At 61.6% G+C, this 57,270-nt stretch carries 52 protein-coding genes; 22 read left to right on the forward strand and 30 right to left on the reverse strand.

What is annotated here, in order from left to right; genetic code table 11:
• Window positions 1-57 precede the first annotated feature (57 nt).
• From GSQ92_RS02400 to GSQ92_RS02425, 6 genes are all read right to left on the reverse strand, one after another.
• Entirely contained in the window at window positions 58-1,452 is a 1,395-nt protein-coding gene (locus GSQ92_RS02400; RefSeq protein ID WP_216856724.1) for a glycerophosphodiester phosphodiesterase family protein, read from the reverse strand.
• 122 nt (window positions 1,453-1,574) lie between these two features.
• Complete coding sequence (locus GSQ92_RS02405; protein ID WP_159012946.1) at window positions 1,575-2,990, reverse strand: FAD-binding oxidoreductase; 1,416 nt, start codon at window positions 2,988-2,990, stop codon at window positions 1,575-1,577.
• 24 nt (window positions 2,991-3,014) lie between these two features.
• Entirely contained in the window at window positions 3,015-3,875 is an 861-nt protein-coding gene (locus GSQ92_RS02410) for a carbohydrate ABC transporter permease (protein ID WP_216850269.1), read from the reverse strand.
• Complete coding sequence (locus GSQ92_RS02415; protein ID WP_216850267.1) at window positions 3,872-4,843, reverse strand: carbohydrate ABC transporter permease; 972 nt, start codon at window positions 4,841-4,843, stop codon at window positions 3,872-3,874. Before GSQ92_RS02415 ends, GSQ92_RS02410 begins: the two co-directional genes overlap by 4 nt.
• On the reverse strand, window positions 4,840-6,123 hold the full coding sequence (locus GSQ92_RS02420; RefSeq protein ID WP_254065759.1) for an ABC transporter substrate-binding protein: 1,284 nt from the start codon (window positions 6,121-6,123) through the stop codon (window positions 4,840-4,842). Before GSQ92_RS02420 ends, GSQ92_RS02415 begins: the two co-directional genes overlap by 4 nt.
• Before the next feature lie 298 nt (window positions 6,124-6,421).
• On the reverse strand, window positions 6,422-7,459 hold the full coding sequence (locus tag GSQ92_RS02425; RefSeq protein WP_159012947.1) for a LacI family DNA-binding transcriptional regulator: 1,038 nt from the start codon (window positions 7,457-7,459) through the stop codon (window positions 6,422-6,424).
• Window positions 7,460-7,692: 233 nt separating this feature from the next.
• Between GSQ92_RS02425 and GSQ92_RS02430 the strand changes: the two genes are divergently transcribed.
• The 6 genes from GSQ92_RS02430 (at window position 7,693) to GSQ92_RS02450 (ending at window position 12,173) form a co-directional block, all read left to right on the forward strand.
• The gene (locus tag GSQ92_RS02430; RefSeq protein ID WP_216850263.1) at window positions 7,693-8,247 is read left to right on the forward strand and encodes a DUF1772 domain-containing protein; all 555 of its coding nucleotides are present in this window, start codon (window positions 7,693-7,695) and stop codon (window positions 8,245-8,247) included.
• Window positions 8,248-8,586: 339 nt separating this feature from the next.
• Entirely contained in the window at window positions 8,587-8,859 is a 273-nt protein-coding gene (locus tag GSQ92_RS29945) for a hypothetical protein (protein WP_216856725.1), read from the forward strand.
• A 30-nt stretch (window positions 8,860-8,889) separates the two neighbouring features.
• Window positions 8,890-9,438: an extracellular solute-binding protein gene (locus tag GSQ92_RS29950; RefSeq protein ID WP_371418534.1), complete on the forward strand. Its 549-nt coding sequence runs from the start codon at window positions 8,890-8,892 to the stop codon at window positions 9,436-9,438.
• Window positions 9,439-9,533: 95 nt separating this feature from the next.
• Window positions 9,534-10,388 carry an ABC transporter permease subunit gene (locus tag GSQ92_RS02440; protein WP_159012948.1) on the forward strand — a complete coding sequence of 285 codons (855 nt, stop codon included), beginning with the start codon at window positions 9,534-9,536 and terminating at the stop codon, window positions 10,386-10,388.
• 10 nt (window positions 10,389-10,398) lie between these two features.
• Complete coding sequence (locus GSQ92_RS02445) at window positions 10,399-11,178, forward strand: ABC transporter permease (RefSeq protein ID WP_158804088.1); 780 nt, start codon at window positions 10,399-10,401, stop codon at window positions 11,176-11,178.
• Window positions 11,175-12,173, forward strand: a complete 999-nt coding sequence (locus GSQ92_RS02450) for an ABC transporter ATP-binding protein (RefSeq protein WP_158804087.1) — start codon at window positions 11,175-11,177, stop codon at window positions 12,171-12,173. The genes GSQ92_RS02445 and GSQ92_RS02450 overlap by 4 nt, the downstream gene beginning before the upstream one ends.
• A 914-nt stretch (window positions 12,174-13,087) precedes the next feature.
• On the opposite strand, the gene GSQ92_RS02455 is transcribed toward GSQ92_RS02450, so the two are convergent.
• The 3 genes from GSQ92_RS02455 to GSQ92_RS02465 all read right to left on the reverse strand — a co-directional run bounded on the left by GSQ92_RS02455 (window position 13,088) and on the right by GSQ92_RS02465 (window position 14,513).
• On the reverse strand, window positions 13,088-13,303 hold the full coding sequence (locus GSQ92_RS02455) for a hypothetical protein (RefSeq protein ID WP_158804086.1): 216 nt from the start codon (window positions 13,301-13,303) through the stop codon (window positions 13,088-13,090).
• Window positions 13,304-13,527: 224 nt separating this feature from the next.
• On the reverse strand, window positions 13,528-13,962 hold the full coding sequence (locus GSQ92_RS02460) for a peptidoglycan-binding protein (RefSeq protein ID WP_158804085.1): 435 nt from the start codon (window positions 13,960-13,962) through the stop codon (window positions 13,528-13,530).
• 242 nt (window positions 13,963-14,204) lie between these two features.
• On the reverse strand, window positions 14,205-14,513 hold the full coding sequence (locus GSQ92_RS02465) for a UBP-type zinc finger domain-containing protein (protein WP_158804084.1): 309 nt from the start codon (window positions 14,511-14,513) through the stop codon (window positions 14,205-14,207).
• A 362-nt stretch (window positions 14,514-14,875) separates the two neighbouring features.
• Here GSQ92_RS02465 and GSQ92_RS02470 point away from each other — a divergent pair, with 362 nt between their 5' ends.
• From GSQ92_RS02470 to GSQ92_RS02490, 5 genes are read left to right on the forward strand one after another with little or no spacing between them, the layout of a single operon-like run.
• The gene (locus GSQ92_RS02470; protein ID WP_158804083.1) at window positions 14,876-15,754 is read left to right on the forward strand and encodes a branched-chain amino acid ABC transporter permease; all 879 of its coding nucleotides are present in this window, start codon (window positions 14,876-14,878) and stop codon (window positions 15,752-15,754) included.
• Complete coding sequence (locus tag GSQ92_RS02475) at window positions 15,751-16,794, forward strand: branched-chain amino acid ABC transporter permease (RefSeq protein ID WP_158804082.1); 1,044 nt, start codon at window positions 15,751-15,753, stop codon at window positions 16,792-16,794. Before GSQ92_RS02470 ends, GSQ92_RS02475 begins: the two co-directional genes overlap by 4 nt.
• Window positions 16,787-17,542: an ABC transporter ATP-binding protein gene (locus tag GSQ92_RS02480; RefSeq protein ID WP_158804214.1), complete on the forward strand. Its 756-nt coding sequence runs from the start codon at window positions 16,787-16,789 to the stop codon at window positions 17,540-17,542. The genes GSQ92_RS02475 and GSQ92_RS02480 overlap by 8 nt, the downstream gene beginning before the upstream one ends.
• Before the next feature lie 2 nt (window positions 17,543-17,544).
• Window positions 17,545-18,243, forward strand: coding sequence for an ABC transporter ATP-binding protein (locus GSQ92_RS02485; protein ID WP_158804081.1), 699 nt, complete (start codon window positions 17,545-17,547; stop codon window positions 18,241-18,243).
• 31 nt (window positions 18,244-18,274) lie between these two features.
• Window positions 18,275-19,516 (forward strand): ABC transporter substrate-binding protein, encoded by a 1,242-nt coding sequence (locus GSQ92_RS02490; RefSeq protein ID WP_158804080.1) that lies wholly within the window; start codon window positions 18,275-18,277, stop codon window positions 19,514-19,516.
• 135 nt (window positions 19,517-19,651) lie between these two features.
• Here the strand turns inward: GSQ92_RS02490 and GSQ92_RS02495 are convergent, their stop codons facing one another.
• Genes GSQ92_RS02495 through GSQ92_RS02510 form a run of 4 tightly spaced genes read right to left on the reverse strand, consistent with a single transcriptional unit; the run spans window position 19,652 to window position 24,014 of the window.
• Window positions 19,652-20,689, reverse strand: a complete 1,038-nt coding sequence (locus GSQ92_RS02495; RefSeq protein ID WP_159012949.1) for an LLM class flavin-dependent oxidoreductase — start codon at window positions 20,687-20,689, stop codon at window positions 19,652-19,654.
• The gene (locus GSQ92_RS02500; protein WP_371418531.1) at window positions 20,690-21,799 is read right to left on the reverse strand and encodes an LLM class flavin-dependent oxidoreductase; all 1,110 of its coding nucleotides are present in this window, start codon (window positions 21,797-21,799) and stop codon (window positions 20,690-20,692) included.
• Window positions 21,800-21,818: 19 nt separating this feature from the next.
• Window positions 21,819-23,171 (reverse strand): LLM class flavin-dependent oxidoreductase, encoded by a 1,353-nt coding sequence (locus GSQ92_RS02505; protein WP_158804078.1) that lies wholly within the window; start codon window positions 23,169-23,171, stop codon window positions 21,819-21,821.
• Window positions 23,172-23,186: 15 nt separating this feature from the next.
• Window positions 23,187-24,014 carry a TauD/TfdA family dioxygenase gene (locus tag GSQ92_RS02510; protein ID WP_158804077.1) on the reverse strand — a complete coding sequence of 276 codons (828 nt, stop codon included), beginning with the start codon at window positions 24,012-24,014 and terminating at the stop codon, window positions 23,187-23,189.
• A 207-nt stretch (window positions 24,015-24,221) separates the two neighbouring features.
• Here GSQ92_RS02510 and GSQ92_RS02515 point away from each other — a divergent pair, with 207 nt between their 5' ends.
• Window positions 24,222-25,457 (forward strand): acyl-CoA dehydrogenase family protein, encoded by a 1,236-nt coding sequence (locus tag GSQ92_RS02515; protein WP_158804076.1) that lies wholly within the window; start codon window positions 24,222-24,224, stop codon window positions 25,455-25,457.
• Between the two features lie 193 nt (window positions 25,458-25,650).
• Here the strand turns inward: GSQ92_RS02515 and GSQ92_RS02520 are convergent, their stop codons facing one another.
• The 8 genes from GSQ92_RS02520 to efeU form a co-directional block, all read right to left on the reverse strand.
• On the reverse strand, window positions 25,651-27,021 hold the full coding sequence (locus GSQ92_RS02520; RefSeq protein WP_158804075.1) for an NtaA/DmoA family FMN-dependent monooxygenase: 1,371 nt from the start codon (window positions 27,019-27,021) through the stop codon (window positions 25,651-25,653).
• A gap of 28 nt (window positions 27,022-27,049) precedes the next feature.
• Window positions 27,050-28,765: an ABC transporter ATP-binding protein gene (locus tag GSQ92_RS02525; RefSeq protein ID WP_159012950.1), complete on the reverse strand. Its 1,716-nt coding sequence runs from the start codon at window positions 28,763-28,765 to the stop codon at window positions 27,050-27,052.
• Window positions 28,762-29,631, reverse strand: a complete 870-nt coding sequence (locus GSQ92_RS02530; protein WP_158804073.1) for an ABC transporter permease — start codon at window positions 29,629-29,631, stop codon at window positions 28,762-28,764. Before GSQ92_RS02530 ends, GSQ92_RS02525 begins: the two co-directional genes overlap by 4 nt.
• Complete coding sequence (locus GSQ92_RS02535; RefSeq protein WP_159012951.1) at window positions 29,628-30,647, reverse strand: ABC transporter permease; 1,020 nt, start codon at window positions 30,645-30,647, stop codon at window positions 29,628-29,630. Before GSQ92_RS02535 ends, GSQ92_RS02530 begins: the two co-directional genes overlap by 4 nt.
• A 3-nt stretch (window positions 30,648-30,650) precedes the next feature.
• Window positions 30,651-32,315, reverse strand: a complete 1,665-nt coding sequence (locus GSQ92_RS02540) for an ABC transporter substrate-binding protein (protein WP_159012952.1) — start codon at window positions 32,313-32,315, stop codon at window positions 30,651-30,653.
• A gap of 549 nt (window positions 32,316-32,864) precedes the next feature.
• Window positions 32,865-34,121 carry a Dyp-type peroxidase gene (locus tag GSQ92_RS02545; protein WP_158804070.1) on the reverse strand — a complete coding sequence of 419 codons (1,257 nt, stop codon included), beginning with the start codon at window positions 34,119-34,121 and terminating at the stop codon, window positions 32,865-32,867.
• Window positions 34,121-35,341, reverse strand: coding sequence for an iron uptake system protein EfeO (gene efeO, locus GSQ92_RS02550; RefSeq protein WP_158804069.1), 1,221 nt, complete (start codon window positions 35,339-35,341; stop codon window positions 34,121-34,123). Before efeO ends, GSQ92_RS02545 begins: the two co-directional genes overlap by 1 nt.
• Before the next feature lie 9 nt (window positions 35,342-35,350).
• Entirely contained in the window at window positions 35,351-36,955 is a 1,605-nt protein-coding gene (efeU, locus tag GSQ92_RS02555) for an iron uptake transporter permease EfeU (RefSeq protein WP_159012953.1), read from the reverse strand.
• A gap of 423 nt (window positions 36,956-37,378) precedes the next feature.
• On the opposite strand from efeU, the gene GSQ92_RS02560 reads away from it, so the two are divergent.
• From GSQ92_RS02560 to GSQ92_RS02585, 6 genes are all read left to right on the forward strand, one after another.
• Complete coding sequence (locus tag GSQ92_RS02560) at window positions 37,379-37,888, forward strand: hypothetical protein (protein WP_158804067.1); 510 nt, start codon at window positions 37,379-37,381, stop codon at window positions 37,886-37,888.
• A gap of 252 nt (window positions 37,889-38,140) precedes the next feature.
• Window positions 38,141-40,666 (forward strand): ATP-binding cassette domain-containing protein, encoded by a 2,526-nt coding sequence (locus GSQ92_RS02565; protein WP_159012954.1) that lies wholly within the window; start codon window positions 38,141-38,143, stop codon window positions 40,664-40,666.
• Window positions 40,663-41,658 carry an ABC transporter permease gene (locus GSQ92_RS02570; protein ID WP_216856726.1) on the forward strand — a complete coding sequence of 332 codons (996 nt, stop codon included), beginning with the start codon at window positions 40,663-40,665 and terminating at the stop codon, window positions 41,656-41,658. Before GSQ92_RS02565 ends, GSQ92_RS02570 begins: the two co-directional genes overlap by 4 nt.
• 25 nt (window positions 41,659-41,683) lie before the next feature.
• Window positions 41,684-42,688, forward strand: coding sequence for a rhamnose ABC transporter substrate-binding protein (locus tag GSQ92_RS02575; protein WP_158804064.1), 1,005 nt, complete (start codon window positions 41,684-41,686; stop codon window positions 42,686-42,688).
• Between the two features lie 45 nt (window positions 42,689-42,733).
• Window positions 42,734-43,765 (forward strand): LacI family DNA-binding transcriptional regulator, encoded by a 1,032-nt coding sequence (locus GSQ92_RS02580; protein WP_254066541.1) that lies wholly within the window; start codon window positions 42,734-42,736, stop codon window positions 43,763-43,765.
• A 171-nt stretch (window positions 43,766-43,936) separates the two neighbouring features.
• Window positions 43,937-44,860 (forward strand): alpha/beta fold hydrolase, encoded by a 924-nt coding sequence (locus GSQ92_RS02585; protein WP_216856727.1) that lies wholly within the window; start codon window positions 43,937-43,939, stop codon window positions 44,858-44,860.
• Between the two features lie 158 nt (window positions 44,861-45,018).
• Here the strand turns inward: GSQ92_RS02585 and GSQ92_RS02590 are convergent, their stop codons facing one another.
• The 3 genes from GSQ92_RS02590 to GSQ92_RS02600 form a co-directional block, all read right to left on the reverse strand.
• Window positions 45,019-45,447, reverse strand: coding sequence for a YidB family protein (locus tag GSQ92_RS02590; protein ID WP_159012956.1), 429 nt, complete (start codon window positions 45,445-45,447; stop codon window positions 45,019-45,021).
• 54 nt (window positions 45,448-45,501) lie between these two features.
• Window positions 45,502-46,746: a YsnF/AvaK domain-containing protein gene (locus GSQ92_RS02595; RefSeq protein ID WP_159012957.1), complete on the reverse strand. Its 1,245-nt coding sequence runs from the start codon at window positions 46,744-46,746 to the stop codon at window positions 45,502-45,504.
• 195 nt (window positions 46,747-46,941) lie between these two features.
• Entirely contained in the window at window positions 46,942-47,451 is a 510-nt protein-coding gene (locus GSQ92_RS02600; RefSeq protein WP_159012958.1) for a DUF4142 domain-containing protein, read from the reverse strand.
• A gap of 216 nt (window positions 47,452-47,667) precedes the next feature.
• Between GSQ92_RS02600 and GSQ92_RS02605 the strand changes: the two genes are divergently transcribed.
• Window positions 47,668-48,486, forward strand: a complete 819-nt coding sequence (locus GSQ92_RS02605) for a sugar phosphate isomerase/epimerase (RefSeq protein ID WP_159012959.1) — start codon at window positions 47,668-47,670, stop codon at window positions 48,484-48,486.
• 49 nt (window positions 48,487-48,535) lie between these two features.
• Window positions 48,536-49,738, forward strand: a complete 1,203-nt coding sequence (locus GSQ92_RS02610; protein ID WP_158804059.1) for a Gfo/Idh/MocA family protein — start codon at window positions 48,536-48,538, stop codon at window positions 49,736-49,738.
• Window positions 49,739-49,973: 235 nt separating this feature from the next.
• Here the strand turns inward: GSQ92_RS02610 and katG are convergent, their stop codons facing one another.
• From katG to GSQ92_RS02630, 4 genes are all read right to left on the reverse strand, one after another.
• Complete coding sequence (gene katG / locus GSQ92_RS02615; RefSeq protein WP_159012960.1) at window positions 49,974-52,157, reverse strand: catalase/peroxidase HPI; 2,184 nt, start codon at window positions 52,155-52,157, stop codon at window positions 49,974-49,976.
• Window positions 52,158-52,334: 177 nt separating this feature from the next.
• A complete protein-coding gene (locus tag GSQ92_RS02620; RefSeq protein WP_158804057.1) occupies window positions 52,335-53,231 on the reverse strand; it encodes a LysR substrate-binding domain-containing protein in 897 nt (298 codons plus the stop codon).
• A gap of 162 nt (window positions 53,232-53,393) precedes the next feature.
• Entirely contained in the window at window positions 53,394-54,218 is an 825-nt protein-coding gene (locus tag GSQ92_RS02625; protein WP_158804056.1) for a DeoR/GlpR family DNA-binding transcription regulator, read from the reverse strand.
• A 28-nt stretch (window positions 54,219-54,246) separates the two neighbouring features.
• Window positions 54,247-54,762 (reverse strand): aminotransferase class III-fold pyridoxal phosphate-dependent enzyme, encoded by a 516-nt coding sequence (locus GSQ92_RS02630; protein WP_159013032.1) that lies wholly within the window; start codon window positions 54,760-54,762, stop codon window positions 54,247-54,249.
• Between GSQ92_RS02630 and GSQ92_RS02635 the strand changes: the two genes are divergently transcribed.
• Window positions 54,720-55,310, forward strand: a complete 591-nt coding sequence (locus GSQ92_RS02635; protein WP_158804055.1) for an ABC transporter permease — start codon at window positions 54,720-54,722, stop codon at window positions 55,308-55,310. The genes GSQ92_RS02630 and GSQ92_RS02635 overlap by 43 nt on opposite strands.
• A gap of 8 nt (window positions 55,311-55,318) precedes the next feature.
• Window positions 55,319-55,555, forward strand: a complete 237-nt coding sequence (locus GSQ92_RS31370) for an ATP-binding cassette domain-containing protein (protein ID WP_159012961.1) — start codon at window positions 55,319-55,321, stop codon at window positions 55,553-55,555.
• 222 nt (window positions 55,556-55,777) lie between these two features.
• On the opposite strand, the gene GSQ92_RS02645 is transcribed toward GSQ92_RS31370, so the two are convergent.
• Both GSQ92_RS02645 and GSQ92_RS02650 read right to left on the reverse strand, forming a co-directional pair.
• Window positions 55,778-56,434, reverse strand: a complete 657-nt coding sequence (locus GSQ92_RS02645) for an NAD(P)-dependent oxidoreductase (protein WP_158804053.1) — start codon at window positions 56,432-56,434, stop codon at window positions 55,778-55,780.
• A gap of 50 nt (window positions 56,435-56,484) precedes the next feature.
• Complete coding sequence (locus tag GSQ92_RS02650) at window positions 56,485-57,213, reverse strand: FMN-dependent NADH-azoreductase (protein WP_158804052.1); 729 nt, start codon at window positions 57,211-57,213, stop codon at window positions 56,485-56,487.
• Window positions 57,214-57,270 lie beyond the last annotated feature (57 nt).

A 57,270-nucleotide genomic window follows, 5' to 3' on the forward strand; every position in this document is an offset into this window, starting at 1 on the left:
CAGCAGGACCTCGGCCGGCGGCCGCCGAGGTCCTTGGGTGCGTGGAGAGGGTTATGCCTAGTGGTCTAGTGATCTCAGATAGTCGGCACGAGCTGCGACACCAGTATTGCTGAAATCAGTGAAGATCCCGTCGACACCGAGGCGAAAAAACGCCTCATCTTCCTGTTTGGGATCGCCATGGTAACTAGCTGCCAGATACTTGCCTTCGTTGCGAAATGTGAAGACGTGAACGAATAAACCCGCTTTGTGAGCGTCGGAGATCAGCGTGGTCGCTGGCTGTGTCTCCGCCTGAGATGTCGATCCGACGAAGGGGCTGCCATCCGGATTGCGATCCTTCCACGGCGTGATCTTGATAGGCACAATCTGCGGCTTCCAGGGTCCGATGCCGTCCGCATATGTCTTGATCTCGGCGAGGCCTTCTGGCGTCAACATCGCGCTGAACCAGCGGGGATCACCACTCACTGTCCAATCAAATGGGCGGCTGTCGGTGATCTCGTTGTAGATCACATCGCCGGTCTTAAAGTTCACGTCGTAGCCATCGATCAGCTGCACGACCTTGGTCTTGAGGCCATGGGCCACCATGTATTTCAGGCTTCCAGGCTCGAAACTTTGGACATAGATCGCCGCCGTCTTGGAATTCAATCCATTTTCCTGAATGATCTTGATCATCGCATCTTCGAGCGGATGACTCCCCGGGGCACCGCAGCCATTGGCAATGGCTTGCTCGTCGTTCCAGGTCGGATTCTTGCTCTCGGGATAAACCGAAATTACCCGCCCGGTCTGTTGGCTTTTCGCTTTCGCGATGTCAATGATTTCCTGCATGCTGAGAATTGGAAATTTGCCATTGAAAACAGTCGGACGTTCAGCGGCATCGTCATAAGTCGTGCCCCCGAACCAAGTCTTGAGCTCTTTCAACGTAAAATCGTTGATTGACCAGTCGCCCGTGTGATCTTCCCCATCCACGATCAGCGATTTCAGAACTGACTTCGGGTTCCTTAGGTCTGTCAAGTCGGTTAAATACTCGCTAGGCCCGCTAGTGGCTGTTTGCGGCCACGTGACTGGAATTTTCACCCCGGGAACCACGCGCTTGCGCGCTGCGACTTCAGGATTCGACTTGGCGACTTCGGCAACGTTAGTATTGTCGCTGAGCCAGGGATTGTGTCGAGCGACGAGGATGCAATCCTTTGTCAGATGCAGATCTTCTTCTAGCGCGTCAGTTCCGAGGTCAGCGGCTATTTCGTAGGATGCCTGCGTCTCCTCGGGCATCAGTCCCGGGATACCTCTATGCCCGACAATGATAGGTGGCTGACCGTTCAGCGTTAAGAGCGGTTGGCCGGCATTCGCCGTGGCAGCCGTTAGGATCGCTCCACTCGCAACAAGGCCAATGCACATCCGCTTGAGCTGTTTGCTCAACATTCCGTATCTCACCAAAATCGCGACGCGCATAAACATCGGACACAGGTCCGAAAGCCATCGACCGGGTATGTCGAACGCCTATCTATCCCCTCGAGGCGATACAAGTGACGTTTATGCGGCAGGGCGGCCGCATCGGCCTGCGCCGGCGACCAAAGCCACTACTCGCCCGAGCCGGGCACCATCCGCGCGACCATACGGCTCACAGGACTTGCCCGCTTGTTCAGGATCTCCGCGTCATTCTTGCGGCGCACCGCCTGGCGCACAATCGAGCCGCCGAGATAGCGAAACGGCTCAGGTGGCAACTTGCCGCGGCGTGCGAGGCCAACTAGCCCGCTTTCGCTCCAGCGATCCTTCCGTTCCAGTGCGAGGCTCGCCAGGATGCGCCCGCCGATTGGCGTTTGCGCGATGCCCGTACCGTTGAAGCCGATCCCGAAGAGGATATTGGGATGGCCGTCCAGGGCGCCGAAAACGGGCACGTGTTCGGGCACGCAATCGATCGGTCCTGTCCAGTCATAATCGACCGCGACACCGCGCAGCGAAGGATAGACGCGGTGCAGTTCACGCCGATTGTGCCAGCCGTGTTCTTTGCTGCGGTTGAACTCAGCTCCGATATGGCAGCGATAGGCGAGCCTCCCGCCGCCGCGGCCGAAGATCACCCGGCCGGCATCGGTGCGCTGGTAGTAAAGCACATTCTTCTGGGAATCGCAGATTGAGGCGCCGCCACGCCAGCCGATCCCATCCAGCAGATCAGGCACCGGCGCCGTCGCGATAACCTGACTCTCGACGACATACATATGCCGGTGGATCTCCGGTACTGCCGACAGCCAAGCATTGGCCGCAAGCACCACTCTGGACGCTCGAACCTCCCCGCGCTCTGTCTCCACCCTGCAGACGGCGCCGGTATGGATGGCGCGCACCGGGCTACGCTCGTAGATGACGGCGCCGCGCTTCTGGGCCAAGGCGCGCAGGCCGAGTGCGAGTTTAGCCGGATGCACGGTGCCGGCCTTGGGCTCCTCAACCCCGACATAGGATGCCGAGGAACCCGTGCGGCGGAGGATCTCGCCTGCGTTCAGCGGCTCGAAGCGCGCGGCGCCGACGGCGGCCGTCATAGCGACAGGCCGGTCCCAGGCACCCTCCTGCGCGATCGAGCTCGCGGTCCACAGCCAGCCATCCAGCCGCAGATCCATGTCAACCTGCCCAGCACGCTGCATGCGTTCCAGCTCGGCGATCACATCGGCGGTTTCCCGGCAAAGCTGCGTCGCCTCTTCGAGACCCACAACCGCGGCCAGCGCATCGATCTCCGCGAACCAGGAATGGACCTGGCCGCCGTTGCGGCCAGAGGCGCCGGCGCCACAGAAATCCGCCTCCAGCACGACCACGCGAGTGGACGGGGCATCCTCAAGCAGCCGCAGGGCGGTCCAGAGCCCCGTATAGCCGCCGCCGATGATCACGACATCCGCCTGCTCACGTCCGACGAGCGACGGCGCCGCGTAATCGGCACCAGCATCTTGGAGCCAGAAGGAACGGTCTTGCGGCGGCGCAACAACCGGCTTCCGCAGCCTGAATGTCGGCATAACTGTTTCCTCCACCCGCGCCCGCTACTTTCCGATGCCTTCAGCCAGGCCGCGCACGAAATAGCGCTGGGTCGCGAAAAAGACGACGACGATGGGCAAGGCCGAAATCGTCATAGCCGCGAAGACCTCGGCATAATTCGTGCTGTGGCGGGCCATGAGCAATGCGAGGCCCACAGGCAGCGTCGTCGTATCCGAACCGCTCGTGAAGACCATCGCGAAGATGTATTCGTTCCAGGCGAACAGCACATGAAGGATGATGCAGGAGATAATGATGGGCCTACACATGGGCAGAATGACCCGCCAGAACCGCTGACTATCGGTCGCGCCATCAATGGTCGCCGCTTCGTCAAGCTCCGCCGGCAAGTCAATCATATAGGCCCGGATCAGAAACGTCGTGAACGGTACACGGAAAGCCGTATAGAGAATGATCAGCGCCCAGTCGGAGTTGTACAACCCAAGTCCCTGGAACATCTGGACGAGCGGGATGAGCGCTACTGTCGGGCTCAGCATCAGACCACCCAAAACGAGCGCGAGAATGAACGGCCTGCCGGGCAGATGGGTGCGGGTTAAACCGAAAGCTGTCCAGGCGCTGATCAGAACTGTGCAGATGCCGGAAGAAATCGTCACCAGAAGGCTGGTGATGACATAGCTCCGCACGCCATGATTCCAGGCGTTTACATAATTCGCCCAGGAGAAATGCCTCGGCAGCGAAAAGGGCGTGCCGAAGATCTGCTCGTTGTCCTTGAAGCCGTTCAGAGCCATCCACAATAGCGGATAGGCCACGACGATGCCGAGGCAGACGAGGAAGGAAAGGAGCAGCGTCCTGCCGATGATGCGGGTCGCACTCACCCGCGGCCCTGTATGCGGGACCGCAAGCGTCGTCACCAGCTCACCCTTCCCCGCTTGGTGTACCAAAGATGGGCGGCGCCGGTCAGCATCGTCGCGACGAAGACCACGCTCGCAATCGCCGCGCCATAGCCGAAATCATCCTGGATGAAGCCCTGCTGATAGACCCAGGTGCCGAGCACTTGGCTCGCATTGTTCGGACCACCGCCGGTCATGACCATGACCTCGTTGAAAACCTGAAACGCGCCGGTAATCGTGACGAGAATCATGAGCCCCGTCATCTCGCGCGTCAGCGGCCAAGTGATGCTGATGATCCGCCGGATGGGTCCTATTCCGTCGATCCTCGCCGCGTCGAAGATCTCGCCGGGAATTTTCTGGATCGCCACAGCGAAGAGCAAGGTGGAATAGCCGAACCCTTGCCACTGGCTCATCGCGATGATGGCGTAGATCGCGGTATGCTCGCTGCCGAGCCAGGGCTGGATCAGCGCGCCGAGCCCAGTTGCCCTCATCACGGCGTCCAATATGCCGATCTGCGGCTGGTATATGAAGTAGAAGAGCAAACCAGTCACGGTCAGCGAAATCGCCGAGGGAACGAAATACAGCGCCCGCCAGAACCGTCTCCAGAAGTCGCTCCGCAGGCTCTCGATAATGCCCGCGAGAATGAAGGCCCCGAAAACCTGGAAAATGACGGAGATCACCGCATACGCGCAATTGTTCCAAAGCGCCGACCAAACCACCTTATCGTGTAAAAGGCGGCTATAGTTGCCGAGACCGACATAGGAGACATCGCCGGTGTAGATGTCGCTGCGTGTCGTACTGATGATGAAATTATCGACGACCGGGAAATAGACGAACCAGACCAGCACAATCACGGCGGCGGCGACCCAGCGGAAGGAGAAGCACTGCCGGAAAGCTTCGCGGGCTCGACCCCTCAACCGGCCCGTGCTGGCATCGGTTCTCCCGACGCCAGCACCCTTGCCGATGGCCCGCGAGCCAGCGGCTTTCACCGGTCGGCGTCCGCCTTGGCTGCGGTGGCCACACCCTCGATCACTTGCGCGGCGGACATCGACCCGCCCGCCAAGGCCTGTATGCCATTAAGCCAAGCCGAAGCTACGCCCGGCGTATTCGCCGTATCCAGCCAAGGCATCAGGAACGGTGTCGCATTCAGATCCACCATGCCCGCAACGACCGAGCTGCTTGAGTTCTTGTCGGTCACCGCGCCGATCACCGCACTGGGTTGTCCGTAGGGCGGTGCCGACAGAGCCTCTGCGTTGCTCATCGAGGTTATGAACTTCAGAAAGTCCAGCGCGAGGCTCACATGCTTCGACCGCGTATTGATCATATACCCCTCGGGCGCGCCCTCGATCGCCTTGGTATCGCCTTTGGCGCTGGCGGCCGGAGGCAGCACGAAGAAGCCGAAGTCATTCTGCTTGAGCGGTGTCTGCGCGCTGGCGCTGCCGTCAAACTCGATGATCTCTTGATAGTACATGGCGGATTTCAGGTTACTGAAGTCTTCGATCGCAGTCGCGAACGAAACACCGTTCATGTTGCCGCCATCAGTGCAGCGCGTCACAAGCGAGGTGAACTGATTGAGCGCCGCCAGGTAACCCGGATCCGTATAGGTTGCGGTTTTCGGGTTGAAGTCCTTTTCCAGCGTCGCCTCCGGCACGTCATAGGCCAGCAACTGGCCGATATAATGAATGGCGGGCCAGGCTTCCTTGTTGCCGATCGAGATCGGCGTCATGCCGGATTTGTGGATAGTGTCACAGGCCGACAGAAGCTCGTCGAAGCTTTTCGGCACGCCGATTCCGAGCTTCGAAAAGACTTGTTTGTTGTAGCCCATGAATTTTGCATCGAGATAGAGCGGCATGCCGTAGTTCTTGCCATGCCAGACAAAGCTCGCAACTGCTGCCGGAGTAAAGGTTTTTCCCCATTCCGTATCTGAAGCGATCACCTTACTGAGATCAACGGCACGATTGCCGCGCACGAAATTCTCGCCCCAATTGCCGGTCCATGAGAAATAAATATCCGGAAGGGAATTGGAGGCAACGAGCGTCTTGGTCTTGTCCTTGACGCTGTCATCGGTCTGCTGGTCAAGCACGACATGCACACCCGGATGCAGCGTTTCATATGCATGGGCCGCATTGACGAAATACGGCGATAGCTGTTGCACGCCAAATTTTGTGAGGAGGCTGAGCGTGCCGCTATAGTCGACTGTCGCGCCGGGCTCGGCGACCACCGGTTTGCGACTGGAACTCGCCCTGGTGGCGGACGCCGATATCGCCATGCCGGACACAGCCATGCCCATCAGAACAGCAAGCCTCGCGATCCGCTTCATTACAATACTCCAACCGTCCAAGTGAAGCTACCGAGCCAACAAAGCCCAGCCGGCGGATTCTCCCGCCCGCTGCAACCATCGCGCGAGATGACCTGGGATCGATCTCACATCCGGATCCATATCATGAATCGCCGGGTAGGCAATTCCTTTATAGAATGCGAATCTGAGATTCGACGGGTGACATCGCACTTCGCCGAAAATTAAAGCAAAGACCGCGATGTCATGGACATTTTCTCGGCAGACTGTGTCAATCGCGGTTCATCGGGCCAGGCAGGCATCGGACGGAGCCCCGGATAATGAGCTCGGTCTGAAAGCGCACAATGCGCGGCGGCAGATCTCGTTGTTCAAGACGTTCCAGAAGAAGCTGCGCCGCGAGGCGACCAATTTCCGCTGTCGGTTGCGCAACGACAGTAATTGGAGGGTCCGTGAATGTCGCCAGCGCGAAATCGTCAAAACCAATGAGTGAGACATCTCCGGGAATGCTCAGCCCCGCTGATCTCAGAGCAAGGAGCGCGCCCTGGGTCATCACGCTATCCAGGGTCAGCAATGCGGTAGGACGCGTGCGCCGCTTGAAAAGCCTTCCGGTCGCCGCAATCGCGTCCCCAACCGTGGGTTTTGTCGAAACAACCGAGCGCTCATCGAAGGCAATACCGAAATCTGTTAGGGCTTTGCGATAGCCGGCCAGGCGCTCCTGCGTTGTGAAAATTGGCGCTTCATCCCGCAAAAGCCCAATCCGGCGGTGCCCTTTCGCCACCAGATGCTCGACGGCTGCCCAAGCTCCCGCTTCATTATCCACCGTCACGCTGTCGCAGGCCACGTCCTTCACGAGACGATCGATCAGCACGATCGGCACGCCCTCGCGGACCAGCTCGAGGATATGGTGATTATCCTCGGTCGAGGCCGGTGCCAGGATCAGGCCCTGGGTATTGAGCGCCCGCAGCCCTGCCAGCACCTGGCGTTCTTGATCCGTATTCTCCTCACTGCTCGCGATGAGAACATTGTAATTTCGCCGCCGGAGCGCGACATCGACATCATGCGCAATCCGCGCGAAAAAGGGGTTTTGTATATCGCCTGGCACAAATCCGATAATCCGCAATCGTCCGCTGCGCAGTGCCTGCGCGACGCGGTTCGTCTGATAGCCTAACTGCTCTGCCGCCTCCCGAACCCGCAGCGCCGTCCCATGCCCGACATAGCCATAGCCGTTGAGCGCCCTGGCAGCGGTGGCGCGGGAGACCTGGGCCACCGCCGCAACATCCTCTAGCGTAGCGCCACTCTGCTGACTCACGCCGCACCCCTCGCCAGACCCGCCCCAGTCGCGGGCTCACCATCGCGTGATTTCTTCCTCTTGTCACCTGACCCAGCGCGACCAGGGCGATGCCGCGACACCATAGCCAACCCCGCTTTGCTGCGCTGGGATCAGGGCCGATGCCATCTCAGTAGACCGCAAAGCGACCGCCGTGCATAAAGAACTAGTAGGTTCCGCAGAAAGGCGCTGCCTAGTTCGGAATGGAGCAAGAAATGGCAATCCCAGCGCGGCCTTGGATGGAAACTGTCGTCGAGCGCTGGGCACTGCTGCTGACCTTTGTGGCTGCTATCGGCAGCCTGTTGGTGTCTGGGGTCCTGTTCGCGTTCTCCTCTTTCGTGATGGCCGGTTTGGGGCGGATCCCTCCCGATCAGGGGATCGCTGCGATGCAGTCCATCAACGTAACTGTGATAACCACGAGCTTCATGCTCGCGTTTCTCGGCACGGGCTTGGTGTGTGTTCTGCTCGGCGCGAGTTCCTATCTCCGCCGAGGCAAGCCGGGAGCGACACTCATCGCCGTTGCGAGCGCGATTTATATCATCGGCTGCATTGGGGTGACTTTGGCGTTCAACGTGCCGCTCAACGACGGCCTCGCAAGAGTCCAAGCTGGCACTGCCGATGCGACCGCCTATTGGGAGCGCTATCTTGCCGAGTGGGTTGTGTGGAACCACGTCCGGACCGTAGCTTCGTTCGCCGCTGGTATTTTCTTCGTCTATGCGCTGATTATGCGTGTGGCGCGACCGCGAAGATTCATCGCCGAGCGATCATAATCTTGCCGCGGTGATGCGGAATCGCTGACTTTGAGCGATGGTCCTGCCGCAGCCATTGTAGATCGAAGCTGGCCGGGTGGATGCGAGCCGGCCCGCCCGTTGAAACAGAACATTCTCTTTTAGTTGACCCTCAAACGACAGATGATGCACGATAGAGCGATTGAACCGTTCGTTCGGCCGCCCGCAAGCGCGTTTGTAATCGAAAGGCGAGGTTTCACTATGCCTACACGTCGTGGCGTCATGATTGGTCTGGGTCTGGCGATTGCGGGAACGCCCTTCGCGGCGCGGGCATAATCACTATCGGATTTGGCGAGTGCAGCCCGGAATGAAGGAAAAGTGGTGAGCCTCGGCATGCCCGATGATTGGGCGAATTGGGGTGAGATCTGGAAGGCTGTGACAGAGCAATACGGCGTCACCCACACCGACACCGACATGTCAAGCGGTGAAGCGATCGAGAAGATCATCGCTGAGCGCAACAACCCCTCTGCTGATATCACGGAGATCGGTATCGAGTTCGCGCCTTTTGTTGTGAAGAAGGGGCTGAGCCTGCCCTATCGGACCACCAACTGGGACAAAATCCCCGCCTGGGCGCGCGACAAGGACGGGCAATGAGCGCTGAGCTACACAGGCACGATTGCCCTGCTGATCTCAAAGAGCGTCAAGAACCCGCCCAAGACTTTCGCCGACCTGCTGCATGGCGACTACAAGGTATCGATAGGAGAGGTCGGCAAGGCGACGCAGTCGAATGTAGGGGTTTTGGCAACTGCCTTCGCTCTCGGTGGTAGCGAGGCCAATCTGAAGCCCGCGATCGACTTCTATGCTGAACTCGCCAAACAGAAACGTCTCCTGCCGATCAATGTCTTCCCGTCCAATATGGAAAAGGGAGAGGTTGAGGTGGGTGTCGTCTGGGACTTCAATGCGCTGGCCTATAGGGACATCGCGGGCAAGGACAAATGGGATGTTGTCATTCCGGCGGATGGTTCGGCGACCGGCGGCTATACGACGATGATCAGTGCCTTTTCCAAGCGACCGAACATTGCCAAGCTGGTGCGCGAATACGCCTTCTCCGACGCCGGACAAATCGATTTTGCGCGCGGCTATGCGCGACCTATCCGTATCGACCAAATAACCTGCCGCCCGACGCCTCGGCACGGATGCTGTCCTCCTCGCAATATGCCAAGGCGCGGCTGATGGATGTGAATGCTTGGACGGACAGTGCGAAGGTTCTCATCACTGATTGGCAGAACGACGTGGCGTCGAAAATGTGAGACTATGCGAACCGCGTGATGGCGAGGCGTTTGGCGGCGAGCGAAGGAGGCCGAGGCAGCCAGCTCGCGATCTTGGCCGCCGCGCCGCTGCTGCTGATGTTGCTGCTGTTCGAGATCCTGCCGCTGATCGTGGTGGGTCTCGATGGGCTTCATACGGATAGCGGTTGGTCGCTGGGGAATTACGCGGCGATTCTCGCGAGCCCCTTTCAACGCAATGCCTTTCTGCTGAGCGTCGAGCTTTCCCTCGCAACGGCCGTGCTTGGCGTTGTGATCGCTTTGCCCGTCGCTGTGGTGCTGCGCCGCGTGCCGAAGGGCGTCAGTCGAGCGCTGCTGGTCTATGCAACCATCGGCGCGAATTTCACCGGTTTCCCCATCGCTTTTGCCTTCATCATCATGTTCGGCCTAGCAGGTTTTTTCACTCTGCTGCTTGTCCATGCCGGATGGATCCATGGGCTCAACATCTATTCCCTGAGCGGACTGGTTGCCGTCTATGTCTATTTTCAGTTCCAGCTCGGCCTTCTGCTGCTGATGCCGGCGCTCGAGGCGATTACGCCCGATCTGCGCGACGCCGCCCGTGTCATGGGCGCCTCCGACCGCGTTTTCTGGCTGCGGATTGGCCTGCCAATTCTCGCACCCGCCTTGATCAGTGCATTCGTTTTTCTCTTTGCCAATGCGATGGGCACTTATGCCACCGCCTATGCGCTGGTGGGCGGGAATGCGAATATCGTGACTATTCGAATTGGCGAGTTGTTGGCGGGCGATGTCTTCTCCGACCCGCATCTTGCAGACGCCCTGGCAAGCCTGCTCGTGATCGGCTTGGCGATTCCGATCGTGCTCGAGCAAATCCTCTTGCATCGCCGCCGGGATGGTTAGGCGCGGCTCGGTGCTTGACTGGGTGGTGGTCACCTTCGTTGCTCTGGTGCAGATCCTGCCAGTGATCGCGGTTGCCCTCAATGCAGTGGCGACAGATTGGGCCGGCAGCATCCTGCCGACCGGCTATACCTGGCGCTGGGTCGAGCAGCTTCTGCATGATCCGCGCTTTACGGTCGCGATCTGGCATTCGCTCGTCGTCTCCTTCGGGGCACTCGTCATCGCCACCTGCGTCAGCGTGCCGGCAGTGCTGGCCGCCCACTGCTATTTGCCGAGGCTCGATCGATGGCTCGCGGCGCTGGTCATTCTTCCCTATGCAGTGCCTGGCATCGTGCTGGCGGTCGGCCTGTTGCGGCTCTATGCGGGCAACTACGGCGTGGTGTTGACGGGCACACCTTGGATTCTCCTACTGGGCTACGTTCCGCTCGGGGTCGCCTTCTTCTACGTGCCGATGAAGAACAACCTGCGGGCCTTGCCAGTAAGCGAGTTTCTCGAAGCGGGCCGTATCCTAGGCGCCTCGGACTTCGCCGTGCTTCGCCGTGTCGTGTTGCCCTGCGTCATGCCGGGATTTGTCGTCGGTATCGTCATGAATTTCTCGCTCGCGGTGAGCGAGTTCGTCTATGCCAACCTGCTGGTCGGCGGCAGCTACCCGACATTGCAGATCTTGATGAACGTGCTGAGTTCTGGCAGTGGCCATCTATTGAGCGTGCTGATCACAGCCTATTTCCTCATCGTCGCTATCGCGACCAGCGTGCTGCTGACGGTCTCTGGCAGGCAGGATCGCGCGGCATGAGCTTTGTCACTCTCCAAAAGCTCAGCAAGCGATTTGGCGACGCCAATATTTTTGCGGATATCGACCTAGCCATTCCGCGCGGCGTGATGTGCGTGCTTGTTGGCCCTTCCGGCTGTGGCAAGACGACATTGCTGCGGGTCGTCGCGGGCCTGACCGACCCCGACAGCGGGCGGGTGCTGATCGATGGTCAGGACATGACCCGCGCGCCGCCGCAACGGCGCGGCATCGGCATGGTCTTCCAACACTATGCACTATTTCCGAACCTTACGGTGGCGCAGAATCTCGCCTTTGGGCTGCAGCAGTTGAAACTCCCGCGCGAGGAGATTCGCAACCGCGTTCGCGCCATGCTCGATCTCGTGGGTCTCATGGAGCGGGCGACGGTGCGGCCTCGTGTGCTGTCAGGCGGTCAACGTCAACGCGTCGCTCTCGCTCGTGCGTTGATCATGGAACCCAAGCTGCTGCTTTTCGACGAGCCGATGTCGGCGCTCGACGCGCAGATCCGCAAGAGACTGCGGGAGGAGTTGATGCGCCTGCAGCGGGAACTCGGTTTCACCGGGCTGTTCGTGACCCATGACCAGGAGGAGGCGCTGGTCATCGGCGACCAGATCGCGGTTATGCAGGAGGGTCGTTTCCTTCAGGTCGGCACGCCGCTGGAGGTCTATAACCGCCCCGCGAACCGTGCCGTCGCTCGCTTCATTGGCGATTTCAACGTGCTCGAACCACCTGAGATCAGCCGTGTCTTCGGCCAGGAGAGCAGCGCCGCCTGGGCGATCCATCCGGAGGCAGTCCGGATCGGCATGGACGAGGGCGTGACGGCGCGCGCGCGTATCCTTGCCGTGCGGCTGCTGGGATCGATCGTGAGGACGGAGCTACAGGTCGCCGGGGTGCAGCTGAAATGCGATGCACTTAATCGGCCGGACGCCGTTCAGATCGCGGTTGGGACGGAGGTGAGTATTTCGATCCTTCCACAAAACATACGGCACCTGAAAGACTGACGTCTTGAGAGCGTGCTGGGTGAAGAGGCCCGGGGCCTCCTCACCTTCTCGATCCTTAGTCTCTGTAGGCCAGCGGATCGCCTAACGCCGCGTTTGGCGAAGTCTCTGAGTCACTGGCCCGCGAGATACGCGGCTTGTCTCTCGAAGATGCTGGTCGGAACATCCAATCTAGACCCGGGTGACCCTAAAATCGCCAGCGTTAACAAGAGACCGCTCGCGAGGAACATCGCTAACCCCATAGTCCGTAACATAACTCTGTCCTAAAATGTTCTCTTCAATTAAATATATGGACGATCAAGACTATATTTTGAGATTATCCTCGCCGGAGCCTGCTGCAACTTAGCTTTTCGACGTAGAGTTAGAGGCTCGGAGGAAACGCCCCAGCGGTCGTGGGCGGCTGGCGGCGGGGAGGCGCCTTGCGGTTCGGCAGTTGCAATCACGGACTACTGGCATAGGCCTTCTAGCTGCCTCGCTACAGCCACTTACAGAATTTTAGAGCAGGTTCCGCCTTCGGCCGTCCCCGAATAGGCGCCGTCATTTCGGAAGCACCCCGACACGAAGTTGGTGCAATCCGAGTCATTGTCCGCTTTTCATGAAGCCTGGAGGCAATCCCCCCGTCGCTGGCATTTTTGGGCAGTGCATCTCAAAATATGGTGTCGGTTTACCGTAGTCAGTGAACGGGTCAACGGTTTGCTTTGGCGCGACGTCTCCGCTTTGTGGCGCAAAAGGTCGACCTGACTTCTGGGATTCGTGCGGGCCCGCTTGGCGCTGTGAGTCAGATTTTCCTCTGAGGGCGCGCTTGTTCACGTGCGAAGCCGTCACCCGCTCGCGTCCTTCGGCTTGATTTGGGGATAACTCGATTATCTGTCCACAAAGCTACGCGCGCGGAATGCGGAAAGTCGAGAGCTAACGCATCAACTCCGGGCAACCGCGATGCGCTCCTCGATCTCGCTGGATGTCAGGCGGTAGCACTTGCTCAGGATGGAGCGAAGCTCGGCTTCCGTGTAGCCGTGAGGGTCATCCGAGCGACCTTTCCGATGTTGCGGCTCGGCGGCCGCGGGGTCGAGCATCAGGATCGCGAAGCGGCCGTCTCCAACCCGCACAACGCTCACGACCGATCTGACCATCATTCACCTTCCTGCTGGCCCGTTGAGGGTAGCAGGGCAGCCTAGCCTCGGGAATTCTGTTTTGTGTGCGCGGAGGGGATAACTCTCGAGCGATAACTCTTAGTCCTTGGCTGGCGATACCGCCAGTTGCGGGGCTGCGTTGGTGATCCCGGCGAGAAGATGCCGCTTTGTGCGCGCTTGCTCCGCACGAGAGCAACGATTCCTCGTGCGGAGGTGACATACCAGCCTTAGGGCTGTGTGGACGGCGCGGCGGTGTCATCGCCAGCAGGGGGAGCGGTATCCGTGTTTCCCGTGCCGGTCGCGGGCGCGGCCGTATCGGGCGCCGGCGCCTGGAGGTTCATCGCGTGCAGGGTTGCATCGTCAAGCTGGCCGTTCGTGGGCAGCTGATGTTGCTTCTGGAATAGGGTTACGCCGTGCTGTGTGCGCGGGCCCCAGGCTCCATCGACGCGGCCGCCGTAGAGGTGATCCTGCTTCAGAGCTGTCTGAACCTGCTGGACCAAATCATGCGACGCCTGATTCTGGGCAGGATCGCTTGCGACGGGCGCCGGCGCGGCCACGACGGCCGGGGCCACGACAGGCTCAGGTTTGGGGGCGCTTGAGCAGGCAGCCAAAGAGATGGCCGCTCCGAGCGCCATGACGGCGGAATATGTGTGCAATTTCATAACGTGCATTCCCTGTTCAGCCATCCGCTCGCGAGCGTTGTGCCTCGACCGGTATCCGGTGACATAGGCGATCACGCGGGCAGCATCAACCTAAGGTTGAGCCCGCCCTGACCCAGTCGATACGAGGATTGTCATGCTCGACCGTGAACACAAAACACCGCAGACATCGCACTACACCCGTCGGCATTAGTTCGACTTTTTCGAGTGGAATAGTCTTTGTCGCTGCGCGAAGTGCCCCGGCGTCAGTAGAATCGAGGAATAGGTCCGTCTTGGGGTGTTGTGTTGTCACCCAGGTCGATGATCACCTCGTCGATGAAGCACCAGCCCCAACCCTCGGGCGGATCATAGCCTTCAATCACGGGATGCTTCGTGGCGTGGTAATGCTTGGTTGCGTGGCGATGAGGGGAATCATCACAGCAGCCGACATGGCCGCAGACCCGGCAGACACGCAGGTGCACCCACTCGGCGCCCATCTTCAGGCATTCCGTGCAGCCGCGAGCGCTCGGCGCGACGACTGCGATTTGATCGAGGTGCGTGCATCTCTTGGTCATGGGTGGCCTCCGCATTCTTCACCAGGATATTTGGGGTAGTTCCCGTCTTGATCGAATCGGTTCTGCCCAAATTCGACTGAGGACTTATAGCGCGGGATCTCTCATCGAAGCGACCACGGCCGCCTGCGAGGCCACCCCCAACCACACCAAAGCTCTCTGGCGAGACAACAGTGCCGACTTGCCACCCGTACGCCAAAGAGGGTAAATACCCATATGTCATCGTCCTATGTTAGTATAGACAGCTATGGACAGGGGTTACCCAAGCTGAGCCGTGCGGAGAGTGATCGGCGGGAATTCACTATCGTGAGTGCTTTTATCGAGGCCAGGTGTAGCGAAAACCACTGGGAACCCAGGCCTTCGCGATGAGTTCCCATGTCGCGAGCCTGTTGGTCGCCGGCTCCTTGGACGCGCTTACCTATTGGAGCCTTGCCTTCATGGTGGCGGCTGGATTGACCGTTGTCTTCGGCATGCTGGGCTTCCTCAACGCCGCCCATACCTCCTTCTACATGCTGGGCGGCTACGTCGCCTATACGGTCGCGGGCGCCACCGGCAGCTTCTGGGCTGCCCTGTTGCTCGCTCCCCTGCTGGTCGCCGTCACAGGGGTCATCCTCGAAAGACTGCTCTTCGCGAAACTCTATCGGGCCGGACATGCCTCGCAGCTTCTGCTGACGATCGGGCTCGCCTATGTCATCGCGGAAGCGAGCAAGCTGGTCTGGGGCGACAGTGCTTTCGCGGTCGCGCCGCCGCCAAGTCTCGCGGGGCGCATCACCGTGCTCGGCGCGACCCTGCCCGTCTATCACCTGTTCATTATCGGCGCGGCGATGGTCCTCGTCTGCGTCATCGCGGCCCTACTGTTGGGCACGCGCCTCGGCATGGTGATCCGCGCCGCATCCGTGCATCCCGAGATGGTCGGCGCGCTCGGCTTCAAGGTTCGCGACATCTACACGCTGGTTTTTGCCGTCGGCCTTTACCTCGCCGCCTTCGCGGGCGTGGTGATGGCGCCGCTTGAAGGAGTTTACCCGGCCATGGCGGACGATGCCCTGGTCCAGGCGTTCATCGTTGTCGTTGCCGGCGGCCTAGGCAGCTTGCCGGGCGCCTTCATCGTCGCGGGTCTGCTGGGGCTCGTACAGGGCTTCGGCAGCGTTTTCTTTTCGGCTTACGCCATGTTCTTCCCGTTCACCGTCCTGGGTGGCGTCCTCCTGTTCCGGCCCGTCGGATTGTTCGGGGCCAAATCCGCGTGACGGCCTATCCCGATGCCTTGGCCGAAGCACGGTCCCCGCGACGCGCACAGGTACTGAATCTGCACGCGACGGTGGAAGCGTTGGTGACAGTGGCACTTCTCGCGGTGCTCGTCGCCGCTCCCGCACTGTTCTCTCGTGCCACCATCAATGACCTCGGCCAGGCTGTTTGCCTTGGCCTATTCGCCATCAGCTTCAACATCCTGTTCAAATATTCCGGCCTTCTGTCCTTCGGCCACGCCGCCTTCTTCGGCTTCGCGGCCTATACGCAAGCCCTGTTGCTGCAAAGCTTTGCCGGGTTGCCAGTCCCGCTCCTCATCCTGGCAACCGGACTTTCCGCCTCTGTCCTCGGCTACCTCATCGGCCAGATCTGCGTGCGCCGCTCAGGCGCGTATTTCTCGATGACGACGCTCGCGATCGCGGCATTGTTCTACGCCGTCGCATTCAAATGGCATGCGGCGACCGGGGGCACGGACGGGCTGGACAGCTTCATGCCGAGCAGCCTGATGCTGCTGCCGCGCTGGCATCTGGACAGTCCCGGCATCAGCGAGACCTATCTTCTCGTGCTTGCCATCCTCATCCCCGTGGCGGTCGCGGCCTGGGCGCTTCTGGAACTGACGCCCTTTGGGAGTGCCGTTGTGGCAGTCAAGCACAATGAAAAACGCGCGGCGTTCCTCGGCTACGATACCCATCGGGTGAAGCTCGCGAATTTCACTCTCGCCGCAGGACTTGCAGGCGTCGCCGGAGCGCTGTGGGCCATCGACAACAGCTTCGTATCGACCGACAGCATCGACCTGTCCTTCTCGACGACGGTCGTCATCATCGCTTTCCTCGGCGGCAGCGTCTGGTTCTGGGGGCCGCTGATCGGCGCGGTCGTCTATATCGCGGCGAGCGACTGGCTCTCCGCCCTCACGCCGCACTGGCAGATCTGGCTGGGACTGGCCTTCATCCTTGTCGTGCTCTTCGCGCCCGGCGGTATCACTGGCCTTGTGAAGTCACTGTGGCGCCTCGCCTTGCGCCCGCAGGCGGCCGCGAATGTCTGAGACTCCCTTGCTCCGTCTGGACGGGATCGCGAAGGCATTTGCGGGCACCCCGGTGCTGGTCGATCTGGATCTATCCGTCCGCGCCGGTGAAAGACGCGGCCTGATCGGCCCAAACGGCGCGGGCAAGACCACGCTGATCAACGTGATTACGGGTGCTCATCAGCCGGATGCGGGGGACATCCTGTTTCGCGGCAAGAGCATCCGGCGTCTACCACCCCACCGGCGCAATCGCCTGGGCATTTCACGTTCGTTCCAGATCCTCAGCCTCTTCGGCGAGATGACGGTCGGCGAGAATATCCGCAATGCCATTCTGCGATATCGCGGGCTGCATGTCAGTCCGCGGCGCCTGCTCCGGCGTTTGGACACCATCTTCACGGAAGTCGCCGCTGTCGCCGAGATGGTAGGTCTGGGCCGCGCCCTGCAGGAACGCGCGGACAATTTGCCCTACGGCATGCAGCGCCGGCTGGATATTGCTCTAGTCCTGGCGCAGCAGCCCGAGCTGATCATTCTGGACGAGCCGGCGGCCGGCCTTTCGGCAGCCGAAACCCGCGATCTCATCGCCGTACTTCAGGCCACCATCGGCAAGCGGACGCTTATCCTCGTCGAACATGACATGGACGTGGTCTATGCGCTCTCGGACCGCATCACCGTGCTCGACTATGGGCTGGTCTTGACCGAGGGCACGCCCGCCGAGATCAATGCCAACCCGGATGTGCGGCGCGTCTACCTCGGCGAGGAGGCGGCCTGACCATGCTGCGGGTCGAACACCTCCAGGCGCGTTATGGCCGGAGCCAGATCCTACAGGATGTGTCCCTGCACAGCGGGGCCTCCGAAGTCGTCTGCCTGCTGGGCCGCAATGGCGCCGGAAAATCGACCACCCTGAAATGCCTCATGGGCCTGCTCGTCCCCAATGCGGGCGCCGTGTCTTTGGATGGGGCTGCCATCACGGGCCTGCCCGCCTATGCCATCGCGCGCCGTGGAATTGGCTATGTTCCCGAGGAGCGGCTGATCTTTCCGAAGCTCACCGTGGCCGAGAATCTCTCGATGGGAATCTGGCACGACCGCAGCCAGGTGCCAGCATCCATCGACCGTGTGCTCGGCTACTTCCCCCGGCTCAAGGAAAAGCTGCGCGCGCGGGGCAATACGCTATCGGGCGGCGAGCAGCAGATGCTTTCGATCGGCCGCGCATTGATGGCGGAGCCGCGCGTGCTGTTGGTGGATGAACCGACCGAGGGGTTGGCGCCAGTCATCGTGCAGGCCCTCGAACGGACGCTTCTGGCGCTTGCGGCTTCGGGCACCTCCGTCCTTGTCGTGGAGTCCAAGCTCGCCGTCGCGAGCCGGATCGCGGCGCGCATCTATGTCATGGCCAAGGGTAAGACCGTATTTCACGGTAAGCCCGACGACCTTCAGGACAATCACGAAATTCGACGAGAATTTCTCGAAGTCTAGCCATCACGGCGTATCAGAACGAGGAAGACCCATGTTCAAGACCCTTCTACTCGGCGCGACGGCCGGGATCGGACTGGCAGCACTTCAACCGGCTCGCGCCGCCGCTAAGGACCCCATCGTCTTTGTGGCGGCGATCATCCAGTCGGGACCGTTCAAGGTGACCGACGCGCAAAACCTGGCGGGCGTGCAATTCGCCGTGCAGCAAATCAACAAGGCCGGCGGCGTCAATGGCCATCCCATCAAGCTCGACATCATCGACACCGAACTCAACGCGGCCACCACCAAGCGCAAAGTGACCGATGCGGTGCTCAACGATAACGCCAAGGCTATCATCGGGGCTTCGGGCTCGGACGTGGTCAATGCTCTAGTCGCGGTAGGGCAGAAATACCATGTGCCGGTGGTGGCTTTCGCGGGCGAGGCCGATGACATGACGGGCGCGCGCTTCCAGCCCGCGCTGTTCCGCGTCGCCTCCAATACCTCGATGCATGCCTCGGCCATCGTCTATGCCATGCAGCACGCCTATCCGCAGGTGAAGAAGGTGTTCCTGTTGAATGAGGACTACGCGTTTGGACATGAATCCGAAACCGGCTTCAAAACCGCGCTGAAGGGGATCGACCCAAGCGTGGAGGTTGTCGGCAGTGTCTTCCATCCTCGCGGGACGGCGGATTTCTCGCCCTATCTGCAGCAGATCCAGGCGTCGGGCGCGGATTTCGTGCTGACGGCCGATTGGGGCGCCGACCTCATCAAGCTGCTCAACCAGGGCAGCAGCTTCGGGCTGAAGCCCCGCATCGGCGGCACCTTCCTGGCGGATCCGGAAATCCTCAAGGGCGTTGGCAATGCGGCGATCGGCGATATCGGATCGGATGTCTACCAGCCGACGATCGATAGCGCCGAGAATAAAGCCTTTGTCGCCACCTGGCACAATGCCTATGCCAATACGCCGATCCCCTGGCCGACAGCGTCCGTGGGCAAGTCCTATATCTCCACCGAGCTTGCCGCCATCGCCATGAACCAGGCGGGATCGACGGATTTCGCGAAGGTGGAGAAGGTGCTGGAAGGCCTGCACTACGCGTCGATCGCGGGCCCGCTCGTTGTGCGCGCTTGCGATCACCAGGTGCAGATTGGTCAGCCGACCGGCTTGGTGATCGCCACAAACAATAATCCCTATCCGTTCCCCTTCATCGGCCCAGCCCTTATCGCGCCCCTGAACGTGATCGCGGTCGCCCCGACCGATACCGGCAACCCACGCTGCGCTGCCGCGCCGAATGGATAGCCAATTCCACGTCATGCTCGGCGAAGGCCGAGCATCCACGTCTTGCTCGCGGGGCCAAGGCAAGACGCGGATGGCACGCCTTCGCGTGCCACGACGGATCCTTCGTGCCGCGGTTCAATACTGGCTCATTCGAGCCTAGGCGCCGCGTGATTCCTTCCGTCGCCGGACGCGGGGCATGATCTCGGCGGCGAAGCGGCGCATCTCCGCTTCGAAGGGCTGGAACTGCAACATGCGCTCGGCGACCTCCTCGTAGCTGCCAACGAGGCCGGCGGCCGTGCCGCCATTCGTGCCGATGACGGGCCCCTTCCTCAGGTTCAGCGCATGGGTGTGCTTCATCACCACCTGTGGGTCGGTATTCGCTGTCTGCTTTTCGCGAATGACGCGGTCCTTCTCGGACAGCGCCACCAGCCGCGCGAAGGCCGCCTGAGCCTCCTCCGCACTCTCCCGCGCGATGACGAAAGCCGATAGACCAAAGCGCAGCGGCGCGCCCTGGCGCGGCCGCTCCGCAACGCCCGCGATCAGAGCGCCGACATTGTCCAAACTCTGCCCATTGATGAACCAAACATCGCCATGCGCGGCCACAAGCTCCTGCGCCGGGGCCGATTCACCGCCGACATAAATCAGCGGCCGCGCGCGAAACGGGTCCGTCGGGCGAATCTGATAGTCGCGGATGTTGAAGTAGCGACCCTCATGCGAGACGCGCCGGCCGCTCATCAGCGCTTCGACAATGCCGATCCATTCATTGCCGTAAGCATAGCGCTCGTCATGTTCGGCGAAGGGAATGCCCGCTTTCTCGTATTCCGCGCGGTTCCAGGCATTGACCAGGTTGATGGCGAAACGGCCCCCGGAAATATGCTCGATCTGCTGGGCCATTTTGGCGAGCACGACGGGATGATAGAGCGACGGCTTGATCGCCGCGATGATCTCGATCCGGGTCGTCAATGCGGCGAGCGCCGCCGCAGCCGTCCAGGCTTCGATCTCATCCCATTCATCGTCATAGGGATTGACCGTATGCTGAGCGATCAGCGTGCTCTCGAAGCCGAGCGCCTCCGCTTCGAGCACGAGCCTGCGGTTGCGATCCCATGACGCGTCGAAGGGCTCTTCCGGGTCTTGCAGAGCGCCCCGGCTGCCATGCACCAGCGCCCAGATGCCGAAGCGGGGTCGGGCCGCCACCTAGGCGAGCCGCCGCTCGGGGTTGCGAGCGGTCTCTTCCGCGACCAATTCCCGCGTCAAGGGCAGCAGCTCTTTGCCGCATTCGACGGCGTCTTCCAAAGGATCGAAGCCACGGATGAGAAAAGTCGAAACGCCAAGACGCCAGTAATCCAGAAGCGTCTCTGCCACCTGCTTCGGCGTGCCAACGAGGGCAGTGGTATTGCCCCGCGCGCCGGTCGCCTTGGCGATACTCGTCCACAGGCACTTGTCCAATCGGTCACCCTGCGCCGCGGCTTCGAGCAGCCTGCGCGACCCCTCGTTCTGAGGAGCCCCCGACGCGCTACCGCCCAGCCACGCCTTGCCGGCAACACGCTTGGTCGTTTCCAAAATGTCATGCGCTCGCGCCCAGGCAGCGTCTTCGGTCGCGCCAAGGATCGGCCGGAAGGAGAGGCTAAAGCGCAAGTCGCGTCCTTGCAGCACGGCCGCCGCCCGGACCCGCGTCGTGATGTCCTTCACCTGCGCTTGAGTTTCCCCCCAAAGCGCGAAGACATCGGCATGTTTGGCAGAGACGTCGATCGCGGCCTGGGAGGCGCCACCGAAATAGATGGGAATATGCGGCTGCTGCACACTGCGCACCTGAATGCCGGCATTTTCGAACTGATAGTAGCGGCCGCGATGCGATACGGGTGCGGAAGCGGTCCAGACATCCTTCAGGATCCGCACGTATTCCTCGGTCCGCGCATACCGATCGTCCTTGCCCAGGAAGTCGCCGTCCCGCCTTTGATCAGCGTCATCGCCACCTGAGATGATGTGGACGGCAAGCCGCCCGTCGCTCAGTTGGTCGAGCGTCGCAAGGGCGCGCGCCGCGAGCGTCGGCGCCACAAAGCCCGGGCGGTGCGCCAGTAGCAATCCGATGCGTTCCGTCTGTCCGGCGATGTAGCTGCCGATCAGGAACCCATCGGGCGCGTCCGCGTAATAGCCGATCAGCACGCGGTCGAAGCCGGCCGCCTCATGCGCTTGCGCGAAAGCTCGCAGATAGGTTTTGTCGATGACGACTGATTTGTCCGGCGGATGCGTCTCCGATTGAAGACGCGGCTGAATCATGCCGATAAATTCGAGAGGAATTGTCACGGCTCGCTACCCACCACATTCACGCGGCGACAGCTTCATGAGTGAGACCCGTTAGCCCCAGATGATCGCGCAAGGTGGTTCCCGCATAAGTCTTTCGGAACAGCCCGAGCCGCTGCAATTCCGGCACGACCTCGGATGCGAATTCGGCAAAACTCCCAGGCAGATAAGCGGGGCTTATAACAAAACCGTCGCAAGCCTCGGCCTCGAACCACGCGGCCAACTCCCGCGCGATCTCGGCGCCGGTGCCGACGAGTTGCGGCACCCGCACGCTGCTGGCCCAGATACGCCCCAGGCTATCCAGCGTCGCACCCGGACCGCCGATCGCGGCGAGCTTTTCCCTAACGGCATAGGGCAGCGCGACATCCTCGGCCAGTTCGGCGACCAATGTGGCCCCGTCATAGACGCCGAAGTCGAAATTGAGCTGGCCCGACATGGTCGCGATGCCGAGTTCCGGACGAGCGAGCGCATTGTGCTCATCCCGCCGTGCAATGGCCTCGGCCTTCGTGCGCCCGACGAAGGGCATCACCGCGGTCAGGATGCGGCAACCGTCTGGTGCGCGACCTTGCTGCGCCATCTGGGCGCGCACATCGCTGCGAAACGCGCGCGCCTCTTCGATGTCGCGGTTGATGGTGAAGATCGCCTCCGCCCATCGCGCACCGAAGCGGCGTCCGCGCCCGGAGGAGCCGGCTTGGATGATCACCGGATGACCGGCGGGCCCCGGCGGCATGTTCATCGGCCCCTCGACCTCGAAGAAAGTACCCTTGTGCTGCACGGGATGGATCCGCGCCGGATCGACAAAGAAGCCGCTCGCCTTGTCGTGGATCAGCGCATCCGCGTCCCAACTCCGCCAAAGCTTGAGCGCGACCTCCAGAAACTCGTCCGCCCGATCGTAACGACGGTCGTGATCCATGTGCTCTGGCTGCCCGAACATGCGGCCTTCGCTATCGTTCATCGAGGTGACGACATTCCAGGCCCCGCGCCCGGCGGAGAGATGATCGAGGGTCGTGAAGCTGCGGACGATATGGTTGGGCTGAAAATAAGTCGTCGAACGCGTTACGCCGAGGCCTAGCCGGCTGGTGCTCGCGGCGAGATAGGAGACCACCGGCATCGGGTCCAGCCGCGCGGCATCCTGCGACCCGTAGCGGAATGAGACATCGCGGCTGCCATTGAGCTGGTCCGAGACGCCGAGCCGATCGGCGAAAAAGACAAAGTCGAAAAGCCCGCCTTCCAGCACGCGGGCGACCTCCGTGTACAGGCGCGGATCGGTGAAACGCCGCGTCGTCAGCGGATGGCGCCAGACCGCGTGGCTATGCACCACCGGTCCGGCGATAAGAAAGCCGGCGAGGTGGATCTGTCTGTGCGGGCTACTCATAACTTGTCCTTCCCGTCAGACGGGACGATCGCCCTTGATCGTCACGCGGAAGCCGGAGCGCGTCTCGGGAAAATAGTCCCAGAGCGCCATGTGCTGCGTGCTGCGATTGTCCCAGAAGGCGACTGAGTTCGGCCACCAGCGGAAGCGAACCTGAAACTCAGGGCGCGCCGCGTGTTCGTAGAGGTAGCTCAGAATCGCGCGGCTCTCGTCAGCGGGAAGCTCATTGATCCGCGTGGTGAAGGTCGCGTTCACGAACAGCGCGCACCGTTTGGACACCGGATGGGTGCGGATCACAGGATGCACCGCGCGGGGATAGGCACGCCCGCTCTCTGGCACGGCATCGCGCTCGTTGTGAGAACGGTAGACGTGCTCGCCCGCGTGGGTGGCGGTGAGCCCGTCGAGGTAGGTCTTCATCCGTGGCGACAGCGCCTCATAAGCCGCGAACATGCTGGCGAAGAGCGTATCACCGCCGATCGGCGGAACAGTATGAAGATGAAGGATGCTGCCCAAGGGCGGCTGCTCGTCGCAGGAAACATCCGAATGCCAGGCCTCGCCCGCGATCCGGCGGGACGTTGCATCGGTATGGATCGGCAGGACCGCGGGATAGCCAGGAGGACCGGGCACATTGGGATGCACATGCAAGGCGCCGAAGTGCCGTCCGAGTGCCTGGTGGCTTTCGAGGCCGAGAGCCTGGTCCCGGAAAAACAGCACCTGATGCTCCACCAGGGCCGCCCCAAGCTCAGTCGCCTGATGGTTGGACAGTGGCCTAGTGAGATCGAGCCCCGTGATTTCGGCCCCGATACGCGGCGTTATGGCCGTCACAGTGATCGCGTCATAGCTCAAGGCGGTCTCCTCTAGGCGCGTCGCGGAACGACGAAACCGACCCGCGACACGTCATCTTAAACCGCCTCCCAATTCACGCAAGACACCGGGCACCGCCGCTTATAAACCCCTGGTGATCGGTATATGATTTGACCAACCTCTCCTTCTCGTATTATCGCGCTCGCCAGTCGGAGAGGCTAAAGGCGCCCGCCGAGCGAAGGAAATCAGATGGATCACGCCGTTCCGGCTCAGGCCGCCTCCGCCTGGGCTGCGCCCTACACCGCCACCTACGACGCGCTGGCCGAGCGGTTCCGGCCTATCTTTCGGCGCATCGAGGCCGGTGCCGTGGAGCGCGAACTCGGCCGCATCCTGCCTCATGAGCCGATCCGCTGGCTTAAGGAGGCCGGTTTCGGCGCCGCCCGCATCCCCGAGAACGAGGGCGGGCTCGGCGCGACCCTGCCGGAACTCTTCGCGCTGCTGATCGAACTCGCTGAAGCGGATTCCAACGTGCCGCAGGCAATGCGGGCCCATTTCGGCGCGGTTGAGGATACACTCAGTGCCCGCGACCTTGGCCGCCGGGCCCGCTGGCTACCGCGTTTCGCCGCGGGCGAGTTGGTTGGCAGCGGCTTCAGCGAAAGCGCCAATAACAAGCTTGGCAGCTTCGAGACGACGCTCGTGACTGACGGCGACCGACTTCTCCTCAATGGCACGAAATTCTATAGCACGGGCGCACTCTTCGCAGATTGGATCAACTTCGGGGCGGTGCAGGATGGCGAAGTTGTCAGCGGGCTCGTTTCCGCGACGGGGCCGGGTGTCACGCTGCTCGACGACTGGAAGGGCTTCGGGCAGACGCTGACAGGGAGCGGCACGACAACCTTTGTCGACACACCTGTAGACGCCGCCGATATCTACGCGCTCTCCGGCCGCTCGAAATACCGCATGGCCTTCTTCCAACTGGTGCATCTCGCGACGCTTTCCGGCATCGGGCGCGCGGCGACACGCGATCTGGTGCGTTCGGTTGCGACACGCACGCGGACCTACACCCATGCTGCAGGCCCCTCTTCCTCCGCCGATCCGCAGGTTCTGCAGGTTGTCGGTCAGGTCCGTGGCCTGGCCTTCGCCGCTGGGGCAATAACCTTGCAGGGCGCAGCGGCCGCCCAGAGGGTGTACGAAATAGGCCAGACCGGGGATGTTGCGGCGGAAGACGCTGAGGCCGTGGTCTCGGATATCATCGTCTCACAGTCGCAGCCGGTTGTGGCAAAGCTGGTGCTGGAAGCTACGGAATTGCTGTTCGACGCGCTCGGCGCTTCTGCCACGGATCGGTCGAAGTCGCTCGATCGGCATTGGCGGAATGCGCGCACGGTTTCGTCGCACAATCCACTGATCTACAAGCAGCGGATAGTCGGCGATTATGCCGTTAACGGCACGCGTCCCCCGGCGTTCTGGCTTGCCGGCCAGGGTTAAGGGCGGTTCGGGCGTGATGACCTAATTTCGAACTGCGACCAAGGATCCGTCATGGCACGCAAAGGCGTGCCATCCACGTCTTGCCTTTGTCACGCAAGCAAGGCGTGGATGCTCGGCCTTCGCCGAGCATGACGTGGTGAGTTAAAAGCGGTGCAAACTAGGGACATCTCGCACTAATTCAAAACACTCCATCTCAACCTTCCCTGACTCGAAAACGATGCACCGCGGCCGGGTGAGAAGGCGGCAGCCGGTCCGCGCCATCTTCTCGGATACGCGAACGCAGCGTTCCCTGTTGCGCGTCCTGCCGATAAAGCCCTCGTTCCCGCAGTTCCGGCACGACATGCTCCGCGAAATCCTCGTAGGAGCCGGGTGAGATGAACTGGTGGAGCAGAAAGCCGTCGATGCCGGAGGCCGTGACATAGGCCTGCATCTGGTCGGCGATCTGGGAAGCCGTGCCGATCCAGGTAAGCCCGCTATTGCCTTCGACGCGGCTGTAACGCCGCCTGACATCACCCGCCAGAACGGGCGCCTGCGCCGCCGCCGACTCCGTGTGGCCACCAACCTTCGTCAGTGGCTCGTCATCGGCGTATTTCGCAAGATCCAGCCCGCTATAGCCCGCATAGGCCGCCAGCGTCGCATTCGGATCGTAGTGGGACTGGAAGTCCTCGAGTTTCTCCCGCGCCGCGATGAGAGTCTTGCCGACGACGATCTGCACCCCAGCCAAAGCCTTGATCTCACCGCCGTCACGCCCCTCAGCCGATGCGAGGTCGCGGATCTCCTGCATGCCCTGCCTCACGCCTTCCGGCTTGGTGGTACCGGCGAAGATGATCTCGGCATGCCGCGCGCCCAGGCGCTTACCACGTGGCGACCACCCCGCCTGGATCAACACCGGCGTGCGCTGCGGCGAAGGATGGCTCACATGCGGACCGGCCGAGGCGAAATGCGCACCACGATGATCGATCGCCCGCACGCGTGACGGATCGGCGAAGCGCCGCGCCGTCTTGCTGCCGATGAAGGCGTCATCCGCCCAACTGCCTTCCCAAAGCTTGTAGGCCGTGTCGAGGAACTCGTCGGCGATCTCATAGCGGTCGTCATGCCGCACCATCGCATCGAGCCCGAAATTGCGCGCGGCACTCGGCAGGTAGGATGTCACGATGTTCCAGGCGATACGCCCACCCGTCAGATGATCGAGCGTGCTCAGCCGCCGCGCATGGGCAAAGGGATGATCGTAAGATGTCGAGATCGTGGCGCCGAAAGCGAGATTGCGGGTCGCCGCCGCCAGGAAAGGAATATGCATGAGCGGATCATGCGCCGGCAGCTCGACGCCCCAGGAAATCGCCGTCTCCGCCGAGGCTTTGTAGACGTCGTAAATGCCAAGAACATCGCCGAAGAAAAACAGATCCAGATGCGTCTCCTCCGCGATGCGGGCGAGATGCAGCCAGTAATCGAAGGTCGTCGAGGTCAGCCGCCGGTCCAGCGGATGAGTCCAGAGACTGGCGGCGCCGGAGCCGTCGCCGATGTTGGCCTGCTCATAGAGGCCGAAGAAGAGAGGTTTCTGTGTCATGGGAGAATCATAGCCTAGCCCGGGTAGGCTACACGGCCTCCGGATGTAGGCTGCGCGAAAAGCCTCCCGGCTTCGCGACGGAGGCAAAGAGGCTCTGCGTATAGGGATGCGCCGGGCTGCGCCAAACCTCGCTGGCGGGACCTTGCTCCACCACCCTGCCATCCTTGAGCACGAGTATATCGTCGCTCATATGATGGATCACCGCGAGGTCGTGGCTGATGAAAACATAGGTCAGCCCGAATGCCTTCTGAATATCGACCAGCAAATCCAGAACCTGCGCCTGTGTTGTCGCATCGAGCGCCGAGACCGGTTCGTCACAGAGGAGAACGGCGGGTTCCGACGCCAGGGCTCGGGCGATGGCAACCCTTTGTCTCTGGCCGCCGGATAGCAGCAAAGGCGCAGCAGGAAGATGCTTCGCCTGCAAACCGACGATATCGAGGAGCTGCAGCGTGCGGCGCTTCGCCGCCTCACGCTCCGTCAGGCCGATGGCGCGCAACGCATCCCGCAGAATGCGTTCGACATCCCAGCGCGGGTCGAACGAACTTAACGGGTCCTGGTAGATCATCTGCAGCGATGACCGCAGAGGGCGCCGCACCTTCTCCGTCACTCCCGACCACGGCTGCCCGAGCAGCGTGACGCTGCCCGAATCTGGCTGCGTCAGCCCGAGGAGGATCCGCGCGATGGTCGATTTGCCCGCGCCGGACTCGCCAACGAGCCCGAGCGTGCGGCCGTGCCCGACAGTGAAGCTCACCTGGTCGATAGCAGTCACAGCCATGCCGCCGGTAGTCGCGTAACGCTTGCTGATCCGGTCGACAACGATCGCCGATCCGCCTCGCACGCCGGCTGTTCCGCTTTCCCAGCTCCGCCGGTTGCGATGCCGAAACTCGCTCGACGACGCGACGGCGGTCCCGGCGGAAAGACGGACACCCTTCGCCTTGCCTGCCGGAAGAGCCGCGAGCAATGCGCGCGTATAGGCGTGCCGCGGATTGCCAAGGATCGCCTCGGTAGGGCCGCTTTCCACGATCTGCCCTTCCCGCATCACCGCCACGCGATCCGCGATTTCGTTCACCACGCCGATGTCGTGCGTGATCAGCAGGATGGCGTTCCCCTGCGCCGCAATCGAGCGAAGGAGTTCGAGGATCTGCCGCTGCACGGTGTTGTCGAGGGCCGTCGTCGGTTCATCCGCGATCAGAATGCGCGGGTGGCCGGCGATTGCCGCGGCGATCAAGGCGCGCTGCCGCTGTCCGCCAGAGAGCTGGCCGGAGCGCTGCCGCGCCCGCCGCTCCGGCTCGGGCAGCCCAGCCTCTCGCAATGCCGCAATGACGCGACCATGACGCTGCCGCCGGGTACCGATGCCATGGGCGTCGAGCACCTCGCCCACCTCGTGTCCCACCTGTCGCAACGGATCGAGCGAAACGAGCGCATCCTGCAGCACGAGCCCCAGTTGCCGCCCGCGCCGAGCGCGCCACCGCCGCTCCGGATCACCGAGAACCGAATGCCCCTCGATCTCCAAGGTTTCCGCCGTCACGCGCGCACCCGTCCCCGCCAGACCGAGAAGAGCCCGGCCCGTGACCGATTTTCCGGAACCCGATTCCCCGACAAGCGCCAGGATCTTGCCCGCCTCAAGCGTGAAGGAGATGTCGCGCACGGCGGCGTTCGTGGTGGCCCCACGGCCAAAACTCACCGACAGATGCAAAACTTGAACGAGAGGTGCGGGCGGCGGGGATTGCAGCAAAGCGCTCATGCGGACTGCGCCACATCCAGCCGCGACCGCAGGTAGCGGCCGAAGGCTGTCAGAGACAAAGCGGTGATCGCGATCGTGGCGCCTGGAAAGACCGTCAGCCACCAGGCCATCGCGGTGTAGTTCCGGCTGTCCGACAGCATCGCGCCCCATTCCGAACTCGGCGGCTGCACGCCAAGACCGAGGAAGCTGAGGCCCGTCGCCCAAACGATGCTTTGCGCGACGCCCAGCGTAAGCAGCGGCAGCAGCGGGCGCGCGATATTCGGCAGCATCGTGTTCAGCAGAATGCGCGATGGCGCATGCCCCAGCGCGCGCGCCGCGAAGACGTAGTCCGATTGCGTAACCACCAGCGCCCTCGCCCGGATGATGCGGGCATAGCCGGCCGCGCCCCCAAAGCCGACCGCGACCGCGAGCGTCTCCGCCGAAGGTCCCAGGAGCGCTATGCAAACGAGCGCCAGAACGAGCGGCGGAAAGGCATACAGAACCTCGATCAGGCGCCGCGCGGCAATGTCTCCCCAGCGCCCGGTCAATGTACCGCCGATGCCGAGGATGATGCCGAGAAGCAGCGCGATGACGATCGCCGCCACGCCGACCAGCAGGGAAGAGCCGGTGCCGTAGACGACGCGAGCAAAGGTGTCACGCCCGTTCTGATCTGTGCCAAACCAATGCGCCGCGTTAGGCGCCGAAAACGCATTGGTGGGGTCGATGTCATAGGGATCCTGCCGCGCCAATAGCTGCGGATGGACAGCCGCGATCAGCACGATCGCGAGCACCAGGATCGCCAGATAGACCCCTGCCCCGGCACCCGGAAGCCAGGCGCGCGGAAGGCGAGGACCACGGAGAAACGGCATGATGGAAGCGGCGCTCACGCCGAGCCTTCCGCCGCCCGCACGGCGCGTGGGTCGATAAGGATGGCGAGCACATCCGTCAGCAGGTTGATGAAGACATAGAGGACGGCGATCAGCACCACGCTGCCCATGATGACCGGGAAGTCGCGCTGTGAAACCGCGGTGAAGATCAGCGAGCCCAGGCCGCGCCGGGCGAAGATCTCCTCGATCGCCACTGAGCCGCTGATGAGCCAGCCGAAGGCCCAGCTCGACAAGGCGAGCGCCGGCAGCGCCGCATGGGGCAGCGCATGGCGCACCCTAACGCGCCAATCTCTCAGGCCCCTTGCCCGCGCCGACAGAGCGAAGGGCTGGTCGAGAGCGTCCTCGAAGGATTGCCGCATGACCTGCGCCAGGAAGCCCGCCAGCGGGATCGCCAGCGCCGCCGCTGGCAGAACGAGCCCCGCAAGGAAGCCACCGCCCGAGGCGGCGAACCAATGCAGCGTGAAGGCAAAGACGGTGATGAGGATGAGCCCAAGCCAGAAGTCCGGCAGCGATCCCAAGGTCACCTCCACCGACCGGCCAATACTCTCGGTGACACGATTGCGGCGCGCACTGATGACGACGCTGCTGACCGCAAGCGCCCAGGCGAGTAGCAGCGCCGCGCCCGTCAGAGCCAAAGACGGCAATACCTGCCCGGCGATGAGACTGCTCACCGGCTGCTGGCTGCGATAGGACAGACCGAGGTCGCCGTGCAGCAGCCCGACGAAGTAGTTGGCATAGCGATAGAGAATCGGCTGATCGAGCCCGAACTGCTGCCGCAGCACCGCGATTGCCTGCGGCGTCAGGATCGCGCCCGGCCCCATGATCAGTTTCAGCGGATCACCCGGCACCACCTGCAGCGCGACAAAAGTCAGCGTCACCGAAAGCCAGATCACGAGCAGCGCGGCCCCGATCCGGTTGCCGATCTGACGCAGCAGGGAGACCCGACCGAAAGCCGGCGACGCCTCAGGCGCCTCCTTCCCCGGCAGGCCGCCCGGATAGGATTGGACAACGCCCACGGCTCAGCCCTGAGGCACCCAGGCGTCATACAGCGTCACGGAATGCACCGACCAATCGGACCGCACACCGCGCACCTTGTCCGTATTGAAGGCAGCCAGCGACGGATAGACGTAGAGTGGCGCGAAAAGCGCTTGGTCCGAGACGTATTTCTGGACATCCGAATAGATCTTCTGCTGTTCAGCATGGTCGGAAACCTGCTCGCCGCGATCGAGCAGCTCGTCGATATGCTTGTTGTTCAGGCCGACTTCGTTGTTGTGGTAGCCGCCATCGATGCTGGTCAGCCCTTCGGAGTCGTAGATGAACTTCAGCGCGCCCGGCGTATTGACGGTCCAGTAGTCGATATAGAGGTCGTAGTCCCAGGTATATTGCCGGCTATGGACCTGGCTGCGATCGGCTTCCTCAATTTTGACGTCGAAACCGGCCTTCTTCGCGGTGGCCTGAAGCTGTTCGAACAACGCGACGTCGGCGGGCTGGGTATTGGCGTAGACGGGGAAATGCACGGTCAGGCGCTTGCCGTCCTTGGTGCGATAGCCCGCGCTGTCCCGCGCCGTCCAGCCGGCCTGGTCCAGCAGTTTGTTGGCCGTCGCGATGTCGTAGGGATAGGCGTGCTCGAACGACGCGTCATAAAAAGGCGTGTCGGGCGATAGCGGCCCGCCAACCGGCTTGTAGGCGCCGAAGAACAGGCTCCGCAACGCGACGGCGGGATTGATCGCATGCCGGAATGCCTGGCGGACCAGAAGATCGTTGAACGGCGCGCGCTTGGTGTTGAGATCGACCTCCCACGGCACGCCCGGCTGGCTGTCGTCGATCACTGTGACATTGCCGGCCGACTTCGCCGGAATGTAGTTTTCCGGCGGCAGGCCGTTGATGACCCCGACATCGCCTGAGGCCAGCGCGTTGTAGCGCGTCGCCGGCTCCTGGATGATCCGCCACTCCACCTTCTCGGCATAGGCTTTACCGTGATGCGTCGCCTGCGGTGGTGGCGAATTGTAATTCTCGTTGCGCGTAAAGAAGATCCCGCTGCCGCGCACCCATTTCTGCACGATGAAAGGACCGCTGCCGACGGGCGATTCGCAGTTCAAGGTATTGCCGCGCGCTATCGCTTTCGGCGACTGGATGCCCGCGCTTGGATTGGCGAGCGTGGTCAGGAAGAACGCGACCGGAGTCTTCAGCGTCACAATGGCCGTGTCGTCATCCACAATCTGAGTGCCGGCATAGGCCGTCAGCTCGGGCGCGATATTCGCCGATCCCGTCTTTGGATCCAACCAATGGTTGAAATTCGCCTTGACCGCCGCCGCGTTAAACGGCGTGCCATCGGTGAACTTCACATCATTGCGCAGGTGGAAGGTATAGCGCAGCCCGTCGGGGGACACCTCCCAGGATTTCGCGAGCCATGGGTGGTAAGAGCCGTCCTCGTCCTGTGAAATCAGGCTGTCGAGAAACTGATGCGCGATGATGTCCTGCGGCACATCGCCGCCCACCGTCGGATCGAGGCAGACCGGCTCGGCGAGTGTCGCGAGCACGATAGTACCGCCGTAGCGCGGCGTATCTGAAGCGAAGGCCGGCAGGGCGCAGGCCGCCACGAGAGGCGTCACGAGCAAAGTCAGGTTGAGCGCTTTGCAAAATGCGCGGATGGCTGGCGGTCTGGCGCTCGATGTCTCGGTCATGGTGCGAACTCAACTCTCATGCGATCGGATGAATGGTCTGGCGCGACACGAAAGCCGACAGCGTGGGGCTCGTTTCGTGGCGCTCGGCTCAGGATTTGGGTCGTGGACCAGCACGGTAACGGGCCGCCGCGCTGCTCAGTAAGAAACACACCTGCAATCTCCCCGGCCCCAAGATTTTACGGCCACATCGGCGGACATTAAGCATTGCACGATCATTCTCGCAAGCCATCCAAATATAACGATACTACGTCGCTATTTATAGGGCCACTTGGCCGCGCCTTCTAAGGCAGGAGGCCCTTCGTTCGTTGTGCTCTTCCACCACGTCATGCTCGGCGAAGGCCGAGCATTCACGCCTTCACTTATGTAACGAAGGTAAGGCGTGGATGGCACGCCTTCGCGTGCCATGACGGATCTCCAGGTCACGGTACGAAATGAGATCATCGATCTCTAGCGGGCCGCCACCTCCTAGAAGGCGAACTAGCTCGGCGCATACAACCCCAGCATCTCTGCCATTCTTAACTTCGGCACGACGAAGTGCCCGCGACACTCTCAGTCGAACATGCCCTCGGCGATATACGAACCTTCCCGCGGCGCGGGCGGCACGAAGAAAACCGCCGAGCCGATATGCGAGATATATTCGTTGAGCGCATCGGATGCGCCAAGCTTGGTCTGCAACAGCTCGAAATTCGCCGGGTCGTTTTGATAGGAAACGAACAGCAACCCGGCGTCCAGCAGCCCAAACTGATTGATGCCGTCGGTATAGTTGTAAGATCGGCGGAGAATCTTGACGCCGCCATTATTTTCATGCGCCGCGAGCCGGATATGCGCGGTTGCGGGAATGACGAGATTTCCCTGCGCATCCGTCTTGTCGAAATCTGGCGGATCGAATTCCTTCGTGCCCGTCAGCGGTGCGCCGGAAACCTTGTGGCGGCCAAAGACACTGTTTTGGTTGCTGACGCGGTCGGTGTCCCAGTTCTCGATATGCATCTGAATCTTGCGCGCCACCTGATAGCTGCCATAGCGCTGCCAGGCAGGAGCATCCTTGATCCACACGTGCTTCTCGAAGTCTGCGTCTTCCTTGATGTTGCGCGTGCCGTCCTTGAAGCCCATCAGATTGCGCGGCGTCGCCTGGCCCTTGCCCGCCGAGGCGCGGCCGAACCCCATCACCGTCCAGCGCGTCGCGGCCGTGCCGGAATCCTTGGCGATGCGGGCAAGGTCGCGCACAGCATGATAGGCGACCTGTGGATCATCCGCGCAGACCTGCAACGAGAGATCGCCGCCCGTTAGCCCGGGCAGCATGGCGTCGCTAGGCAGTGTAATGAGATCGCGCAACAACGCGGGTTTCTTCCCGGCCAGCCCATAGCTTTCGCTGAAAACCTTGGGGCCAAGACCGACGGTGACGGTCAGGGAAGCCGGGCCGAGGTTCAGCGCCTCGCCCGTATCGAAGCCAACGGCATCGGTGCTGAGCGGTTCCACCTGTCCGATGGTCTGGCCCTTCATCAACTGGGCGATCGCCGCCGACCATCGCGCCAGCAGCACCTGCAGATCGGACCGCAGCGGCGAGGTGAGGTCGAAGGTCATGTAGAAGGTAAAGCGCTGCTGAGGCGTCTTGATCCCCGCCTGTTCGGCGGCGCCATAGAAAGGGTGTGCCTGGGCCAGATCGACGATGTCGTCCTGATCCGCCCCCTGAGCCCGCGCGGCCGTCAAGTTCGCGGAAGCGCCGAGGGTCCCAACGGCTGCTCCGAGGAGCAGCCCGCGGCGGGACAGCCGGTCCGGGCGAGCGCCCGGTTTAGCCTCGTCCGTCATCAGCTCGCCGTCGCGACCTTCGCGCCGATCTTCGACAGCGGCTCCTGCAAAGCCTGAATGGCCTTGCTGAGCTTGGCTCCATCGGATGCCTTCAGCGCCGCCGTATACATCTTGTAACCGCCGGGAACGCTCGGGTCGCGATAGGTGTCGAGCAGCTTGTTCACGATGGCGAACTGGGCATTCACCCGCTCCGTCAACTGGGGATCGATCTTCATCATGCCGGGCGCCAGGAAGGCGAAGGCCTGCTGGGCGCCCTCGACATTACCCGCGAAGTCGACGAGATCGAAATGGCTGAACTGCTCTTCCTCGCCGGTGATCTTGGTGCTCTGAACCTCTTCAAGAAGGTCGGCGGCACCGTTGGCTAGATCCTCGGGCTTATAGCTCAGAGTCTTCACCAGCTTGTCGAGCAGCTCGACATTGGTCAGCAGCTCGGCGGCCAGTTGCTTGGTCTGGTCGGTGATCTGGCCGGTTTGGAACAGGTCCCGCTCCAGCGCGTGCTGGCCGTGCCAGCCGACCTTGGGGTCGAGGTTGGAGGTGCGCATGTCGACCAGATAATCGAGATTGCCAGCGTTGTCCGTAGCCTTGAAGCCCGGAAGGATGAAGCCGTCGACATCGGATTCGATGCGCTCATAGAAGGGCCGCGCCAGCGGGTATTCCGCGCGCGCCTTGGCAAGATCCCCAGCGTCGATGGCTGCCTTCAACCGCTCCGTCGAGGTCAGCATGGCATCGACGACGCCATCAACATAGGCGGCATAGCCTTTGGTGCCTTCGGCAAAGATATCGGCCGTGGTGCCGGCCGGCTCGGCGGCGGCCTTACCGGTCACGGTGAAGTCCTGCAGCTCCTTCGTCGCACCCGGGCAATAGATTTGATACTTCCCGCCGCCAAGGGTCAGCGTGAGGCTGACGGTCGGCAGGCCGGGGGCAAGGTTTTCCTTCTCGCCGATGATCCGGTTGTTGCTCAGCAGCTCGACCTCGGTAATGGCCGTCGCGGTCTTGTTGATCACCGTGAAGGTCACCGGGCCGGCCTTCGCGACCGAGTGATGCACGACGCAGGTGCCGCCATCGTCACCGGTCAGCGTGACCCAGACCTGCGAGGCGCCGTTCTTCACAGGCGCCACCGCGTTGCTTTCCATTCCCGCGAAAGCTTGGGGCGCGAGACCCAGAAGGGCCGCTAATCCGGTCGCTCCGAGAAGGGATCGTGTCATCGTCTTGCGAGGCATGGGCTGTTCCTATGGGGTCGAGTGACCGGCACGGCGGCCGACATGGGGGTTGGGTTGATCGGAAACGGTCCTGACCGAGCGGCGCAGCCGTCCCCTGCCCCGGCACGCGATTGCGCCGAGAAGGAGCGCCGCGAAGCCAAGCACTAAGGGCAGCTGGACCGCCCAGAGCAGCCGTTCCGTACGGGCCAACGCGACCGCATTGAGTGCGGCGGCGGCCTGATCGAGGTAATCGTTCGACAACTGCCAGTCGCCTGGCAGGGCGCTGGCGGCGGTCAGCGTGCGCGGCGCTAGCAATCCACTGTCGGATAGGCTCACGATGGTCGTGGCATGCGCCGTCGCGTCCAGCAGCACGCCATCGGCGGTCCAGACTTCGGTGGTCGCATGGGTCGACCAGTCGGCGGCAAACGGCCCCGGATGCCGCTGCGGATTCAGACCCACCGGCACGCGGCCGCCGGAGAGGGCGATGACCTGATCCAGCGTCAGCGTGGCTGGCGCCTTGGGGGGCACACTGATCTCCGTCAGCGTCCAGGCCGAGGCAGCGATGCCCTCATGCTGCTCGTGACGCGCGTCGCCGGGGGGCAATGACACTGTGCTCGGCGTCGTGCCCTTGAGAGAGATCTGCACGGTCGCGGGCGCGCTATCGCTCAGCCGGGCGCTGCCAATATCGGTCTGGTCCGAGCCCGTGGCCTCGACGATCATTGCCTTTCCGGAAAGCTGTGGCCGCGGCGTAGGGATGGCGATCGCCATCGCAACCGCGATCACCGCCAACGCGGCGGCGATCGTAAATTGCAACCGCACCACCGCATGCCGCCGCGGCCGGCGAGCCGCGGGCCAGAAGACAAAAAGCGCGATCGGCACCAGGTAGGCGAACCAGCCGAGCACCTCGATCAACCGCGGATCGGCCGGAATGCCAAGGACCCCCGTGATCATTGCGGATTGGATCGTGCCCGGCGCCACCAGCCAGGAGAGGCTCACCGTGGGCTGCTGCCCGGCATTTACCCACCCTGCCTCGTGCGCGGTTCGCAAGGCCGTGATCACCAACCCCGCCGCGACCAGGATGAGGAAGGCGCCGGTGAAGCGGAAGAACCGGGACAGGTTGATCTTGACCCCCCCGATATAGATGCCCCAGCCGATCACCACGGCGAGCAGCACACCGATCACAGCACCTGTGGCGGCAAGTGCCGCGGACTGGGCCGCCGAGAAGGTCGCCAGCAGAAAGACCGCGGTCTCGAAGCCCTCCTTCAGCACCGCCAGGAACGCCATTACGGCCAGGGCATAGGCGCTGCCGCGACCGAGTGCCTGGGCCGCCTCCGCCTCCAGCCCTCGCTTCATGCCGCCGGCATGGGCGTTCATCCAGACGATCATGCCGGTGACGAAGAAGACGGCGATGCCGCCGATGACGGACTCCATGCCTTCCTGGCTGGCTTGCGGCAGCGCCTGCTCGACCAGATCAAGGCCGACACCCACCGCGATCGACAGCAGAACCGCTAGGCCCACGCCTAGCCACATGGCGGTGAGGCTCTTGCCGTTCTTGCGCAGGAAGGCGGCGATGATCCCAACGATCAGCGCCGCCTCAAGCCCTTCGCGCAGACCGATTACGAGCGTCGCGAGCATATCGCCTTCCAGGACAATGAGTGGGCGCCGCCCGCTGACTGGCTGGCGGCGACGGGCTTGGCCACCAGGAACCTCGCGCCCTCTCGGGAAGCAAAGCCTATGGCCTCGTTGTCAGTAGGACTGCACCAAGCGCTCCGCACCTCCCGCCACCTCTCGTCGCAACGGGGGCCGTATAATGCGACTTATTCGCATTTGCAAATCTTGCTCGATTGTAACAGCAGCCGCCTTCGGGGCCGGCTGGGCGACGCAACACCTCATTGGGACATATGGTCAAACAGCCCCGTTTTCCACCGGACGGCCCTAGGGTTCCACCCTCAAATCGTAGTGCCGCTGCGGGTGGCGGTATGAGGCGAACGTGATTCGGCGACCGGATGAAACTCCGTCCTCCGTCCTCCAAGTCTGCAGGAACAGGAGAACCCCAACATGGCCGGTGTCGCGAAGAAAACTAACGAGGACCTTTGGGACAGGGTCAAGACAAAGGTAACCAAAGCTGACAAGGGCGGCAAAGCGGGCCAATGGTCGGCTCGCAAAGCGCAGTTGGCGACGCAGGAATACAAGGCGAAAGGCGGCGGCTACGAAGGCGCCAAGTCCAAGGACAACCACCTCGGTCAATGGACTAAGGAGGAATGGAACACGAAGTCTGGTGCCAAGTCGAAGGACAGCGGCGAGCGTTACCTCCCCAAGAAGGCCAGGGAGAAGCTGACGACCGATGAGTATAAGCGGACGACGGTGAAGAAGAGAGCCGATACCGCGAAGGGTAAGCAGTTCTCCGCTCAGCCGAAGGACATAGCAAAGAAGACCAGCTCGACCCGGCTCGGTGAAGCTGGCCTCGCCGCCATGACGCGGGCCGAATTGTTGAAGCGGGCGGCGGCGCAGGGCGTTACCGGCCGCTCGCGGATGAAGAAGGCCGAGCTTCTGCAGGCTCTGCGCTGATCAAGACGGGGATCGGAAGGCTCTCGACCCGCGCGCGAAGTCTGCTCTGAGCGAAGCGGCAAATGCCCTTCGACGGTTATATCGTTTAGAGTTCGCACCTGCCTAAACATTGGCGATGGCTTAAGTTCGCTGGTCGCAGGACTGCCGGATGGCATCGAGAACGCGACGTAAGCGCTTGCGTGGCAGTCGGCTAGAGTGTTTAGATAGGAAAGGCGCCCGGAGAAGGCGCGGCAACCGGGAGAAACGCCCCCAATGCTACAGGCCGACGGCCCATCCGGGGATGAGAACAGTCCGGCCGCCCTAATCAATGTGACCAAGACTTTTGGAGGCATCGCGGCTGTCCGGGATGTGTCGTTCGCCTTGCGGGCGGGTGAAGTACTTGCGCTGCTGGGTGAGAACGGCGCCGGGAAGAGCACATGCGTCAAGTTGCTGGCTGGCGTAATAGAACCAGACGCGGGCGGCAGCGTGCTCAGCGACGGCAGGCGGGTTAGGTTTCGCTCTCCGCTCGACGCTCAGGAACACGGCATTGCCGTGATGCACCAACATCCGGGGCTTTTTCCCGACCTGTCGGTCGCGGAAAACATTTTCCTTGGCAGGATGCCGCGCCACGGACCGCTCATCGACGCCAGAGGGATGGAGACGGCGACGGCCGAACTGCTGGCCTCGGTCGGACTATCGTGCGCCCCCTCGACTTTGGTCGGACGCCTGAGGATTTCAGAGCAACAACTCGTCGAGGTTGCGCGCGCGCTATCCCAAGAAGCGCGTGTTCTGATCATGGACGAACCTACGGCAGCACTTTCCCAGCGCGAGGTGGATCGTCTTTTTTCCCTGGTGGAGGTTCTCCGCAGCCGGGGCACCGCGATGATGTTCGTCGGGCACCGCATGGACGAGATCTTCCAGATCGCCGACCGCATCACCGTTCTCCGCGACGGCCGTCTGATAGCCACAGAACCTGCGGCTGCCATGACACGGGACCGAGCGGTCAGCCTCATGATCGGGCGCACGCTTTCGACACTGTATCCTGAGCTGAACAACACGCCCGGCGCGGTGCTTCTGGAGGTGGAAGGGCTGTCCCGCGGCCAAACCTTTCGCGACATGAGTTTTCATGTGCGTGCCGGCGAGATTCTGGGTTTCGGCGGCCTCGTCGGAAGCGGACGCACGGAGATCGCCCGTGTGCTTTTCGGCATCGACAAAGCGGATAGTGGCGTGATCCGCCTTAGCGGCCATGAACTGCACCTGCGCTCTGCCGCGGAGGCGATGCGACATGGCATAGCCTATGTGTCGGAGGATCGGCTCGGCCAGAGTCTCGTGATGGATACGGCCATCTTGTTCAATGCGTCACTCGCGGTCGCGGACAAGACCACGCGAGGCGGCCTGATGAGCCGGGTACGCGAACTCGCCTTGGTGCGCCCGCATCTGGACCGGCTACGCCTGCGTTTCGCGTCTTACGACCAGCCGGTGCGTGCCCTCTCAGGAGGCAATCAGCAGAAAGTCGTTCTGTCGAAATGGCTGGCCACGGAACCTAAGATCCTCATCCTCGACGAACCCACGCAAGGGATCGATGTCGGCAGCAAGGCCGAGGTGCATGCCATGATCGCCGCGCTCGCCCAGAGCGGCATGGCCATCATCCTGATATCGTCCGAGTTACCGGAACTGCTCGGTATGTCGGACCGCATTCTGGTCATGCGCGAAGGCAGCTTCGCGGCCGAACTCAACCGTGCCGAGGCCAGTCAGGAAGCGGTACTTCGCGCCGCCACCGGGCCTGTTTCGGCGGTCACCCATGGCGATGCAGGAGAATCAGCCTCGCATGCGAAGTTGACGGCATCGTGGTGGCGACGGCGAGAGGCGGGCCTAGTTGTGGCGATTGCCGCCGTGGTTCTACCGGTTGCCGCCATCAACCCCCGCATGCTGAGTCCGGCGAACCTGCTCTCGATTTCCATGGATGCGGCGTTGTTGGCGGTGGTCGCGGTAGCGCAAATGCTGGTGATGGTAACGCGCGGCATCGATCTATCCGTGGCATCCGTCATTGGTCTGTCCGCTTACGGCGCTGCCAGCCTGATGCAAGCCGAACCCGGTCTTGGCGTTGGCGCTGGCATTGGGATCGCCAGCGGCCTCGGTCTGATCTGTGGTCTGATCAACGGTCTCGTCATCACACGCGGGGCTGTGCCCGCTATCGTTGTCACTTTGGGAACATTGTCGGTCTACCGCGGGATTGTCAGCATCTGGGCGGGTGGCCGCCAAATCAGTGCGGACCAGGTGCCGGCATCCTGGTTGGATCTGACCAGCCTCAACATTCTCGCCATGCCGGCTGTGGTTCTGATCGCGGTGGTGGTGATGCTTGCGGCGGGTTTGGTGCTAACCCGCACGCCCATCGGGCGGGAATTGTTTGCGATCGGCTCCAACCCCGATGCCGCGGCCTTGATCGGCATCCGTGTTCGCCGCCGCCGTTTGGGTGCCTTCGCTGTTGCAGGGCTCTTGGCGGGCTTTGACGGGGCGCTTTGGGCCTCCCGTTACGCGACAGTGGATGCGCGTGTGGCGACCGGGTTCGAATTGACTGTCGTCGCGGCCGTGGTCGTCGGTGGTGTTGCCATCCGCGGGGGATCGGGCAGCGTGCTCGGCATAGCACTCGGGGCGCTTCTCCTGCTGGTGATCCGAAATGGCCTGACGCTGGTGCGGATCGATCCGTTATGGCTACAGGGCGTCTACGGGCTCGTCATCGTCGTCGCCGTGACGATCGATACTTTCGTCGCGCGGCGAGCAGCCGGTGCATCCCGGTGACGACCCTAAGGGGCTTCGCAACCTGGGAAACCTTCCTGGGCGGCATTACGGTCGTGCTTGCCGTCTACGCGGCATGCGCGATCCCGGGTTTCACGACGTCCTTCAACATTTCTCAAGCGATCGCGGGAATGTCGGAAAAGGCGCTGATCGTGCTGCCCATGGTTCTCCTGATCGTCGCTCGCGAAATAGATTTGTCCGTCGCCAGCACGCTTGCCCTTAGCAGCGTGATATTCGGGCTACTGCTTCAGCACGGCATGCCGCTCTCGGTCGCTGTCCCTTTGACGCTCATCGCCGGTGCCTTATGCGGCGCCTTCAATGGCCTGCTGGTCACGCGTCTAGGTCTACCGTCTCTGGTTGCCACGCTCGGGACACTGGCAATGTTCCGGGGCGTCGCTTACATGCTTATCGGAGCAGGCTCCGTAAACACATTGCCAAGCGCCCTCGTCAACTTCGGCAATGATACGCTTTCCGATACTCTGCCGGTCCTCAGCAGTCTTCCTTGGACAATTGTTCCGTTCCTCATCGCCGCACCGATCTTCGGCGTGGTGCTGCATCATGGCGTCCTTGGTCGCAGAGTCTTCGCGATTGGCGGCAACCCGGAGACTGCGCGCTACTCAGGCATCAACATGACCCGGATCCGCATGCAGCTGTTCATCGCCTCCGGCGCGATGTGTGCTTTGGCGGGTATCGTTTTCACCGCGAGACTGTCTAACGCCCGCGCGGACAATGCCTTGGGATTTGAGCTCGACGTGATAACGATCGTGCTGCTGGGCGGCGTGAGTGTCTTCGGCGGCAGCGGCCGGCTGCTGGGTGCTTTCTGGGCGTTGGTGCTTGTGGCGCTCATCCGTAATGTTCTCGGACTGAGCCTCATTGGCGGTGATGCCCAGGGCACGGTCGTCGGGTCACTGCTGATCGTGTCTCTGCTTGCCAGCAAGTCCGCGAAAGCGATCTTCGCGACGCTCCCCGGATTGGGGCGGATGCGCAAGGTCTGAAAACAACAGGAAAAGGGGTAACGTTATGTCCAAGAAAATTAGCCTCGCAAGCGCGGCTGTCCTAACCCTTCTCACGGCATGTGGCGTCGCGCAGGCTCAGACCTGTGCGACTTCGCCGGTGAAGGTGGGCTTCCTTCCCAAGCTCGACACCGATCCATACTTTCAGGTCGCCCGACAGGGCGCTCTGGACGCGCAGAAGGAAATTGGCGGAACCTTCGTGCAGGAGGCGCCATCCCAGGCCACCGCCGAGGCGCAGATTCAGTTCATCAACAACCTGGTTAGTCAGGGCGTGAAGGTCATCGCCATCTCGGGAACGGATGCGAACGCGCTCGCGCCTGCTCTGAAACGTGCGAGAAAGCACGGCGTTCGGGTGCTCTCCTATGACAGTGACGTCGCTGCGGACGCCCGGACGCTTTTCATCAATCAGGCCAAGGGCGATAGCCTGGCCGAGATGATGCTGCAAAGCATGGGTGAGATGATCGGCTATGACGGCGATTTCGCGATTCTGTCATCGACGCCGACCGCGACCAACCAGAACGCCTGGGTCGCGCTGATGAAGTCCCGCCTTGCGTCGGATCCCAAATATTCCAAGATGAAGCTGGTTCAGGTCGCCTATGGTGAGGAAAGCGAGCAGATCAACCAGCAACAAGCGCTCGGCCTCGTGCAGGCATTTCCTCATCTCAAGGGGATCATTGTTCCGGCTGGGATCGGATTGCCCGCAGCAGCTCGCGCGCTCGAGCAGGCGGGGGAGCTTAGCCACATAAAGCTGACGGGGCTGGCACCCGCCACGTTGATCAAGAAGTATATCGTGGCCGGACAGTCGCAGGACATTTGGTGGAATGTCAGTGACCTTGGCTATCTGACATATTACGCGGCCCAAGCGCTCGCCGAGTGCAAAATTAACGGAACCGCTGGCCAGAAATTCGCGGCGGGCCGGTTGGGGACATTCGCGGTTGGGAAAGACGGGGAGGTCATTCTGGGGCCGGCCCAAATCGTGACGCCGCAGAACGTCGATCAGTTTAAGTTCTGACTCCGGCTAGGACCGGCCTGGTTTTTGTCGCTTGAGATCCATTGCATGAGGTCTAGAGCGAAGGGCCGTGTCGTGACGACGATGGCGGATGTAGCACGGCTCGCGGGAGTATCGACCGCGACCGTGTCCCACGTCCTGAACCGGACGCGGGCTGTTAACGCCCCGACGGTCGCAGCCGTTGAGGACGCGATCAGGGCCACGGGATACACGCAGAATTTTGTGGCCCGGTCCCTGGCTGGCGCGGCATCGAGCACGATCGGTGTGGCGGTCTCCGCGATCAGCAACCACTACTTCAGCGATGTCATCAGCGCGGTGGAAGTCGCGTGCAGCAAGAGGAACCTGATGATGTTCCTATCTGACACGCATGACGATCCGATGCATCAGCTACAGGTCGTTCGGGAATTCTACCGGCGGCGGGTCGATGGGATTGTCCTTGCGCCTGTCTCGGATGGAGACACTGATATTCTCGGCTTTCTGAGATCGAACAAGGTGCCCACTGTCTTGATCGATCGCGTTGCCAATGAGGACTTTGATCAAGTGGGCGCTGAAAACCTGGAGGCGACGGCGGAACTCGTCCTGCATCTCGCTTCGCATGGCCATAGGCGCATTGGTTTTATTGCCGGACGAGCGAGCCTTTTGACGAGCAGCGAGCGGCTCGAGGGATATCACCGCGGGCTGGCGACGGCGTCGCTGCCGGCGGAGATCGACCTCGTCGCAAACGGAGACTCGTCCGTCGCTGAGGGACGGGCAGCGGCACATCGGTTGCTTGGCCGTGGCGAGCGCCCAACGGCCATCATCAGCGGAAACAATCTCATGACCATCGGAACTCTACGCGCGCTTCGAGAGGCTGGTCTCCGCGTTCCCGAGGATATCGCGTTGGTGGGGTTCGATGACTTCGACTGGGCCGAATTTTCCTCGCCGCCACTGACGGTAATGGCGCAGCCAGCCCAAGAGCTTGGCCGTATCGCCGTCGATCTGCTAATGCGGCGTTTCAACGATCCGGCGAAGGTGCCCCAGACGATCAGGCTCTCCCCTAAGCTCGTCATCCGCGCCTCGTGCGGGTGTGCTCCAAGTTAGGACGGGGACTGAAAATCGGCCGCCGACAGTCCAGGCAATTGAGCATTCTTGCGCCACTGCGGTCAACCGGATTGTTGACAAGACTGGACGCATCTTTGATAACGAACCAGCGACCGAGGTGCTCCGCCTGTCGCCAGTTAGACGGCGAGCAATAAGCCTCGGACGCAGCCCTTGGAGTCCCTGAAACCATCAGGAACTGCATCGATTCTGCTGGCTGAACAGCGAGGGCAACTCGCGCCACATTCGGGGAGACCAACCATGTCAAACACTAAAGCCCAATCGGGCACATTCAGGGATATCAACGGCACCAGTCTCTGGGTCGCCGATACGGGCGAGGCCAATCTCCCTGTTATACTTTGCCTGCATTCCTGCTTTCTCGACGGCACCATGTTCGATGGCCTCGTTTCCGCAGCCGATGGGAAGTTCCGTGTGGTAAGGCCTGATTTTCGCGGCCAGGGCAAAAGCGCACTCGACACGGTCGACATCATTACGATGGAAAAATGCGCTGAGGACATGGAAGCGCTCATTGAGGCAATGGGACTGAAGTCCATTAACATCATGGCGCAGTCCATGGGTGGCGATGTCGCGTTTCGCCTAGTCGCCCGCCGGCCGGATCTCTTCCGTTCGCTCATTGTAGCAGGTTCATCGGCCTGCTCCGAGCCGCCAGGTCAGCTGGCCGAATTCCGGCAATGGGTGATCGATGCCGGGAACGAAGGCTTCACCGGCCATGTGTTGGATACAACGATGGCCATCATGTTTGGCGTGACGACGCGAAGCGACCCCGCAAAGAAGGAATTGATGGAGTATTGGCGCGGCAAGATCGCTGCTCTGCCGAAGGCGCTGCGTCCTGCCATGAGCGGCGTCATGGAGCGCGGCAGCTCCGTGCCGCTGTTGCCGGGAATCAAGATCCCCGTCCTGATTTTCAACGGCGAGGAAGACCTGCCACGTCCACCCGCATGGTCAGACGAGATGGCGCGCGAATTACCGAACGCCAAGCTATTTCGGCTCACGAAGATCGGTCATAGCCCCACTTTGGAAGCACCGGACCAAGTGCTGCCCGCCATCATCGATTTCTACGACAACCCGCGCATCTGAAAGTCGAACGAGCGGAGATGTTACACCCTCAGGTGGTGCCAATAGGTCGCCAAGGTTGGATGTGACGTCTCCCGCGCCGCAGTTCATCTGACCCTCGCGTGCGCAACGTCTGCGAGCTGCCGAACTGTGACGGCGATTTAGACCCAGCCGGAATTGCCTCAGACTGATACCGTCCCCTCCGGCAGGCGACCGTCGGGTGTTACACTATCCACCGCATTCGGCAGATGCTGTGCAAGTTGGGCAAGGAAACGGTTGGGCTCCATGCCAGCCTGGCTTGCCATGCTCTGCACCTGACCCTGGCCGAAGACATTTTGAAGCTGTTGCGGCGACACCGATTGATTAGGCCCGCTGCCCACCCAGGACTGAGCGACTTGACCAAGCCCGGCCTGCTCAAACGCCGACAATAGACCGCTCAACCCGCCCGCGGAACTCTGTCCCTGCCCCGTGATTTGATTGCCCGTTGCCTGGCCGGGCAACGCGGTTCCCTGCCCTCCGCCGAGCAGGTTCATCAGCACCCCAGCCATCGGAGACGAAGCGCCGCCGGAGCCACTCATAAGCCCGCCGATCACCGAATCTAGAAGACCCATAATTATTGCTCCATTTGGCGGGCGAGGCCTTCAGAAGCCTCGCCTGCTCGTGAATCAGACCCGAGTTTTCAGCGCGGCGGCCGAGTGACCCTCGCGGGTCACATTGTCCTCGACCTCAACTTCGGTGCGCCGGACGGTGTCGCGAACAGTCTCTACGTTCTCGACGACATCCTTTCTAAGAACAAGCTCTTCCTTAACCCGCACATCTTTTGCAATCACAGCTTCCTCGGCAGTCTCGGTCGCCTCAATTACACGCTCGCGGAAGAGGTCTACGTCCGCCGCTGTCAACTCCCGATCCACCGGCCGGCGCTCGAGCTCGACGTGCTCGCTCCGCAGAGTGACTTGTTCTTCAACCGGCGTCTCCACGATATAGCTGCGCACGCGAACGCGACCACGCTCAACGTCTCGCTTGCCGACGCGGAGGCGCTCCTCGACAATTGGGATAATTTCCTCACCGACGCGCCCGCTTGTCGCCATTGGTGCCGGCGGCGGCGATACATCGATTCCGCTCGCCCTTGAGGACGAGGTCATCGCTGCGCTTCCAGCTACAGTCCGATCGCTTTGCGACCACTCGCTCTGCTGCTGGTCCAGATCGACGGCGCCGTCGCGGTCCAGTATTTCATAGGCGCGATTAATATGTGATTCGTCGATCTCCGCTGACACCAAAACGGCGCCGCGTTGAATGCCCGCCGCATAGGCGGACCTGTCTTCTTCAGGAACGAATAGATTGCGCAGTCCCGCGAGGATGCCCGTGTCCTGCGATGTCGTCGTCGTAACCGTGGCTGCCTCTTGCGCGTGTAGCTCAACAGCGCCCGCAGGAAGCTGCAGCTCGGTTTCGAGGTCGACCTTAGCAATTTCCGCGTCAGCGCGGTGCTTAAACATGGCGGTGATCAGTTGCGGCATTCCGGTTGATTCCTTCTGAGTCGAATGATTGTAACCTGTTGAACTCCGCTCCAGCGCGGGCAGACGTTCGACCTCCGCGCGCTGGCGACGCAAAACCACCGGCTGCTCTATTGTTTTGGACGAGCGCAAGCGCCGGATATGCAATTCCTCTTTCAGGATCAAGCGCTTCTCAACGACAAGGACCTCTTCGATCACGGGGACGATCATGGTATCTCCGTCATCGACAATTTCAGGAAAATCCGAGATATGACGGCCGATCGGAATACGTTCGACCTCAAAACTCTCGGATTGCAGCTCCGCATTGGCAATAGTCGTGTCTGTCTCCGTCACGATCCGAACTCGAACGCGGCCTGTTTCAATCTGCTGTTTGACGACACGAAGCTGCTCTTCGAGCATCAGAATGACTTCCGCGTCGTCGGAGTGCCTGGTCACGAAATATGCAACTCTGCCATGGGTCTTTCGTCCAAACTGAAAAGCTGACATGGGGTTGGGCACATACAAACATCGGAATCCGCGGGACACGCTCGCGTTATATGTGCCGGCAGACTAAATCGTGACCAGGCGGCCGCCGATGATTCTGTCGGATTGGGACTAGCTTTTCGCCTGAGTCTGAAGCTGCTGTGCCATTTTCAAGTGATCCTGTACGACCGGCAGTGTCTTCTCCGCGAAAGCTTTCAGGTCGCTATCGCTGCCATTTTGGATTTCGGTCTGCATGACCTGCTCCATCTGTTTGTGGCCGGCTATCTGTCCATCGATATAGGCGGCATCGAAGGCTGTGCCGGCGGTGTTCTTCAGCGCAGCGGCATCGGCCATATGCGCCGCATCCGTCGTCGCGGGCACAGCGAGGCCCTTTTCCTTCGCGAGTGCGGCGAGCGCCTGATTGTTCGGGGTGTGCTGCTCGATCATCTGCTGGCCGAATTGCTTGACGGACGCTGAGCCGGCCTGTGCGGTGGCCAACTGTCCTTCCTGAACCTCTGCCAAGCCCCCGATCGCAGCCTGCTGCACGAAGATTTTGTCCTGAGCGGATACCGCCGGGTTCGCGGCCATCGCGGCCAGTGGGAGAAATAAAATAGAAGCGCCGAGGACGATCGAGCTTTTCACGTGAACAATATCCTTGAGTGAACGCCCCTAACAGGCTGGAGGCGAGTGAGAAGCTTGGGCGCGGGATCTCGGCGGCAAGCACTGATCTCGGAAAGGTGCTTCACGAAGAGCGGGTTCGGCCGCGCTCGTGAAGCTCTTAGCCGCCGCGATTTGAATTGCCTGATGAGGGCGGCTGGCGGACAATCGGCGGCTGACCACGCCTAGGGAGATAAACATATGGCCCAGAAAATTGCCTATCACGCGAATTGCTGGGGACCGCTCGGCGGCCATCCGGTCGGCGTCACCTCCATCAAGGATCTTGTCTACCAGACCTTCGGCGACATGAACCGGGCCTTCGCGGATATCGCGGCCGCAGGCTATCACGCGGTCGAGCTGTTCGATGGCAATCTGCTCGATTTCGCAGGGCGGATGGGCGAGCTGCGCGGGCAGCTTTCGGAGCAAGGCCTGCACCTCCTGGCGGTCTATGGCGGTGGAAATTTCATCTACCCGGATATTCTCGAGGAGGAGTTGCGGCGGATCGAGCGTGCTGCAAATCTCGCCGCCGAGGCAGGCGCGATACACTTCGTAGTCGGGGGAGGAGCGAAACGCTCGAGCGAACCACGCGATGGCGACTATGACCGGCTTGGGCAGGCACTCGATCGGGTCGCCGACATCGCTGAGCGGCTGGGCCTATGCGCTCTTTATCATCCACATCTCACGACCATGGCCGAAACGCCCGAGCAAATTCGGCGCGTCTTCGCCAAGACCCGCATCGGCTTCTGCCCTGACACCGCACATCTCGCCGCGGCCGGCGGCGATCCCGCGGCGCTGATCGCTGAGCACTACGATCGTGTGAGCTACGTCCATCTCAAAGGCTGGCAGCGCGACCCTTTCGCCTTCACGCCGATTGATCGCGGCGACCTCGATCTTCTGCCGACCTTGCATCTCTTGCGCGAACGCGGCTTTGATGGGTGGATCACCGTTGAGCTCGACGCATGGCCTGATCCGGCCGAGGGCGCACGCGCGAGCATGGCATGGTTGCGGGACAAGGTGTGACCTCGTCAGCACCTTTGCCGCCACCCATTTTCGGACAGGAATATTCCCCATGCATCGTCTCAATGTTGGCATGATCGGCGGCGGCTTCATGGGCAAGGCGCATGCTTTGGCCTATGCCGCGATGCCGATGTTTTTCTGGCCCGCCCCCGCGATCCCCATACGCCATACCATTGCCGATGTCAGCGACGAACTGGCGGACGACGCCGCGAATCGCTTGGGCTTCGCGAAGGGCGTGTCGGATTGGCGGCGCGTCATCGACGATCCCGAAATTCACATCGTGGATATCGTCACGCCAAACAATAGCCATGCCGAGATCGCCATAGCGGCCGCGCAGGCCGGCAAGCATGTCATCTGCGAGAAGCCACTGGGCCGAACCGCCGCGGAAGCCCTGATGATGCTCGAGGCTGTAGAGGCCGCCGGCGTCACCCACATGGTCGCCTTCAACTATCGCCATACGCCAGCTGTGGTGCTCGCGCGGAAGATCATCGAGGAAGGCCGCATCGGCACAATTCGCAACTTTCGCGGCACCTATCTGCAGGATTGGTCAGCGGATCCCGACGGCCCGCTGTCCTGGCGTTTCCAGAAGAAAATCGCGGGCTCTGGCGCGCTGGGCGATATCGCCACCCATGTGATCGACATGGCGCGCTATCTCGTGGGCGAGATCGCGGCCGTCAGCGCCGTCGCGCGAACCTATATCACCGAGCGTCCTATTCAAAACAGCGGCACCGACAAGCTTGGGGCGGGGCCAAAACTCAGCGGAGTGCCTAAGGCCGCGGTCGATGTGGACGACGAAATTATGACGCTGATCCGTTTCCAGGACGGCGCGGTAGGCTCGCTGGAAGCAACCCGCAACGCCTTTGGCCGCAACAACTATCTGACCTTCGAAATCCATGGCAGCGCAGGTTCGATCTTCTTCAACTACGAGCGTCGTGACGAATTGCAGGTGATGTTCGCCGATGATCCGGCTGACCGACGGGGGTTTCGCACAATCTATACGGGACCGGCCCATCCGCATGGCGATGGTCTTTGGCCCATCCCGGCATTGGGCATCGGCTATGGCGAGACTAAGATCATCGAATGCCATCTCTTCATGACCGCGATCGCCGAGGGCCGGCAGCCCTCGCCCAATTTCCGCGATGGCTATCTGAACGAAGTCGTCGCGGATGCTATTTTGGCTTCCAGCGAAACGGGTATTTGGACAGACATTCGCGCACAAAGTCGCAACGAAATAGCTGCGGAACACAAACGCTAGAGTGGGATGTCTCTGGCTTGGACTTTGCAATTCCACCACGTCATGCTCGGCGAAGGCCGGGCATCCACGCCTTCCTCACTTCTAGAAAGCAAGGCGTGGATGGCATGCCTTCGCATGCCATGACGAATCTTCGAATTGCGGTTCTGTTTTAGATCGTCACGGCCTAGGGGCGGCGCTCATTCTGAACGCCGCCCCTAGATCTCGCCTGCGGGTTACATAACTCCCGCGCCTGGCGTCAAATCAAGTCGTACCGATCGACGTTCATGACTTTGTTCCATGCCGCCACGAAGTCCTTCACGAACTTCTCCTTCGAGTCCGAAGCGGCATAGACCTCTGACAGAGCGCGCAGTTCCGAGTGTGAGCCGAAGATCAGATCGACACGTGTGCCGGTCCATGTCGGCTGCTTGGTGGTGCGGTCACGGCCCTCGTAGACATCCTCAGAGCCGGTCGGCTGCCATTCCGTACGCATATCGAGCAGGTTGACGAAGAAGTCGTTCGTCAGTTTCCCGGGCTGCTTAGTGAAGACGCCGTGCTGAGATCCCCCGGCATTGGCCCCCAGAACACGCAGACCGCCGATCAGCACCGTCAGATCTGGCGTGGTCAAGGTCAGCAACTGTGCGCGGTCCACCAAAGCCTCTTCAGGCGCCATGAATTGCGCACCACGGAGGTAGTTGCGGAAACCATCAGCGACAGGCTCGAGCGGCGCGAAAGACGCCACGTCGGTCTGCTCCTGCGACGCATCCATCCGTCCCGGCGTAAATGGCACCTTCACATCGGTCCCAGCATCCTTCGCGGCTTTTTCGATTGCCGCTGCACCGCCGAGCACGATCAGGTCGGCGATCGACACTTTCTTTCCGCCGGCGGCCGAAGCGTTGAACTCCTTCTGAATCGCTTCGAGCGTCTGCAGCACTTTCGCCAGTTCGGGCGGATTGTTAACCGACCAATCCTTCTGCGGCGCAAGACGAATGCGCGCGCCGTTGGCGCCGCCGCGCTTATCGGAACCACGGAAAGTCGAAGCCGATGCCCAGGCGGTCGAGACCAGCTGGGAAACCGAAAGCCCCGAGGCGAGGAGCTTGGTTTTGAGGGCGCCGATATCCTGCTCATCGATCACCGGATGATCAATGGCCGGAATCGGATCCTGCCAGATCAGCGTCTCCTTCGGCACCAGCGGACCGAGGTAGCGCTGGATCGGTCCCATGTCGCGATGCGTCAGCTTGAACCAGGCGCGGGCAAAGGCGTCGGCAAACTGATCCGGGTGCTCGTAGAAACGCCGCGAAATTTTCTCGTAGGCAGGGTCGAACCGTAGTGCGAGGTCCGAGGTCAGCATGGTCGGCACGCGCGTCTTCGAACTGTCATACGCGTCCGGGACATCGGCAGGGGCATTCTTCGCCTGCCACTGCTGGGCACCAGCCGGGCTCTTCGTAAGCTCCCATTCGAACTTGAACAAATTGTCGAAGAAGTGGTTGCTCCACTTCGTCGGAGTCTGGCTCCAGGTTACCTCGAGGCCGGCGGTGATCGCATCCGCCCCGAAGCCGCTGCCATGTTTGCTCCTCCAGCCGAGGCCCTGATCCTCGAGGACGGCGCCTTCCGGCTCCGCGCCGACAAAGGACGGGTCTCCGGCGCCATGAGTTTTGCCGAAGGTGTGACCACCGGCGATGAGAGCGACCGTCTCCTCGTCATTCATCGCCATGCGCGCGAAGGTCTCGCGAATGTCGCGGGCGGAGCCGAGGGGATCCGGCTTGCCGTTCGGCCCCTCCGGATTGACATAGATCAGACCCATCTGCACCGCGCCGAGCGTCCCATGCAGTTCCCGCTCGCCGCTGTAACGCTCGTCGCCCAGCCAGGTTCCCTCCGGACCCCAGTAAAGCTCCTCGGGCTCCCAGGTGTCGGCCCGGCCGCCGGCGAAGCCGAAGGTTTTAAAGCCCATCGATTCCAAAGCGACATTGCCGGTGAGAACGAAGAGGTCCGCCCAGGAGAGTTTTTGGCCGTATTTCTGCTTGATCGGCCAAAGGAGCCGGCGTGCCTTGTCGAGATTCGCGTTGTCCGGCCAGCTATTGAGCGGCGCGAAGCGCTGCTGGCCACCACCGGCACCACCACGGCCGTCCGTGGTGCGGTAGGTTCCGGCACTGTGCCATGCCATGCGGATGAACAGACCGCCATAGTGACCAAAGTCGGCTGGCCACCAGTCCTGCGAGTCAGTCATCAGGGCATAGAGGTCTCGAATCACTGCATCGAGATCGAGGCTCTTGAACGCTTCCGGATAGTCGAAGGCATCACCCAGGGGGTTGGATCGCGGCGAGTGCTGCTTGAGAATGTCCAGGCGCAACCTGTTCGGCCACCAGTCGCGGTTGGCTCTGCCACCGCTTCCGTGCATTACCGGGCACCCGCCCGCGCCTTTATCGTCAACTTTAGCGTCCATATTTGCCTCCCATCCCTATGCTTGCCTCGCCGGACAACCCATGCGCCAATCCCGCGACGAATGCTGGCTGTCCGCCCGCAAGCGTGAGGAATTTTAGCGCAGTACGGGAGCTTGTATAATAGATTATTGGTATCAGAGCGATAGAGCCGAGCTATCGTTCTCGAGGCTCCGGCCCGCTTAGACGAGGTTGACGCTCTGCGGCAGATGATCGCGCAGGGTCTGCGCCAGAAGGTGAAGATCCCGAACTCTGGGATAACTGCGGCGCCATATAAGCCCCACGCGACGCCCGATGCCGGCTTCCAAGGGATGCGCCGTTATCGCTTGGGTATGAGCGGCACTACACGCCATTGCCGGCAGCAATGTGCTGCCCATGCCCATCGCCACCATCTGACGAATCGTTTCAAGGCTGGTGGCGCGGAAATCCCCATCGGCGTCGCGGTCTGTCGTGCCGCAAATCGCCAGTGCCTGGTCGCGCAGGCAATGACCTTCGGTCAGCAGAAGCAGCCGCCGTCCGCGTAGATCTTCCTCCCTCATGACTTTGGCATTGGCGGGTTGGTGTCCTTTGGGTTCGGCAAACCAAAAGGGTTCATCGAAGAGCGGCAGGCTTGCCACACGATCATCCGAAACCGGGAGCGCGACCAGCGCGGCGTCCAGACGGTAAGAAACAAGTCTCTCCATAAGGTGAGCCGTCAGATCCTCGCGCACGGCCAGCAGCAGCTCCGGGTAGTCCTTCTTCAGCGCCGGCACGAGCCACGGCAGCAGGTAAGGCCCGAGCGTTGGAATAACGCCGAGGCTAAACGCGCCGACGAGCGGGCCGGAGACACTCCTCCCCACGCTGATGATGGCTTCGACATCCGTCAAAATCTGGCGCGCCCGCCCGACGATTTCCTCGGCGACGGGCGTCACTCGCACCGACCTATTCGTGCGCTCGAAAAGCGTCACGCCGAGTTGCTCCTCGAGTTTTTTGATCTGCATGCTGAGGGTCGGCTGGCTGATACTGCACGCGGCTGCGGCCCGGCCGAAATGGCCGTGATCGACAAGGGCGACGAGGTAACGCAAGTCCTGCAGCGTCATGCGTGCTTTGAACCCCTCCTGGTGCACCTGCCCAGTCTGAGTTCAACTGGCAAATATGGCAATCGCCTCCTGACCGGCGCGCGGGCACGACTGATATGCCATTCTACCGTCCCGAATAATTGGCGAGGGGCGGCGCGGTCGAAGACGAGGGACAGAGGTCGACTAAGACCCTCCGCTGTCGACCATCAACAGCTCAAGGCCCGGAATCTCCAACATTGCCTGCGCGTTGGCGGTCAATTCCGTGTCGGTGATAATCATGTCGACTCCGGATAGATCAGAGACCTTCATCATGGCGGTAATGTTGAATTTCGTCGAATCGGCAAGCAGGATAACGCGATCCGCCGCGCCGATCAGCGCATGCTTGGTCGCCGCGTCGATGGTGTTCGTGCACCACATGGCGTGATCGCGAACACTCGTAGCGCCGAGCAGCAAAGTGTGCACCCGAATGTTGGACAGTGCTTGCAGTGTGATTGGACCGGCAAAAGCCTGCGTCTCGGAATAGAATGCTCCGCCCAGAGCAGGTATTTCGAGGCTCGTTCTCGACGACAAGACGCTGATGACCGGCAGGGAATGGGTCACTACCGACATCCGCAGGTCGAGAGGCAATAGACGTGCGACTTCGAGCGTCGTTGTGCCGGAATCGAAAGCAACGACTGAATTGGGCGCCAGTAAGCCAACAGCCTTACGGGCTATCGCCTGCTTCGCGGTCAATCTCTGAGCCGAACGGAGACGGAAATCCACTGGCCCGAGCAGCGGTGTCGCCGAACTGACGCCGCCATGCACCGCCCGCGCCAAACCTTCCTTGGCGAGGCGCTGGATATCCCGGCGTACTGTCATTTCAGAGACGCCGAGGTCACGGCTGAGTTCAGCCGCGCTGCAAAATCCGGTGTTGCGGACCATGTCCATGATGAAGCTGCGGCGCGTAGGCGCGGAATCATAGCGCATGACCGCAAGCCGCTCGGGTTCTCGGTCGATCGAATCGTCCACTAAAAGATCGCTTTCAGTCGCCGGCTCCTTACTCGATCTTCAAGATGGACTCGCGCAACGCAAAGACCGCACGGTCGATCTCTTCCTCCGTGATGACGAAAGGGGGAGCCAGAAGCAAGATGTCGTCGAGCAGCGGCCGAGTGACGAGCCCATATCCTCGCGCATTCCTCGCGACGGCAGCCGTGCGCGCCAGGCCTGTTGATGGAAAGCGGGCCTTCGTCACCTTGTCGGCGACAATTTCGACCCCCGCCATGAGGCCGAGGGACCGAACTTCGCCCACGTAGGGAAGATCGCGAGGCTCATCGAGTCGCTTGGCCAGATATCGGCCGCGTTCCTCGACCTGGGGCACGAGGCGTTCACGCTCAAGGATATCGAGATTGGCGAGAGCGACGGCGCAGGCTACCGGGTGGCCGGAATAGGTAAAGCCGTGCATCAGCGGCTTGTCATCTGGAACGTCATGGAACGCGTCCCAGATCGCCTTGCGGATTATGACGCCGCCAAGTGGAACATATCCACTCGCCGCTCGTCGTCGCTCTGCTTTCAGCGTTGATCGGGGTGCCGCTCGGCATCGGCGCCGCTTTCATCGGTGGCTGGCTTGACGCCATTCTCTCTCGAAGTTTCGACGTCCTTTTCGCCTTTCCCGCTTTGCTTCTCGCAGCGGTGATCGTCGCGACCTTCGGTCCCGGCTTCACCACAATTGTTATGGCGGTAACAGTGATCTATGTGCCGCTGATGGCAAGGGTGGTACGCGCGGCGACTCTGGTGGAAAAACAGAAAGCCTATGTCGATGCCATGCGGGTCCAGGGCTTCGGCGCGACCCGCATCTGCGCTTTGCACATCGTGCCAAATCTCAGCACTTTGATCATCGGGCAGACGGCACTTTACTATGGCTATGCATTGCTCGATCTCGCAGGCCTTTCATTTCTCGGTTTTGGCGTGCAGCCGCCAACGCCGGACTGGAGCTCGATGCTCTGGTATGCCGACCAGCAGGTGTATATTTCCACCACAGGGGTCGTGTTTCCCGCCATCGCGATCGTGCTCGCCGTGGTCGCCTTCAATCTGGTCGGCGACTGGTTGTCGGAACTCAGTTAAGCACACCAATGAGCTACCAACCCCTCCTTGAGCTCCGAGCCATATCAGCAGCGGTGACGGGCGCGAGCACATTCGTCCCGATCCTTGTCGACGTATCTTTGACAATCGACCGAGGGGAGATCGTCGGGCTTGTCGGGGAGTCCGGCAGCGGCAAGTCAATGACAGCGCGCACCATCATGTCATCGATCCCAAGCGCTATCTCTGTCACGGGCGAGGTTCTCCTGGATGGCGGCAAACCCTCCTGAACGCGTCCGGCAATGCATGCCTGGAATGACGGTCTCCAAGACGGTCATTCGCGAAAAAGCCTCGGATTATGAAATGTGCGCGCGTCTCCCCCTGAGAAATCCGATGTGGCTCCAGTTGGAGAAGCTCGTGCCGGACGAGATGGATGGTCCCGACCGCGGTTTATAGAAGCCAGTGGTGCGATCGAAGAGCGACGGGGGAGACAGCGATCGAGCTTTATTTTGTTACTCGCGCGCTGAAGGAACATCTCTGTGCACAGACCAAGGCACGTCCGGCCTGAGTAGAGCAGACCTAACCAGCCATGAGACGGAGGCGTCATCGGTAATAGCAAAAACTCCGCTCGGTCCCGCGAGGAACTGCACAGTGCGCCGCGCAGCGGCATCGATATGGATCCGAGGGGCGGGTGGCGGATCCTTCTCGTAGTAGGTGCCAGGCCCGTAGAACTGGCCATAGCGCAACACGGTACCGCCTGCCGAGGTCACCGCATTCTCATGGGCTTCGACAATGGGTCCATCACCCCAAGCGATACTCTGCGCGACGAAACCTGAAGCCTTTGTCGCTCGCGCCGCGGCCAGAAGGTTCCGCGTCCCCTCACTTCGGGTGCGATCGGTCGAGGCGAGGAACGCGGCAAGCTTCCCGATCTCGTCTGGTAGATCAGTCACCTGGTGGACTATGACATCGGGTCGAAATTCCCCTACGGCCACGATAAGCGACTTCTGGTCGAAGAGATCGCATAGTACTGGAGTGACTCCAGCAGCGCGAAGTCCGTTAATTTTCTCTGGCGTCCTAGTCATTGCCGCGACGACATGTCCTTCAGCCAACATGAGCGGCACCAAGCGAACGCCAATGACGCCGGTGGCACCAGCCAGGAAAATTCGCATTCCGTTCGCTCCCTTTGCTCTCGGTTTAATCTGGACGCGGAAACCACAGTCTAGGATCCCGCCACTGTCGCGGCACTGGTGGCCGAAACCGTCAGCTCCGCGGGGGCCGCCACTGTAGTGAGTTGCAGCGAACCGACACCGTTTTCGTTCAGACTTCCGCCGGGAAAATGGTGAAAGAACTTTTGCAGCGCGCGATCAGCACTAGCCCTGGCCTCAACTACAGCACCGGGACCCGAGGAGGTTCCTTCTACGGAAAAAAACGTCAGATCATGCAGTCCGATTGTCCCTAGGATGGCTTTCAGATACGGCGTGAGAAAATCTGGTTGACGCGCGCGCTCTCCGGAATATTTTGCGCCCGAGGACACCGCGACAAAGATTGGGCGATCAGACAACTTGCCCTGCTTTCCTTCCTTCGTCGAGTCGAACGTTCGACGGACCCGCACGATATGATCTATCCACGCCTTCAGCGTAGAGGGCACGGTAAAGTTATGCATGGGGGTTCCAATGACCACAAAATCTGAACTTTCTAGCTCCCGAATCAGCTCCTCGGAGTCAGAGAAGGAGGCCGTCTGAGATACCGTCGTGGACGGCTCTCGTGTTGTGCTGAGCGCCGCCGCGTAGTCCCCATCAATATGCGATATGCCGCCGTCGCCAATTCCCCGATTTACGATTTTCGCGGTTGGCTCGCTTACCAGCAGGAATGCAACAATTCTTCGAGAGAGCCTGTAGCTCTCGGAAGCCTGCCCCCGAGGGCTGCAGCTAATATGCAGGATCTGCATCACCTACTTCCAGTCGTGTTCAACTTTCGTCACTCATGCCTTCCAAATAAAAATCCA

This window comes from Acidisoma sp. S159 (assembly GCF_009766125.1).
Lineage (GTDB): Bacteria > Pseudomonadota > Alphaproteobacteria > Acetobacterales > Acetobacteraceae > Acidisoma.

What these genes read in the sequence shown, in the direction of transcription:
- GSQ92_RS02400 (WP_216856724.1), bottom strand. Translation starts at nt 1,452, where the DNA reads ATGTTTATGCGCGTCGCGATTTTGGTGAGATACGGAATGTTGAGCAAA.
- GSQ92_RS02405 (WP_159012946.1), bottom strand. Translation starts at nt 2,990, where the DNA reads ATGCCGACATTCAGGCTGCGGAAGCCGGTTGTTGCGCCGCCGCAAGAC.
- GSQ92_RS02420 (WP_254065759.1), bottom strand. Translation starts at nt 6,123, where the DNA reads ATGGCGATATCGGCGTCCGCCACCAGGGCGAGTTCCAGTCGCAAACCG.
- GSQ92_RS02430 (WP_216850263.1), top strand. Translation starts at nt 7,693, where the DNA reads ATGGCAATCCCAGCGCGGCCTTGGATGGAAACTGTCGTCGAGCGCTGG.
- GSQ92_RS02440 (WP_159012948.1), top strand. Translation starts at nt 9,534, where the DNA reads ATGGCGAGGCGTTTGGCGGCGAGCGAAGGAGGCCGAGGCAGCCAGCTC.
- GSQ92_RS02450 (WP_158804087.1), top strand. Translation starts at nt 11,175, where the DNA reads ATGAGCTTTGTCACTCTCCAAAAGCTCAGCAAGCGATTTGGCGACGCC.
- GSQ92_RS02455 (WP_158804086.1), bottom strand. Translation starts at nt 13,303, where the DNA reads ATGATGGTCAGATCGGTCGTGAGCGTTGTGCGGGTTGGAGACGGCCGC.
- GSQ92_RS02460 (WP_158804085.1), bottom strand. Translation starts at nt 13,962, where the DNA reads ATGAAATTGCACACATATTCCGCCGTCATGGCGCTCGGAGCGGCCATC.
- GSQ92_RS02465 (WP_158804084.1), bottom strand. Translation starts at nt 14,513, where the DNA reads ATGACCAAGAGATGCACGCACCTCGATCAAATCGCAGTCGTCGCGCCG.
- GSQ92_RS02470 (WP_158804083.1), top strand. Translation starts at nt 14,876, where the DNA reads ATGAGTTCCCATGTCGCGAGCCTGTTGGTCGCCGGCTCCTTGGACGCG.
- GSQ92_RS02480 (WP_158804214.1), top strand. Translation starts at nt 16,787, where the DNA reads ATGTCTGAGACTCCCTTGCTCCGTCTGGACGGGATCGCGAAGGCATTT.
- GSQ92_RS02485 (WP_158804081.1), top strand. Translation starts at nt 17,545, where the DNA reads ATGCTGCGGGTCGAACACCTCCAGGCGCGTTATGGCCGGAGCCAGATC.
- GSQ92_RS02490 (WP_158804080.1), top strand. Translation starts at nt 18,275, where the DNA reads ATGTTCAAGACCCTTCTACTCGGCGCGACGGCCGGGATCGGACTGGCA.
- GSQ92_RS02505 (WP_158804078.1), bottom strand. Translation starts at nt 23,171, where the DNA reads ATGAGTAGCCCGCACAGACAGATCCACCTCGCCGGCTTTCTTATCGCC.
- GSQ92_RS02515 (WP_158804076.1), top strand. Translation starts at nt 24,222, where the DNA reads ATGGATCACGCCGTTCCGGCTCAGGCCGCCTCCGCCTGGGCTGCGCCC.
- GSQ92_RS02520 (WP_158804075.1), bottom strand. Translation starts at nt 27,021, where the DNA reads ATGACACAGAAACCTCTCTTCTTCGGCCTCTATGAGCAGGCCAACATC.
- GSQ92_RS02525 (WP_159012950.1), bottom strand. Translation starts at nt 28,765, where the DNA reads ATGAGCGCTTTGCTGCAATCCCCGCCGCCCGCACCTCTCGTTCAAGTT.
- GSQ92_RS02540 (WP_159012952.1), bottom strand. Translation starts at nt 32,315, where the DNA reads ATGACCGAGACATCGAGCGCCAGACCGCCAGCCATCCGCGCATTTTGC.
- GSQ92_RS02545 (WP_158804070.1), bottom strand. Translation starts at nt 34,121, where the DNA reads ATGACGGACGAGGCTAAACCGGGCGCTCGCCCGGACCGGCTGTCCCGC.
- efeO (WP_158804069.1), bottom strand. Translation starts at nt 35,341, where the DNA reads ATGCCTCGCAAGACGATGACACGATCCCTTCTCGGAGCGACCGGATTA.
- efeU (WP_159012953.1), bottom strand. Translation starts at nt 36,955, where the DNA reads ATGCTCGCGACGCTCGTAATCGGTCTGCGCGAAGGGCTTGAGGCGGCG.
- GSQ92_RS02560 (WP_158804067.1), top strand. Translation starts at nt 37,379, where the DNA reads ATGGCCGGTGTCGCGAAGAAAACTAACGAGGACCTTTGGGACAGGGTC.
- GSQ92_RS02565 (WP_159012954.1), top strand. Translation starts at nt 38,141, where the DNA reads ATGCTACAGGCCGACGGCCCATCCGGGGATGAGAACAGTCCGGCCGCC.
- GSQ92_RS02575 (WP_158804064.1), top strand. Translation starts at nt 41,684, where the DNA reads ATGTCCAAGAAAATTAGCCTCGCAAGCGCGGCTGTCCTAACCCTTCTC.
- GSQ92_RS02580 (WP_254066541.1), top strand. Translation starts at nt 42,734, where the DNA reads ATGAGGTCTAGAGCGAAGGGCCGTGTCGTGACGACGATGGCGGATGTA.
- GSQ92_RS02590 (WP_159012956.1), bottom strand. Translation starts at nt 45,447, where the DNA reads ATGGGTCTTCTAGATTCGGTGATCGGCGGGCTTATGAGTGGCTCCGGC.
- GSQ92_RS02595 (WP_159012957.1), bottom strand. Translation starts at nt 46,746, where the DNA reads ATGCTCGAAGAGCAGCTTCGTGTCGTCAAACAGCAGATTGAAACAGGC.
- GSQ92_RS02605 (WP_159012959.1), top strand. Translation starts at nt 47,668, where the DNA reads ATGGCCCAGAAAATTGCCTATCACGCGAATTGCTGGGGACCGCTCGGC.
- GSQ92_RS02610 (WP_158804059.1), top strand. Translation starts at nt 48,536, where the DNA reads ATGCATCGTCTCAATGTTGGCATGATCGGCGGCGGCTTCATGGGCAAG.
- katG (WP_159012960.1), bottom strand. Translation starts at nt 52,157, where the DNA reads ATGGACGCTAAAGTTGACGATAAAGGCGCGGGCGGGTGCCCGGTAATG.
- GSQ92_RS02620 (WP_158804057.1), bottom strand. Translation starts at nt 53,231, where the DNA reads ATGACGCTGCAGGACTTGCGTTACCTCGTCGCCCTTGTCGATCACGGC.
- GSQ92_RS31370 (WP_159012961.1), top strand. Translation starts at nt 55,319, where the DNA reads ATGAGCTACCAACCCCTCCTTGAGCTCCGAGCCATATCAGCAGCGGTG.
- GSQ92_RS02645 (WP_158804053.1), bottom strand. Translation starts at nt 56,434, where the DNA reads ATGCGAATTTTCCTGGCTGGTGCCACCGGCGTCATTGGCGTTCGCTTG.
- GSQ92_RS02650 (WP_158804052.1), bottom strand. Translation starts at nt 57,213, where the DNA reads ATGCAGATCCTGCATATTAGCTGCAGCCCTCGGGGGCAGGCTTCCGAG.